Origin of the sequence: Mesorhizobium mediterraneum, assembly GCF_002284565.1 — a bacterium.
GTDB classification, from domain to species: Bacteria; Pseudomonadota; Alphaproteobacteria; order Rhizobiales; family Rhizobiaceae; genus Mesorhizobium; species Mesorhizobium mediterraneum.
The window spans coordinates 55430-113100 of record NZ_NPKI01000017.1; the positions used below are offsets into that span (position 1 = coordinate 55430).

At 59.8% G+C, this 57671-nt stretch carries 43 protein-coding genes (2 of these 43 running past the window's edge); 23 read left to right on the top strand and 20 right to left on the bottom strand.

Going from position 1 to position 57671, the window contains the following annotated elements; translation table 11 throughout:
* From CIT25_RS14230 to CIT25_RS14250, 5 genes are all read left to right on the top strand, one after another.
* Positions 1 to 701 carry the 3' portion of a FadR/GntR family transcriptional regulator gene (locus tag CIT25_RS14230; RefSeq protein WP_095485186.1) on the top strand. Its footprint begins 19 nt before the window's first position, so only the last 701 of its 720 coding nucleotides appear in the window; the start codon falls outside the window, past its left edge; the stop codon is at positions 699 to 701.
* A gap of 121 nt (positions 702 to 822) precedes the next feature.
* Entirely contained in the window at positions 823 to 1797 is a 975-nt protein-coding gene (locus CIT25_RS14235; protein ID WP_095485187.1) for a sialic acid TRAP transporter substrate-binding protein SiaP, read from the top strand.
* A 145-nt stretch (positions 1798 to 1942) separates the two neighbouring features.
* A complete protein-coding gene (locus CIT25_RS14240) occupies positions 1943 to 2515 on the top strand; it encodes a TRAP transporter small permease (protein WP_095485188.1) in 573 nt (190 codons plus the stop codon).
* 3 nt (positions 2516 to 2518) lie between these two features.
* The gene (locus CIT25_RS14245; RefSeq protein ID WP_095485189.1) at positions 2519 to 3925 is read left to right on the top strand and encodes a TRAP transporter large permease; all 1407 of its coding nucleotides are present in this window, start codon (positions 2519 to 2521) and stop codon (positions 3923 to 3925) included.
* The gene (locus CIT25_RS14250) at positions 3922 to 4971 is read left to right on the top strand and encodes an L-idonate 5-dehydrogenase (protein WP_095485190.1); all 1050 of its coding nucleotides are present in this window, start codon (positions 3922 to 3924) and stop codon (positions 4969 to 4971) included. The genes CIT25_RS14245 and CIT25_RS14250 overlap by 4 nt, the downstream gene beginning before the upstream one ends.
* 46 nt (positions 4972 to 5017) lie before the next feature.
* Here CIT25_RS14250 and CIT25_RS14255 read toward each other — a convergent pair whose 3' ends face one another.
* Positions 5018 to 7519, bottom strand: coding sequence for a TRAP transporter permease (locus CIT25_RS14255; RefSeq protein ID WP_164759354.1), 2502 nt, complete (start codon positions 7517 to 7519; stop codon positions 5018 to 5020).
* Positions 7520 to 7684: 165 nt separating this feature from the next.
* Positions 7685 to 8668 (bottom strand): TAXI family TRAP transporter solute-binding subunit, encoded by a 984-nt coding sequence (locus CIT25_RS14260; protein WP_095485192.1) that lies wholly within the window; start codon positions 8666 to 8668, stop codon positions 7685 to 7687.
* A gap of 117 nt (positions 8669 to 8785) precedes the next feature.
* On the opposite strand from CIT25_RS14260, the gene CIT25_RS14265 reads away from it, so the two are divergent.
* Positions 8786 to 9658 (top strand): MurR/RpiR family transcriptional regulator, encoded by an 873-nt coding sequence (locus CIT25_RS14265; protein ID WP_158302553.1) that lies wholly within the window; start codon positions 8786 to 8788, stop codon positions 9656 to 9658.
* A gap of 12 nt (positions 9659 to 9670) precedes the next feature.
* Here the strand turns inward: CIT25_RS14265 and CIT25_RS14270 are convergent, their stop codons facing one another.
* On the bottom strand, positions 9671 to 10993 hold the full coding sequence (locus CIT25_RS14270; RefSeq protein ID WP_095485551.1) for an aspartate aminotransferase family protein: 1323 nt from the start codon (positions 10991 to 10993) through the stop codon (positions 9671 to 9673).
* Between the two features lie 93 nt (positions 10994 to 11086).
* Between CIT25_RS14270 and CIT25_RS14275 the strand changes: the two genes are divergently transcribed.
* The 7 genes from CIT25_RS14275 (at position 11087) to CIT25_RS14305 (ending at position 20294) form a co-directional block, all read left to right on the top strand.
* A complete protein-coding gene (locus CIT25_RS14275; protein WP_245329850.1) occupies positions 11087 to 11944 on the top strand; it encodes a beta-keto acid cleavage family enzyme in 858 nt (285 codons plus the stop codon).
* A gap of 184 nt (positions 11945 to 12128) precedes the next feature.
* Positions 12129 to 12410: a hypothetical protein gene (locus tag CIT25_RS14280; RefSeq protein WP_164759353.1), complete on the top strand. Its 282-nt coding sequence runs from the start codon at positions 12129 to 12131 to the stop codon at positions 12408 to 12410.
* A 267-nt stretch (positions 12411 to 12677) separates the two neighbouring features.
* A complete protein-coding gene (locus CIT25_RS14285) occupies positions 12678 to 15413 on the top strand; it encodes a non-ribosomal peptide synthetase (protein WP_095485195.1) in 2736 nt (911 codons plus the stop codon).
* 14 nt (positions 15414 to 15427) lie between these two features.
* Positions 15428 to 16393, top strand: coding sequence for an NAD(+) synthase (gene nadE / locus CIT25_RS14290; RefSeq protein WP_095485196.1), 966 nt, complete (start codon positions 15428 to 15430; stop codon positions 16391 to 16393).
* A gap of 3 nt (positions 16394 to 16396) precedes the next feature.
* Positions 16397 to 18418, top strand: a complete 2022-nt coding sequence (gene asnB, locus CIT25_RS14295; protein ID WP_095485197.1) for an asparagine synthase (glutamine-hydrolyzing) — start codon at positions 16397 to 16399, stop codon at positions 18416 to 18418.
* Positions 18415 to 19971 carry a class I adenylate-forming enzyme family protein gene (locus tag CIT25_RS14300; protein ID WP_164759033.1) on the top strand — a complete coding sequence of 519 codons (1557 nt, stop codon included), beginning with the start codon at positions 18415 to 18417 and terminating at the stop codon, positions 19969 to 19971. The genes asnB (CIT25_RS14295) and CIT25_RS14300 overlap by 4 nt, the downstream gene beginning before the upstream one ends.
* Positions 19972 to 20027: 56 nt before the next feature.
* Entirely contained in the window at positions 20028 to 20294 is a 267-nt protein-coding gene (locus CIT25_RS14305) for an acyl carrier protein (RefSeq protein WP_095485198.1), read from the top strand.
* Between the two features lie 70 nt (positions 20295 to 20364).
* Here CIT25_RS14305 and CIT25_RS14310 read toward each other — a convergent pair whose 3' ends face one another.
* Positions 20365 to 21057, bottom strand: coding sequence for a N5-glutamine methyltransferase family protein (locus CIT25_RS14310; protein ID WP_095485199.1), 693 nt, complete (start codon positions 21055 to 21057; stop codon positions 20365 to 20367).
* 430 nt (positions 21058 to 21487) lie between these two features.
* Here CIT25_RS14310 and CIT25_RS14315 point away from each other — a divergent pair, with 430 nt between their 5' ends.
* Complete coding sequence (locus CIT25_RS14315; RefSeq protein ID WP_164759032.1) at positions 21488 to 23230, top strand: type I secretion system permease/ATPase; 1743 nt, start codon at positions 21488 to 21490, stop codon at positions 23228 to 23230.
* 220 nt (positions 23231 to 23450) lie between these two features.
* The gene (locus tag CIT25_RS14320; RefSeq protein ID WP_342587097.1) at positions 23451 to 24758 is read left to right on the top strand and encodes an HlyD family type I secretion periplasmic adaptor subunit; all 1308 of its coding nucleotides are present in this window, start codon (positions 23451 to 23453) and stop codon (positions 24756 to 24758) included.
* Positions 24759 to 24899: 141 nt separating this feature from the next.
* On the opposite strand, the gene CIT25_RS14325 is transcribed toward CIT25_RS14320, so the two are convergent.
* The 6 genes from CIT25_RS14325 to CIT25_RS14350 all read right to left on the bottom strand — a co-directional run bounded on the left by CIT25_RS14325 (position 24900) and on the right by CIT25_RS14350 (position 31100).
* Positions 24900 to 26105: a polysaccharide biosynthesis/export family protein gene (locus tag CIT25_RS14325; protein ID WP_245329851.1), complete on the bottom strand. Its 1206-nt coding sequence runs from the start codon at positions 26103 to 26105 to the stop codon at positions 24900 to 24902.
* Between the two features lie 43 nt (positions 26106 to 26148).
* On the bottom strand, positions 26149 to 27426 hold the full coding sequence (locus tag CIT25_RS14330; protein WP_095485202.1) for a hypothetical protein: 1278 nt from the start codon (positions 27424 to 27426) through the stop codon (positions 26149 to 26151).
* A complete protein-coding gene (locus tag CIT25_RS14335) occupies positions 27423 to 28427 on the bottom strand; it encodes an SDR family NAD(P)-dependent oxidoreductase (RefSeq protein ID WP_095485203.1) in 1005 nt (334 codons plus the stop codon). The genes CIT25_RS14330 and CIT25_RS14335 overlap by 4 nt, the downstream gene beginning before the upstream one ends.
* A gap of 74 nt (positions 28428 to 28501) precedes the next feature.
* Positions 28502 to 29125 carry a sugar transferase gene (locus CIT25_RS14340; RefSeq protein ID WP_245329852.1) on the bottom strand — a complete coding sequence of 208 codons (624 nt, stop codon included), beginning with the start codon at positions 29123 to 29125 and terminating at the stop codon, positions 28502 to 28504.
* Between the two features lie 68 nt (positions 29126 to 29193).
* Positions 29194 to 30330, bottom strand: coding sequence for a DegT/DnrJ/EryC1/StrS family aminotransferase (locus CIT25_RS14345; RefSeq protein WP_095485554.1), 1137 nt, complete (start codon positions 30328 to 30330; stop codon positions 29194 to 29196).
* Positions 30331 to 30377: 47 nt separating this feature from the next.
* Positions 30378 to 31100 (bottom strand): nucleotidyltransferase family protein, encoded by a 723-nt coding sequence (locus CIT25_RS14350; RefSeq protein WP_095485205.1) that lies wholly within the window; start codon positions 31098 to 31100, stop codon positions 30378 to 30380.
* Between the two features lie 634 nt (positions 31101 to 31734).
* Here CIT25_RS14350 and CIT25_RS14355 point away from each other — a divergent pair.
* Positions 31735 to 32418, top strand: coding sequence for a LuxR C-terminal-related transcriptional regulator (locus CIT25_RS14355; RefSeq protein ID WP_095485206.1), 684 nt, complete (start codon positions 31735 to 31737; stop codon positions 32416 to 32418).
* Between the two features lie 97 nt (positions 32419 to 32515).
* Here the strand turns inward: CIT25_RS14355 and CIT25_RS14360 are convergent, their stop codons facing one another.
* Positions 32516 to 34213, bottom strand: coding sequence for a PAS domain S-box protein (locus CIT25_RS14360; protein WP_342587096.1), 1698 nt, complete (start codon positions 34211 to 34213; stop codon positions 32516 to 32518).
* Positions 34214 to 34520: 307 nt separating this feature from the next.
* Between CIT25_RS14360 and CIT25_RS14365 the strand changes: the two genes are divergently transcribed.
* The gene (locus CIT25_RS14365) at positions 34521 to 35231 is read left to right on the top strand and encodes a helix-turn-helix transcriptional regulator (protein ID WP_095485208.1); all 711 of its coding nucleotides are present in this window, start codon (positions 34521 to 34523) and stop codon (positions 35229 to 35231) included.
* Between the two features lie 270 nt (positions 35232 to 35501).
* Here CIT25_RS14365 and CIT25_RS14370 read toward each other — a convergent pair whose 3' ends face one another.
* The 7 genes from CIT25_RS14370 to CIT25_RS14395 all read right to left on the bottom strand — a co-directional run bounded on the left by CIT25_RS14370 (position 35502) and on the right by CIT25_RS14395 (position 45621).
* Positions 35502 to 36179 carry a hypothetical protein gene (locus tag CIT25_RS14370; protein WP_128285276.1) on the bottom strand — a complete coding sequence of 226 codons (678 nt, stop codon included), beginning with the start codon at positions 36177 to 36179 and terminating at the stop codon, positions 35502 to 35504.
* A gap of 89 nt (positions 36180 to 36268) precedes the next feature.
* Positions 36269 to 36580 (bottom strand): hypothetical protein, encoded by a 312-nt coding sequence (locus CIT25_RS36260; RefSeq protein WP_128285277.1) that lies wholly within the window; start codon positions 36578 to 36580, stop codon positions 36269 to 36271.
* Between the two features lie 36 nt (positions 36581 to 36616).
* On the bottom strand, positions 36617 to 38836 hold the full coding sequence (locus tag CIT25_RS14375) for a lipopolysaccharide biosynthesis protein (protein ID WP_095485210.1): 2220 nt from the start codon (positions 38834 to 38836) through the stop codon (positions 36617 to 36619).
* 73 nt (positions 38837 to 38909) lie between these two features.
* Positions 38910 to 41129, bottom strand: coding sequence for a GumC family protein (locus CIT25_RS14380; RefSeq protein ID WP_095485211.1), 2220 nt, complete (start codon positions 41127 to 41129; stop codon positions 38910 to 38912).
* Position 41130: 1 nt separating this feature from the next.
* Positions 41131 to 43128, bottom strand: coding sequence for an asparagine synthase (glutamine-hydrolyzing) (asnB, locus tag CIT25_RS14385; protein WP_095485212.1), 1998 nt, complete (start codon positions 43126 to 43128; stop codon positions 41131 to 41133).
* A gap of 4 nt (positions 43129 to 43132) precedes the next feature.
* Positions 43133 to 44401 (bottom strand): O-antigen ligase family protein, encoded by a 1269-nt coding sequence (locus CIT25_RS14390; protein WP_095485213.1) that lies wholly within the window; start codon positions 44399 to 44401, stop codon positions 43133 to 43135.
* Positions 44398 to 45621 carry a glycosyltransferase family 4 protein gene (locus CIT25_RS14395; RefSeq protein ID WP_095485555.1) on the bottom strand — a complete coding sequence of 408 codons (1224 nt, stop codon included), beginning with the start codon at positions 45619 to 45621 and terminating at the stop codon, positions 44398 to 44400. The genes CIT25_RS14390 and CIT25_RS14395 overlap by 4 nt, the downstream gene beginning before the upstream one ends.
* Before the next feature lie 1221 nt (positions 45622 to 46842).
* On the opposite strand from CIT25_RS14395, the gene CIT25_RS14400 reads away from it, so the two are divergent.
* From CIT25_RS14400 to CIT25_RS14410, 3 genes are all read left to right on the top strand, one after another.
* A complete protein-coding gene (locus CIT25_RS14400; protein WP_245329853.1) occupies positions 46843 to 48489 on the top strand; it encodes a calcium-binding protein in 1647 nt (548 codons plus the stop codon).
* Between the two features lie 252 nt (positions 48490 to 48741).
* Positions 48742 to 50472: a calcium-binding protein gene (locus CIT25_RS14405; RefSeq protein WP_095485215.1), complete on the top strand. Its 1731-nt coding sequence runs from the start codon at positions 48742 to 48744 to the stop codon at positions 50470 to 50472.
* 519 nt (positions 50473 to 50991) lie between these two features.
* Positions 50992 to 51738 carry an FkbM family methyltransferase gene (locus CIT25_RS14410; protein WP_101954489.1) on the top strand — a complete coding sequence of 249 codons (747 nt, stop codon included), beginning with the start codon at positions 50992 to 50994 and terminating at the stop codon, positions 51736 to 51738.
* Between the two features lie 60 nt (positions 51739 to 51798).
* On the opposite strand, the gene CIT25_RS14415 is transcribed toward CIT25_RS14410, so the two are convergent.
* Positions 51799 to 52101: a DUF982 domain-containing protein gene (locus CIT25_RS14415; RefSeq protein WP_095485216.1), complete on the bottom strand. Its 303-nt coding sequence runs from the start codon at positions 52099 to 52101 to the stop codon at positions 51799 to 51801.
* A gap of 217 nt (positions 52102 to 52318) precedes the next feature.
* Here CIT25_RS14415 and CIT25_RS14420 point away from each other — a divergent pair, with 217 nt between their 5' ends.
* From CIT25_RS14420 to CIT25_RS14430, 3 genes are all read left to right on the top strand, one after another.
* The gene (locus tag CIT25_RS14420) at positions 52319 to 53380 is read left to right on the top strand and encodes a glycosyltransferase family 4 protein (RefSeq protein WP_095485217.1); all 1062 of its coding nucleotides are present in this window, start codon (positions 52319 to 52321) and stop codon (positions 53378 to 53380) included.
* Positions 53381 to 53429: 49 nt separating this feature from the next.
* A complete protein-coding gene (locus CIT25_RS14425; protein WP_095485218.1) occupies positions 53430 to 55592 on the top strand; it encodes an amylo-alpha-1,6-glucosidase in 2163 nt (720 codons plus the stop codon).
* A gap of 164 nt (positions 55593 to 55756) precedes the next feature.
* Positions 55757 to 57535 carry an alpha,alpha-trehalose-phosphate synthase (UDP-forming) gene (locus CIT25_RS14430; RefSeq protein WP_095485219.1) on the top strand — a complete coding sequence of 593 codons (1779 nt, stop codon included), beginning with the start codon at positions 55757 to 55759 and terminating at the stop codon, positions 57533 to 57535.
* A gap of 99 nt (positions 57536 to 57634) precedes the next feature.
* On the opposite strand, the gene CIT25_RS14435 is transcribed toward CIT25_RS14430, so the two are convergent.
* Positions 57635 to 57671, bottom strand: partial view of an ABC transporter ATP-binding protein gene (locus CIT25_RS14435; protein ID WP_095485220.1) — the end only. 635 nt of this gene lie beyond the right edge of the window; 37 of the gene's 672 nt are visible here — the last part of the coding sequence; its start codon lies beyond the right edge, outside the window; it ends in the stop codon at positions 57635 to 57637.

Sequence of the window (57671 nt, forward strand, 5' to 3'; positions counted from 1 at the left end):
AACCGCGTCGACTTTACCGACAGATCGCCGATCAGCTCAGGCAACTGATCGACGCGGGCGAGTTCGTAGTCGGCGATCGCCTGCCGACTGAGCGCGAACTGGCCGATCAGCTTGGCATCTCCCGCCCGACCGTCCGTGAAGCGCTGATCGCGCTCGAGGTCGAGGGGCGCATACGCATTCGCGTCGGCTCCGGCATCTACGTCACCGACCGGCCGCGTGCCGAGGTTTTGACTGCAGAGATGGATGAAGGCCCGTTCGAGCTGTTGCGGGCACGCGAGTTCATCGAAGGGGCGATCGCCGCCGAAGCCGCCCTCCATGTTCGGCCGATCGACATCGAACATATGGACGACGTGTTGCGCCGGATGGAGGACATACCTCACCCGACCAAGACGACGATCGCGCTCGACCGCGAGTTCCATACGATGGTGGCGGGCATTCTCGGAAACGCCGTCCTGGTGCGCTGCATCGGCGAGCTTTTCGACCAGCGCATGAACCCATATTTCGAACGCCTGTCGAGTTATTTCGAGAACAGGGATTCCTGGCGGGCCGCCGCGGAGGAGCATCGCGCGGTGCGGGACGCGATCGCGGCGCGCGAGCCCGAACGGGCGAAGGCCGCCATGCAGGAACATCTGCGTCAGTCGCAACTGAGATTCTCACGCAATTTCGGTGAGAAATCCGTGGCCAGGGAGGTCGCGGAATAGAGCATCGGACCCAAAAGCAGGAATCGGTTTTGGGAAATCCGATGCTCAACTAAAATATCTAGCAGTCGGCCGGGGGGAGATCCGGTCGGAGCAGTCAAATCCAACCTCAGGGAGGAACACAATGCTGAGAAAATACGCAGTTCTACTCGGTGCGATCGCAGCGATCGCTATGCCTTTGGCTTCGGCCTCGGCGCAGACAGCTCTGAAATGGGCCCACGTGTATGAGACGTCGGAGCCCTTCCATACCGAGTCCGTGTGGGCAGCGGAGGAGATTAAGAAGCGCACTCAGGGCCGCTACACCGTCGACGTCTATCCGGCCTCGCAGCTCGGCAAGGAAGCAGACATAAACCAGGGCCTGACGCTCGGCACGGTCGATATCATCATCTCCGGGTCGAGCTTCGCGGCGCGCGAATATCCGCCGATCGGCGTCACCTATTTCCCCTACATCTTCCGCGACGCCGACCATCTGCTGAAATACACCAAAAGCGACGTCTACAAGGCGTTGACCAAGGGCTACGAGGAAAAGTCCGGCCATCACATAACGGCCACCACCTATTATGGCACCCGGCAGACCACCTCAAACCGGCCGATCGCCAAATGCGCCGACATGCAAGGTCTGAAGATGCGCGTCCCCGACGTGCCGGCCTATCTCGCCATGCCGCGTGCCTGCGGCGCCAACACCGCGCCGATCGCTTTCGCCGAGGTGTATCTGGCCCTGCAGAACGGCACAGTCGAGGCTCAGGAGAACCCGCTGACCACCATCGAGGCGAAGAAATTCTACGAGGTGCAGAAGCACATCGTGCTCACCGGACACATCGTCGATCACCTCAACACGATCGTATCGCAGTCGCGCTGGGCCTCGCTTTCCGACGAGGACAAGCAGATCTTCACGGAGGTGATGCAGGAGGCGGCCGCCCGTGCCACGGCAAAGATCGTCGCGCGCGAAAAGGAACTGGTGCAGGTGTTCAAGGATCGCGGCATCACCGTGACCGACATCGACCGTGCCGATTTTGAGAAGAATGTGCTTGAGAAGGTCACGTTCGAGGAGTTTGGCTACAACAAGGCCGATTGGGAAGCGATCCGCGCGATCAAGTAGAGTATCGGGAAAATCAGGTGCTCAGACAAGGGGATAGAGCGGCAACCGGATTCGCCGCTTTAACCTGCCCGCCCGTCCGGCCCCACGTTGCGCCGGACGGCCTTTCCAACCCTTGACGACTCACCAGCTTCGGGAGCCCGCGCCAATGGCCGAGGAACACCATGCCGAGATCACTGTCGAAGAGATCGCCCACGCTTTCGAGGAGGTGCCGGTACACATTGACCTGTCGGACCACGGCATCGAGGACTGGATCACGCTCGCCGTGTTCTGGGGCATGGTCGTCTGTGTCTTCCTGCAGTTCTTCACCCGCTATGCGCTGAACAACAGCCTTGCCTGGACCGAGGAGATCGCCATCAACGCGCTGGTCGTCGTCGTTTTTCTCGGCGCCGCCATGTGCGTGCGCGTCTCGCGTCACATCCATGTCGATGTACTCTACCATTACCTGCCGGAGCGTGTCGGCCGCTGGCTGGCACTCGCTGTCGACGTCATTCGTGTCGTCTTCTTCGCCTACGGAACCTGGCTGATGTGGCGCTACGTCTCGATCGTGGCGCACGAACGCATGGTCACCGTCAACCTGCCGCGCCGCTGGTTCTTCTACGCCGTCCTGGCAGGCTTCGCGCTGATGTTCGTGCGCTCGATCCAGGTCTTTGTCGGCAACTACAGGCGCGGCTATTCGGTTCTTGAGCGCCCGGGTGCGTTCGAAACGGCGGGAGACTGAGCGATGCTGCTTTTGGTCGGAGGCTTTCTTGTCCTAATGCTGATTGGCGTGCCGGTAGCCGTGTCGATGGCGACTGCCTCGGTGCTCTACCTCGTGCTCTATGGCGTCGCGCCCGACATCATTGCGGCCCAGCGCATGATTGCCGGGGTGGAGAGCTTTCCGCTGCTCGCCGTTCCCTTCTTCATCCTTGCCGGCAATCTCATGAATATTGCGGGCGTCACCGGGCGCATCTACGCCTTCGCCCTTGCCCTGGTCGGCTGGATGAAGGGCGGCCTGGCGCAGGTCAACATCATCGGATCGGTGATCTTTTCTGGCATGTCGGGCACCGCGCTCGCCGACGCCGCCGGCATCGGCACGATCGAGATCAAGGCGATGAAGGATCACGGCTATCCGATCGAGGCGGCCGTCGGGGTCACCGCAGCATCGGCCACGCTCGGGCCGATCTTCCCGCCGTCGCTGCCCTTCGTCATCTACGGCATGATGGCGAATGTCTCGATCGGCGCGCTGTTCATGGCCGGCATCTTGCCCGGTGTGGTGATGACCGTGCTGATGATGGTGACGGTCGCCATCTTCGCTTACAGGCGCGGCTGGGGCTCCGACACGTCGTTCGAGCTTGGACGGCTCGCCGAAGCTGCCGGCGAGGTGCTGGTGGTGGCTGCCTTCCCGCTCGCCTGCTATCTGCTGGTGCAGCTTGGCCTGTCCATCAATGTCGCGGTCGGCATCGCGCTGCTGGTGCTGATTGCGGCCGACTGGTATTTCAATTTCTCCGCGGTCATGGCGCTGATGACGCCGGTAATCCTGATCGGCGGCATGACGATGGGCTGGTTCACGCCGACCGAGGCGGCGATGGCCGCCGTGATCTGGTCGCTTTTCCTCGGGTTGGTGCGCTACCGCACGATGACGCTGCGCACGCTGGCAAAGGCCAGCTTCGACACGATCGAGACGACGGCCTCCGTGCTCTTCATCGTCACGGCCGCCTCGATATTCGCCTGGCTGCTCACCGTCAGCCAAGCGGCACAGCTATTCTCGACCTTCATCTTCGCGCTGACCGACAACAAGTGGGTCTTCCTCATCCTGGTGAACGTCCTGATGTTGGTGGTCGGCTGCTTCCTCGATACGATCGCGGCGATCACCATTCTCGTGCCCATCCTGTTGCCGGTGGCCGCCGTGTACGGCATCAACCCGGTGCATTTCGGCCTGATCATGACGCTTAATCTGATGATTGGTCTCCTCCATCCGCCGCTCGGCATGGTGCTGTTCGTCCTCTCGCGGGTCGCCAAGCTGTCGGTCGAGCGCACGACCATGGCAATTCTGCCCTGGCTCGTTCCGTTGATCGTTGCGCTGATCCTGATCACCTTCATCCCCGCCATCACGCTGTGGCTACCGACGCAAATGGGACTGATCCGATGATCGATAGCGCAGTCGCTGCGACGCTGTTCGGCCCTGAGGATCTGCGGGTCGTCGAGCACCCGCTCTGCCCCCTCGCACCGGGAATGGTGCGCGTGCGCTTCGGCGCAGGCGGCATCTGCGGTTCCGACCTGCACTATTTCCGGCATGCGCGGACCGGCGATTTTGTCGTCACATCGCCGCTCGTGCTCGGCCACGAGGTCGCCGGAGAGATCGTGGAAATCAACGCGGACGCGTCAGGACTTGCCGTCGGCGATCGCGTGGCGGTCAACCCGTCGCGCTGGTGCGGACAATGCGCGCGATGCGCGGAGGGCCGCGCCAATCTCTGCGAAAACATCTATTTCATGGGCTCGGCGTCGAAAACGCCGCACATGCAGGGCGGTTTTGCCAGCGTGTTCGACGCCACACCCGCGCAATGCATCAAGGTCCCGCCTGATGTCGCCTACCAGGCGGCGGCACTCGCCGAACCGCTCGCCGTCAGCCTGCACGCAGTGGCGCGGGCCGGCGACATCGCCGGCCGCAACGTCATCCTGTTCGGCGCCGGCCCCATCGGGCTTTTGACCATGCTCGCCGCCAGGCTCAAGGGGTGTGACGATCTCACCGTCGTCGACATAGCAGAGGCGCCGCTTGCCTTCGCCAGCAAACTTGGAGCAAACAGGACGATCGACCTGTCTGGCGGCGACGAGGAACTCAAGGCGCTCGCGGCCGACAAGGCGATCGATGTCGCGTTCGAGATCTCAGGCACCGCAGCGGGCCTCGCGGCGGCGATCGCCAGCGTCCGGCGCGGCGGCACGGTCGTTCAGGTCGGCAATCTTCCGGGTGGTCAGATCCCGGTGGCGGCCAATGCGCTGATGGCCAAGGAAATCGACCTGAAGGGCACGTTCCGCTTCGGCGCAGAATTCAACCAGGCGGTCGATCTCATCGTCGGCGGCGACATAGACGTCCTGAAGCTGGTGACCGCGGAACGCCCCCTTTCCTCGGCACGCGACGCGTTTCGCCTGGCCGCCGACCGCTCGCAGAGCGTCAAGGTTGTCCTGACCGCCGACTGAGGTTTTTCCCGGCGCCTGCCGCCAGCTGTTGTCAACCGTTCCAGACTTAGCCAGTCGCCCCGCCTACCTCCGCCTGCTTGCGGGCTCGCGCAAACTGCAGAGCCGCAACGCCGGCGGTCGCAGCAAGCGCCAGGCCGATTGGAATGAGGCTCGACGGCTGGTCGGCCTTTCTGAGCACCGCCACCACGTCATATCCGACATCCAGCCCGATGCGCTTGGCGTAGGATCCGAAATCGACATTGCTGATCATCAGCGCGTCGCCCGCTTGCGTGATGGTAAGACCGATGCCGCGCAGCCGCTCCAGCGGCTCGCCCGGCTCGCCGAGCGGCACGTTGACGGTCTTGCGTACATCTTCGCCCATGAGGTCGACACCCTCGACGACGAAATTGATGCGGCCGTCGGCCGGCGCCTGCCCGACTGCCGACAGGAACTCGCTCGCCGGCAATTCCTCGTAAGGCGGCGACACCTGGTTGAGCCACCAGTCCGGCCGAAACAGCGTGAAGCAGATGAGAAGCAGGGCGGCACTTTCCCACAGACGGCTTTTCGTCACGAACCAGTTCATGGTCGCGGCCGAAAAAAGCAGGATGGCGATCAATGAGACCGTCGCCACCCAGATCGTTTGAGGCCAGGTGTCGACTCCGATCAGCAGGATCGCCGGGTTGAAGATGAAGACGAAGGGCAGGATCGCGGTACGCAGCGAATAGAGCGCGCCCTGGAAACCGGTGGCGATCGGATCTTCCTTGGAAATCGCCGCCGCCGCGAAGGCCGCCAGCCCGACGGGCGGAGTGATATCCGCCATGATACCGAAGTAAAAGACGAACAGGTGGACAGCGATCAACGGGATTGGCAATCCGGCCTGCGCACCGAGATCGACCACGACCGGCGCCATCAGCGTGGCGACCAGGATGTAGTTTGCGGTGGTCGGGATACCCATGCCGAGCACAAGGCTGATCGCTGCGATGAGGATCAGCATCAGGATGACGTTGCCGCCGGAGATTAACTCGACGAGCTCCGTCATCATCAGGCCGAGACCGGTCAGCGTGATCGTGCCGACGACGATGCCGGCGGTGGCCGTGGCGATACCGATGCCGATCATGTTGCGGGCGCCGAGCGCCAGCCCGTCGATCAGGTCGTCCCAGGCAGCACGCACCGAGGCGACGAGGTTTTCTTTACGAAATACCGCCATCAGCGGCTTGCGGGTGGCGACAATACCGAGGATCGAGACCGTTGCCCAGAATGCCGAGAGGCCAGGCGACATCTGCTCGACCATCAGGCACCACAGAAGCACGGCGATCGGGATCAGGAAATCGAGCCCGGTCCGCGTGACGTCCCAGGCGCGCGGCAGTTCCAGGATCGGCGCGTTCGGGTCGTCGAGCGCGAGATCCGGATAGCGGGAGGAATACCAGACGGAGGCGACGTAGAGAGCCACGCCAGCGACTGCGAGCACCGGCGGCGCGGTCCCGCCCAAGACAGCCTGGATAGCAACAATGCCGTAATAGACGATACAGACGGCGAGAATGCTGCCCGACAGTCCCAGCCCCATCCGCAGCATTCGTTCTCTTGCCGGCGTCGGACGCTGCGGGATCGTCTTCAGGTCCATCTTTATCGCTTCGAGGTGAACCATGTAGAGCAGTGCTATGTAGGAAAAAACCGCCGGCAACAGCGCGTGCTTGACGATCTCCGAATAGGGAATGCCAACGTACTCGACCATCAGGAAGGCGGCCGCACCCATGACCGGCGGCATAATCTGGCCGTTGATCGAGGCCGCGGCCTCGATGGCGCCCGCCTTGACACCGGAAAGGCCGGTGCGCTTCATCAGCGGGATGGTGAAGATGCCGCCCGACACCACATTGGAGACGGACGAGCCGGACACTACGCCGTTGAGGGCCGATGAGACCACGGCGACCTTTGCCGGACCACCGCGCAAATGGCCGAGCAGCGCGATGGAGATCTGCATCATCCAGTTGCCGGCGCCTGCCTTCTCCAAAAGCGTGCCGAACAGGACGAAGAGAAAGACGAAGCTCGTCGACACGCCAAGCGCGATTCCGAAGACGCCTTCGGTGGTCAGCCATTGATGGTTTAGAAACTTGTTGAGCGAAGCGCCGCGATGCTGGATCACGTCCGGCATGTACTGGCCGGCAAAGGTGTAGAAGATGAAGACACACGCCACGACCACCATCGGAAGGCCGAGCGCGCGGCGCGTCGCCTCGAGGAGCAACAGGATGCCAACGGTGCCGGTGACGAGATCGAGCGTGGTCGGCTGGCCCGGCCGTCCGGAAAGCTGGACGTAAAAGAGAAAGAGGTAGGCGCCGGCGAATCCGCCCACCACGGCCAGCACCCAGTCGAGCACTGGCACGCGATCGCGGGGCGAGGATCTCAGCGCCGGATAGGCGAGGAAGGTCAAGAACAGCGCGAAGCCGAGATGGATGGCGCGCGCTTCCGTGTCATTGAGGATGCCGAAGCCGAACACGAACGGCAAAGGCGAAGCATACCAGAGCTGGAAAAGCGACCACGCAACTGCAACCCAGAGCAGGATTCGAGCGACTATTCCGCCCGGATGCCGGCCACCCGTATCGGCCTCCGCGACAAGTTGTTCGAGCTCTTCGAGATCGACGCTGGCCGGTTGTTCCTTCACTTCGCTCATGACGCCTCCTGTTGCGGATGGCCCCGGCGGGTCCACGGGACCGGCCGGACTGTCGTCAGATCACGAAGCCTACTTCAGCCAGCCCTTTTCCTTGAAGTATTTTTCAGCGCCCGGATGCAGCGGCGCGGAATTCCCCTCCGACACCATCTTGGCCGGATCGAGATTGGCGAAGGCCGGATGCAGCGACTTGAACTCGTCGAAATTCTCGAACACCGCCCTGGTCAATTGATAGACGCTCTCATCGGGAACCTTGGCCGAAGTGACCAGCGTGGCGAGCACACCGAAAGTCCCGGTGTCGTCGGGATTGTTTGCGTAAAGGCCGCCCGGAATGATCGCCTTGGCATAGTAAGGATTCTCGGCAACGAGCTTGTCCACCACTTCTCCAGTTAACGGCACGAGCTTGGCACCGCAGGTGGTCGTCGGATCCTGGATGTTAGCCGAAGGATGGCCGACGCCGTAGAAGAATCCGTCGATCTTGCCGTCGCAGAGCGCCGGGCCGTGCTCGTCGGCCTTCAACTCCGATGCGAGCGAAAAGTCGGCCAACGTCCAGCCCATCGCACCGAGCAGACGTTCCATGGAAGAGCGCGTTCCGGAACCGGGATTGCCGACGTTGAAGCGCTTGCCCTTGAAGTCCTCGAATTTCGTCACGCCGGCATTCGGATGCGCCAGGACCGTGAACGGCTCCGGATGGATCGAGAAAACCGCGCGCAGATCGGTATGAGCGCCACCGTCCTTGAATGATTCCTGGCCTTTGAAAGCGTTGTACTGGACGTCGGACTGCGCCATGCCGAAGTCGAGTTCGCCTTCCTTGATCGTGTTCACGTTGAATGCCGATCCGCCGGTCGATTCGACCGAGCAGCGGATGCCGTGTGTCTTGCGATCCTTGTTGAGCAGGCGGCAGATAGCACCGCCGGCGGCATAGTAGACGCCGGTGACGCCACCGGTCCCGATGGTAACGAAATTCTGCTGCGCCATTGCGCTGGCCGAAAACAGCAGCGCGGCCGACAAGGCGGCGATCTGCGCTCCGAGGCGTGCAGTCCGGGCATGTTTCATCTGGTTCTCCCTTGGTACTTTGCGTGCCGTCGCGGCCGTCCGGTGTTTTAGTGTCAGGGCACGTCAATGCATGCTACGATTGTTGCGCTTTATCAATCAAGGGAAATGCTTGTTACAATGGATAAGCGGGAGATGGGTTTCGACGCGCTTCTGGCACGCATACTATCCGAACTCCCCGAACTGAGCTCAGAACTGCGCAAGGCGGCGCGATTCCTGGTCGATCATCCCGATGAGGTGGCGCTGGTTTCCATGCGGGTGCTGGCCTCGCGATCAGAGGTGACACCGACGACCTTCGTGCGGCTGGCGCGGCGGCTAGGCTTTGGCGACTGGGCGGCGCTGCGCAAGCCGTTCGAGGACCGGTTGCGCTTCGGCAAGGCGCCTTTCGCGGCGAGGGCCGATGCGCTTGTCAAGCGCGGGTCGGAGGCGATCTTCGCGGAATCGCTGAGGACGACGGTGGCCAATCTGGCGGCGGCCGAATCGTTCAACGGCAGCGAAGAAATCGCAAGGGCTTGCGTGATACTGGAGAATGCGCAGCACATACGCGTCGCCGGGTTCCGAAGCTGCCGTGCGCCTGCCCACGCGCTCGTCTATCTCTGCCGGATGTTTCGGCGCGAGATCACGCTGCTCGGCGGCGACGGCGGTGCGATCGAGGCGGAACTCGCAGCGCTCGGAAAGAGGGACGCGGTCGTCGCGATCGGCTTTTTGCCTTATTCGCGTGAACTCGGGCCGGTGGTGGAGGCTGCACAACGACACAGCGTCCCGATTGTCGCGATCGCCGACAGCATGGCTGCTCCGATCGCGCGGCATGCCGACGTTACCTTGCGTTTCTCTACCGACAGCCCCTCCTTCTTCCCGTCGGTGACCGCAGCTATGGCTATCGTGGAAGCGCTGGCTGCAACGATGCTGGCGCGCAGCGGGACGGCCGCCGCGGCTCGTGTCAGAGAGACGGAACTGGAGTTACAGGCGTTCGGGGCCTATCTGCCGGAATGAGGAGCGCTGGCGCTAGGCCAACGCAGCGTCTATCGCGTCGCCGAGCCGTTCGACAACCGCGTCGATTGCTGCGGCGTCTATGATGAAGGGCGGCGCAAGCAGCACATGATCGCCGCGCAGGCCGTCGATCGTGCCTCCCGCGGGATAGACGAGCAGGCCGCGCGCCATCGCCTCGCGCTTGACGCGAGCATTTAATTTGCGGTTCGGATCGAACGGCTCCTTCGACGAACGGTCTTCGACCAGCTCAAGCCCCATGAAGAGGCCACGGCCGCGGATGTCGCCGACGTGGGCGTGGTTGGAAAAGCGCTCGCCGAGGCGCCGGGCGAGATCGGCGCCCATCGCCTTGACGTTGTCGAGCAACCTGTCCCGCTCGATGACTTCCTGGACGGCAAGTGCTGCCGCGCACGCCATCGGGTGGCACATATAGGTGTGGCCGTGCTGGAAGAAGCCGGAGCCTTCGGCGAAAGCCTCGAAGATGCGGCGCGAAAGCAGCACCGCGCCAATGGGCTGGTAGCCTCCGCCGAGGCCTTTGGCGATTGTCATCAGGTCGGGCGCGACGCTGTCCTGCTCACAGGCGTGCAGCGTGCCGGTGCGGCCCATGCCGCACATCACCTCGTCGAGGATGAGGAGCACTCCGGCGCGGTCACAGATTTCGCGGATGCGTCTGAAATAGCCGGGAACGGCGGGCACCGCCCCAGCTGTCGCGCCAACGACAGGTTCTGCCACGAAGGCCATGACAGTGTCCGGACCGAGTTCGAGAATTTTGTCCTCTAGCGCCTGGGCAGCACGTAGGCCGTAGGCCTCCTCGCTCTCACCGGCTTTCTGGTAGCGGTAGGCATAGCATGGGTCGATATGATGCGTGTCGATCAGCAACGGGCGGAATTGGGCGCGGCGCCACTCATTGCCCCCGGCAGCGAGGGCGCCAAGCGTGTTGCCGTGATAGCTCTGACGGCGGGCGATGACGTTTCGCCGCTCGGGCCTGCCAGTCTCGACGAAAAACTGCCGTGCCATCTTGAGCGACGCCTCCACCGCCTCGGAGCCGCCAGACACGAAATAAACGTGGCTTATGCCTTGCGGCGCGCCGGCGACGAGTTTGTCGGCCAATGCCTCGGCCGGCTCATTGGTGAAGAAGCTGGTATGGGCATAAGCGAGCTTGTCGGCCTGTGCGTGAAGCGCAGCCGTCACGTCGGGATGGCCGTGGCCGAGGCAGGAAACCGCCGCGCCGCCCGACGCGTCGATATAGGCGCGGCCATCGCGGTCCAAGAGTTCGATACCCTTGCCGCCAGCCGCGACGGGCAGGGTCGCATGGATCTGGCGATGCAGGATGTGTGTCATGCTTTCCTCGATTGACGGTGGCGCGATTTGGAGCGAACTATCATGCAACATATGTTACAGAGCGTGCAATGGTGAAACAATTGGACTGCGTCTATGACTGTCGATAGGGACATGACCGGCCCCGGACTCGTAGCGCCCACTGCGATCGCCGTTGCGCCGAATGGTGGACGGCGTGGCAAGGGAGACCACCCTGCCCTGCCGATCGGCCCCCGGGAATTGGCTCGGACCGCCGCCGCCTGCCTCGAGGCGGGCGCCGCCATGATCCATGCCCATGTCCGCGATCGCGACGGCGGCCATTTGCTCGACGCGCACGCCTATCGCGAGACGACGAAAGCGATACGTGATGCGGTGGGCGAGCGGTTGATCATCCAGATCACCAGCGAAGCGGTCGGCCAATACCAACCGGCCGAGCAGATGGCGGTGGTGCGCGCTACCCGCCCCGAGGCGGTTTCGCTGGCGCTGCGCGAACTGGTGCCAGACGCCGCCCATGAGACCGCTTTCGCCGAGTTCCTGTGGTGGTTGAAGGGCGAGCGGATCGCCCCTCAGATGATCCTCTACGCGCCGGAAGAGGCGTCGGCCCTAGACGCCATGCAACAACGGGGGCTGGTGCCTTTCGACGACATTCCGGTGCTCTATGTGCTCGGCCGCTACACGCCAGGACAGGTTTCGCGGCCGACTGACCTGCTTCCCTTCCTTGCGCATGATCGTCCGCGCTTTGCGCACTGGATGGTCTGCGCCTTCGGTCGGGAAGAAACCGCCTGCGTTGCGGCCGGTGCGCTGCTGGGCGGCCATGTCCGCGTCGGCTTCGAGAACAATTTTACTCTCGCCGACGGCACAACCGCCAGGGACAATGCCGCGCTCGTAACCGCAACCAAATGCGCTCTGACCGCTTGCGGCGTCCGGGCCGCCCAAGCCGACGACCTGCGCGCCGCCTGGTCGATCCAACGCTAGCTTTGCTCAGGTTTACGGTCGTGCGCGCTCCGCAGACAGATTTTGAGGCGGTTTGAAGAACCGCGTTCTCGGAGCGGCCCGGCTGCGGCCTCGACGGTTCGTCACACTTGTCAAAAATCTCTCTGCTACGCTGCAACCGAACTGTCTGGCCGACGTTAAGGTTGTGGTGGCTGGGGAGACCTTCATGCAGACGTACCTCGTCGAACAAATGGAGGGCGATGACGTGATCTCGGTGCGTATCGTCAACGCGCCGAGCCCTTTTAAAGCCGCCGCCATGTCGACAAATCGACATGTTACCCTGCGAACGTGGGAAAAGGATTGGATCCGAGTAACCGACGAGAATCGGGGCCATATCTTTGCATACTGCTTTGTCTCCGACGGAGACTCCGACACCAGCGGGCATGGCCCGAGAAAAACACTGAATAAATCAAGAAAAGCCCAAAAAGCTGACCAGAGAGCCGGGTAAGCGCAAACCACTGGTCTTTGCACCTCGCTGTAGCGCGCAGATTTACCGATATCGCCAGAACCGTGAACACCACGGAGCCAATACCGGTTGCGCTGGTCGGTACGCCAGGCGCGGTCCTTCCCTCGGCGCGACGCCTTCGCAGCAAGGAATGACAGCCAAAGGGCGCAAACGCGGCCATTTGGCGAAGATCGCGGCTTCATCAGAATGATCGATGAAAAGATTTCGGCCGGGGGCGATAAGTGATCTTAATCTTAGCGTGGGCAGCTCATGTCTCCGGCATATTTGGGATCAGAAAAGGCGCGTCTGGATCTACGGGCGGATTGTCAGCCAGCGGACACCCGTAAATGGTCAAACGTCCCGGAATACGCACTTGATCAGGGCGGTCCTGTACTGCACCCTTATCAACGGATGGGCGCCGATTTTGCGAATGTTGCCGTCTTCGACCACCTGAGAAGCATCACCAGCCAATATCCCGACAAGCTCGCGATCAGCGACGGCACCACCCGTTTGACGTATTCCCAGCTTTTCCAGGCCGTCGAGATGCTGTCCCACCGAATTGCGGCCGTCGTTCCCAACGGGCAGGCGATCGGGATCCTTCAGGCCAACTCGGCCTGGTATCCTGTGGCCATGCTGGCGAGCATGGCGATTGGGCGGCCTTCGGTGCCACTCAACGCGAGAGATCCCGACACGCGAACCAATGACATTGTCGTTGCGGCGCGGCTTTCAGCGGTTATAGGCGACGGCAATGGTCGCGCTGTCGGTTTGGCTCACGATGTCCACTGGATCGATGCGACCGCCAGCATCCCGCCGCAAGTCCAGCCGATACCCCAGTCCTGTTCCGTCTCGGTCGACGCGCCTGCAATCGTGCTCTATACGTCAGGCAGCACCGGCCATCCCAAAGGCATAGTCAACAGCCAGCGCAGCCTGCTTTTGCGGGTCCAGCAATATGTCGACGCATGCCACATCAATTCGGACGATGTTTTCCTGCCCTTGACCGGGCCTGCCACGATCGCCGGTTGCCGGGAGGTTCTCGCCGCCCTTCTTACCGGTGCGACCTTGCATCTCGTCGAGGTGGGCGTCGTTGGCTTGCGCGCGGTCCGGCGCCTAGTGGAATCCGAAGGCGTGACCGTCACCTATCTGGTGCCGGCGTTGCTTCGGGCACTCATGGCAGACAAACCAGCTGACGCCTTCCGCTCGCTCAGAGTGGCCCGGATCGGGGGGGAGAAGGTGTCATGGGCTGATATCGCCCTGCTGCGCAAAACCGTTTCGAGCACTTGCCTCATCCAGATCGGTTACTCGTCAACCGAGACCACAGGGTCGCAATGGTTCTTGCCGCAAGACTGGCCGGAGGAAGGCGCCTCGGTTCCGGTTGGCTGGCTGCTCCCAGGAATCACCTTCGCGATAGTCGACGAAAAGGGGCGCCGCGTTCAGCCGGGTAAGAGCGGAGAGCTCATGATAAGAGGCCCATATGTCCTGCTTGGCCATTGGGAGAACGGCGCCGTCGTGCCGGTGGAATCGGATCCGGATGACCCAGATCTTCGGCTCTTCGCGACGGGTGACCTCGTCCAACTTGACAGTCATGGCCTGCTGCGGATCGTCGGCCGCAAGGGGCGCCAGATAAAGATCAATGGTCGACGCATCGAACCTGCCGAGCTCGAGCGGATGTTGCGTTGCGCGCCTTCTGTGGAGGATGCCGTGGCAATCGTGACCGCGGCAAATGAGCTTGTCGCATTCGCCATTCCTCAGCCATGGGCGGGGCCCGCCTTTACGGACGACCTTCGCCAGCTTGTCAGAACGAAGCTGCCGCCGTCGCTGTGTCCCGTGCGGCTTCACACGGTCTCCGGGATTCCACGTCTGTCGGGCGGCAAGGTCGACATGGCCACGCTTGCGGAGATCGATCTTTCAGCCACGAAGATCGCCCCGGCCGCACAGCCGTCCGATACGAGCGAGATCAACGTCCATCGGATAGTGCAGCATGCCTGGAACAATATCCTCGACACACGCGTCGCTGCAGGACGCTGGGATGACGCAGGCGGAGATTCGCTGAAGCTGCTGCAATGCGTCATGGAAATAGAAAGCGCCATCGGGCAGGAACTCGGTCTCCAGGGCTTCACGGTCGGGATGAGCCTGGACGAAATGGTCAAGGCGGTCGTGTCGGCACAGGCAGGCGACCTGCACGCGCGCGCGCAGAAGTACGATCCTCCTATTCTTTTTCTGCTCCCGGGATCCGTTGGCTATGGCCCGAGCTTTGCTGCCTTTGCATCCTCGATGAGCAAGGTCGCACGAGTGACCCCCATCAAGTACCCTACGCTGGCTATGATATTGCGCGGACAAAACACCGTCGCCGACATGGCCGACTCCGCGGTGGAGCAGATCTGCCGCGCCCAGCCCACGGGCCATGTGCGCCTTCTCGGCCATTCGCTCGGCGGCGCCGTCGCGTTCGAGGTTGCGGAGCGTTTGCTGGCCGCGGGGCGAACTGTGAAGTTCCTGGGAATCCTCGACACGAGCCTCCTCGGCGAGCGCAGCACCTATTGGGAGATGGTTACCCGCACATTCGATCGGATCCGGACCAACCGCGTAACCGCTGACCGAATGGTGTGCCGCTTCCTTGCAAAGATCGCTGTCAAAACTGGCTTCGAGGCGCAGCTCGCCCGCATCCTCGATCGCTACGCCCGGGATGAGTTCAACGCGACGAGTTTCAGAACCAAACTGGAACTGCAGGGGCAGTTGCGGGGACGAGCCTTCTACCGATGGTTGGCGATACCCAGACGGACGCTGCCGATCACCGCAACCCTCTTCCGCTGCGCTCGGCCCAAAATGCCTCTGGCCATAGGGTGGGATGGCGCTTTCGCGCATCTGGATGTGATTCCGGTCGTTGGCAGTCACTTCGATATGATCACAGAGCCCCATCTCGTCATCAACCGCCCGCTCATCGAGAAGGCGGTGGAGCAAACCTATTCTTCAACCGAGGTTCGCAATCGGGAGTACAGACCATCGACGTGATTTCAGAGTTCAGCATGGGCACGCTGGTGCTCGATGCTCGCATGGAGGTCGATCGCATCGTTCAAATCCTGCGCGAGCAGGTTTTTGGCACACTGCGACGTCGTGGCGTGGTTGTCGGCCTGTCCGGGGGTATCGACAGCTCCGTTGTCGCATCGTTATGCGCACGCGCGTTCGGGAAAGACAAAGTCTTGGGGATATTCATGCCGGAGCGCCATTCCTCCGGCGATTCGCTAAGGCTTGGCCGCAGCGTCGCAGCCCAGCTCGGCATCGATACGATCCTGGAAGACATAGCACCGGCCCTTGAGGCCGTCGGCGCCTATCGTCGACAGATCGAAGCGATCCAGACCGTCGTTCCCCAATATGGCGACGGCTGGAAATGCAAGCTGGTGCTCGCGTCGGTTCTCGAGAGCAACGGTCTCAACATCACGCGCCTCACGGTTCAGGACCCCGAGGGCAAGACAGATACGGTGCGTCTGTCGCCGGCAGCCTATCTGCAGATCGTCGCTGCAACCAACTACAAGCAGCGCCTGCGCAAAATGACCGAGTACTACCATGCGGACCGCCTCAACTATGCTGTGGCAGGTACGCCAAACCGCCTGGAGCATGACCAGGGCTTTTTCGTCAAGCAGGGCGACGGGAATGCCGATCTGATGCCGATCGTCCATCTTTACAAGACCCAGGTCTACCAGCTGGCTGAATACCTTGGGGTGGATGAAGAGGTCCGGCGGCGGCCGCCGACCACGGACACTTTCTCCATGGCCCAGAGTCAGGAGGAATTCTATTTCGCCCTGCCTTATCATCTGATGGATCTGTGCCTCTACGGCTTGAGCCACGGAATTTCTGCCGACGAGGTCGCGGCAGCTGCCGGCCTCACCGCGGCCCAGGTTCAGAAAGTCTTCAAGGACATCGACAGCAAACGGCGTGCCGCACGCTATCTTCATGCACGGCCCTTGCTGTCCGCTGCAGTGGGCGAGGACTAACCGATGTGCGGTATCGCCGGAATCGTGTCGCTGAGCGGCGCCGCGGCGCCCCCTTCGCGCGAAGCGCTGATGCGCATGGTGGGCGCGCTCTCGCATCGCGGTCCGGACGAACGCGGCCTTTACCGGGACAAACGCGCGGGTTTGGCGCATGCTCGTCTGTCTGTCGTCGATCTTTCGAACGGCCAGCAGCCGCTCGCCGACACGGGCGACACGATTTGGATCATCTTCAACGGCGAGATCTTCAACTACCTCGAGCTGCGTGAAAAGCTGATCGCCCTCGGCCACCGCTTCCGCACCCATAGCGACACGGAGGTCATCGTCCATGCCTATCGCGCGTGGGGCGAGGCCGCCTTCGCGCGGATGAATGGGCAATGGGCGGTCGCAATCTGGGACTCCGTGGCAGGTCGTCTCGTGTTGTCGCGCGATCGGTTTGGCATCTGCCCCTTGCATTTCTGCGAGCATGGGGGCCGCGTTTACTTTGCCAGCGAAGTGAAAGCCATTTTCGCGGCCGACGTTGATATACCCCGTGCCTTCGATCCAGCCGGCATCGACCAGACTTTCACACTCTGGACAGTCGTGCCGCCGCAAGGCGTATTTCAGGGGATCAGCGAACTCACCCCGGGACATGTCCGCATTTACGACAGGGACACCGTTCGCGAGCGGGCTTTCTGGAAGCCTTGCTACCCCGAAATTTCCGATCCTCGCCGTGACGAATTCACCGGCTCACTCAACGACGCGGTGGACGAGGTGCGCGGCGCCCTTGAGGCGGCGACGGCGCTCAGGATCGTGCAGGCCGACGTGCCGGTCGGCTGCTATCTGTCGGGCGGGCTCGACAGCTCGCTGGTCGCCGCGCTGGGAAGGCGCTACGCCGGCGAACGGTTCCAGACCTTCTCCCTGCGTTTTGCCGACGCCGAGTATGACGAGACCCGCTTCCAGCGCCTGGTCGCCGGCGCGACCGGGAGCGAGCACCATGAGGTGGTAGTTTCGCGCAGCGACATCGCTGAGGTCTTTCCTGAGGTGATCTACCACACCGAGCGTCCAATCCTGAGGACCGCGCCTGCGCCGCTGTTCCTGCTCTCGAGGCTGGTGCGCGAACACGGCATCAAGGTCGTGCTGACCGGCGAAGGAGCGGACGAAATGTTCGCTGGCTATGACCTGTTCCGCGAAGGCAAGGTCCGCCGTTTCTGGGGACGCCAGCCCGCATCGATGCGACGCTCACGGCTGCTGGAGCGCCTGTATCCCTATCTCAGCCGCTCGCCGGTGCATCAGCAAGCAATGGCGCGCCAGTTCTTCGGGCGCGATATCCAGGCCTATGACACGCCGGGCTTTGCGCATGACACACGCTGGCGCACCACCAGCGCCATCAAGAGATTGTTCTCCGCCGACATGCGCGCAGAGTCCGAGCGCCGCAGTTGCGTGCCCGAGCTGATCGCCCGCCTGCCCGCGGAGTTTTCGCGATGGGGCTCTCTCGCGCAGGACCAGTATATCGAGATCCAGACGCTGATGTCGGGATACCTGCTTTCCTCGCAAGGGGACAGGATGCTCATGGCCCACTCCGTCGAGGGGCGCTTCCCGTTCCTGGACGATGAACTTGTGACGCTGGCGAATTCGCTTCCGGCGGCCTACAAGCTGCGCATCCTCGACGAAAAGCACGTGTTGAAGCGGGTGGCGGAACCGATCGTGCCGCCGGAAATCGTGGCCCGCAAGAAGCAGCCTTACCGGGCGCCCAATGCGCTTTGCTTCGTCGCCGATGATGCTCCGGCCTATGTCCGCGAAGCGCTTTCGGAGACGGCGCTGCGCGAGGCGAACGTTTTCGATCCGAAGTCGGTCACGCGGCTGCTGGACAAGTGTCGAGCCAGGGCGGGCGACGGCGATCTCTCCAACTCCGACAACATGGCGCTGGTCGGCGTGCTGTCGACCCAGCTCCTTCACCAGCAGTTTGTCGTAAGCCGTCCCGGTGGAGCTCGCAGGGTCGACCTCACCGTCGACGTTGACCGCGAGCATCGCGAAGAGGTGCTGGCATGATGCATGGCGCCGTACCTTTGCTGCATGACTACCTCACCCACGCCGCCAGCCGGGTCGGTGAGAAGGTGGCGCTGGTGTGCGGCGGACAACGTGTCACCTATGGCGATCTCGAAGCGCGCTCCAACGCGATTGCCCAACATCTGGCCGCGGCTGGGGTCGCACGTGGCGATCGCGTGATGATCTTCGCCGACAACACCGTCGAGACAGTCATCGCCTTTTGGGCGGTGCTCAAGGCGAATGCCGTTGTGTGCATCGTCAACCCGCTCACCAAAAGCGACAAGCTTGATTATCTGCTCAACGATTGCCGACCGACGGCACTGATAACGGACAGGCACCTGCACTCGATCTTCAGCGAACCGGCACGCAACTGCCCGTCATTGCGCCGGGTGATCGTCTCCGGGCCGATCGTCGACGTCGAGTTGACAGGATTGCCGCACGCCGTGCGCTGGGACGCTGCGGTCGCCGCCGGCGGCAGCGCACCGCCGGCGCGCCGCTGCATCGATATAGATCTCGCTGCCATCATCTACACGTCCGGGTCGACAGGTGAACCCAAGGGCGTGATGCTGACGCACAGGAACATGACAGCCGCATGCACTTCGATCGCTTCATACCTGGAGCTGTGCGAGGACGAGGTGATCCTCAACGTCCTGCCTCTCGCCTTCGATTACGGCCTGTACCAGATGATCATGGCGTTTCGCACCGGCGCCAGGTTGGTGCTTGAACGCTCGTTCGCTTTCCCGGCGCAGATCCTCGGGTTGATCAAGGAAGAGAGGGTGACAGGTTTTCCCGGCGTGCCGACCATCTTCGCCGCGCTCTCGGACCTCAGGTCACTAAAAGATCATGATTTTTCGAGCATTCGCTACGTAACGAACACTGCGGCCGCCCTGCCGCTCAAGCACATTCTCATGCTGCAGGACCTGTTTCCGGATGCGCGCATCTATTCGATGTATGGCCTCACCGAATGCAAGCGCTGCACCTATCTGCCGCCGGAAGACCTTGAGCGAAAGCCATTGAGCGTCGGGGTCGCCATCCCGAACACGGAAATGTGGATTGTCGACGAGCATGACAGGCCGGTCGGCCCTGATGTCGTTGGCCAACTCGTCATCCGCGGAGCGACGGTGATGAAGGGCTATTGGGGCAAGCCGGAAGCCACGGCCAGAAAACTCAAACCCGGCCCGTTGCCGGGCGAGCAGGTCTTGTACACCGGCGACTACTGCCGGATGGACGCGGAGGGATACCTCTACTTCATCGGTCGCGGCGACGAGATCATAAAATCGCGAGGAGAGAAAGTGGCGCCGAAGGAGGTGGAAAACGCGCTGTTGGATATTGCCGGTGTACGGGAAGCCGCGGTCATCGGCGTTCCGGACGAGCTTCTCGGGCAAGCGGTCAAAGCGTTTGTCGTGATGGAGCAAGGAAGATTCATCGACGAAAGGCAGTTGCAGAAAGAATGTCAGAGACGGTTGGAGAACTTCATGGTTCCGAAGTCCATCGTGATCGTACCCAGCCTACCGATGACAGACACGGGCAAACTCAAAAAAACGGCCCTGTCATGAGGCGGTTTCTGGATGAAATTGATCAGCATTCATCATTTGTATCGGAGGAGAATTCAATGTTGTCTACCAAGGATAGGGCCGAAACCTGCAGGGATCAGATTCGCGCTTTCCTGGCGTCGAATTTCTACATTGCCGACGCGGATGCTCTGGAGAGCGACACGTCCCTTCTCGATCAAGGCATCGTCGACTCGACAGGGGTGCTCGAGGTTATCGGCTTTATCGAGGAGACCTTCGGCATCACCGTCGAAGACAGCGAACTCCTGCCGGAGAACCTCGATTCCATTCAAGGAATTGCACAGTACGTTCTCCGCAAGAAAAACTGATTGCCGACATCTTGCGCTGTTCCACGCTCCGCCGACAGCGCAACCGAGCCTGCCGCAGTTGCGGCATGGCTCACGCTTGCGGCGTGGTATGTCCCACAACCACCCTGCCCTCGCCGGCTTCGTTCGTGACCGCACGGATGGTTTCGTAGGCCTTGGAACGCTCCAGCAGGCTCATGACCTGCCGGTCCTGGCCGAGCCCTACCTCGAAGAGCAGGATGCCTCCGCGCCGCAAGTAACGCGGCGCGTCCTTGATCACGCGCATATGGATGCTCAGGCCATAGGGGCCGGCGGCAAACGCCTCACGCGGCTCGAGCTCGGTCAGATGCGCGCGGTCGCCCTCGAGCCGCTTTTCCGAAATGTAAGGCGGGTTGCAGACGATCATGTCGATCGTGCCGTCAAGCTCCAAGCCTGAGAAGGCACTGAACAAGTCGCCCTGAAGCACCGACACGCGATCCGCCATGTTGTGATGAGCAACGTTGCGGCGCGCGACGTCGACGCATCCATCGGTGAGATCGCTCGCCCAGACACGCACGGTGGGGGCGTAGTGCGCGATGGCGCACGCCAGATTGCCGGCACCGCAGCACATGTCGATAACGCGCGGCTCCGGCAGGTTCATTTGACTGAGAACGTCGAGAGCGGTCGTGCCGAGCAACTCCGTCTCCGGTCGGGGAACGAGCGCACCGGGCGCGATGAGCAACTCCAGCCCCATGAAGTTGGTACGGCCTTTGCTGTAGGCATCGGCGACACTGATCTCCTCGCTCACGACAGACCCGCCTTCCTGACTTTGCCGGCGCCAGTGTCCGACAATTGCGCACCAGTTAAGTGTATCTCAAATTCATTAAATTTTCGATGGGCGAATCGAAAAACACTCATCGCCATGGGCTTTGAAGACATGATGTAACAAAGGGTGATCACGGGCTTCTCATCTGTCGCTTGGTTGGGAATATTGTCTCATCATTGGGAATATCCGGTTTCTCACCCCAGTTATCCCCAGCCTTGCAGAGCCAATTCCCGAATTCTCGGTCCAGCGTCACGATTTTGCTACATTTTAATCAAAAGGCACATACGTAAGCAAAACGTAATGTTTCAGTAGCTAACGGAAAGCAGCCGCTTCCCGCAAGGCAAGAGGGTTTACCCATCATCGACAGGACCAACACGTTCGCGCGGCAATTTCGCACGAAAGATCGCAGATCATGAAGCCAACGCAAGGGCGCTCGCCCGATCTACGTTCCGCCATGTTCGGCTCAATGCACGGATTGATCGGCGTCGGGGTTTTCTCGGCGGTGATAAACATTCTCGCCTTGACCGGCTCCGTCTACATGCTCCAGATCTACGATCGCGTGCTGCCTTCGCAGAGCATTCCCACTCTCGTCGGATTTACGATCGGGATGCTGGGCCTCTACGCGGTCTATGGACTCCTCGATTTCGTCAGGCTTCGCCTGTTGGTCCGCATCGGCAGCCGCCTGCACAGAGATCTGCAGCAAAAGGCGTTCGCTGCCTCGCTTTCCCTGCCGCTTACTGCCGGGCAGGATGCGAACCGTGTGCAGCCACTTCGTGATCTGGACCAGTTGCGCGGCTTTCTTTCCGGGCTGGGACCGACAGTCGTCTTCGACGCTCCCTGGATACCGTTTTATATGGTGGTCATCTATCTACTGCACCCTTCGCTTGGTGTGTTGGCAACCCTCGGCGCGGCTGCTGTCGTGCTTTTGACGGTCGTCGCGGAAGTCGTTGCCCGCAAACCCGCCGCGCGAGCGTCTGAAACGCTCGTGGCACAGCGGCTTCTTGCCGATTCCGGCCGCCGCAACGCGGAGGTTGTTCAGGCGATGGGCCTTTCAGCCCAGCTTGGTCGGCGCTGGAATGAGATCAGCCATCTTTACCTCAAGAACCAGGAACAGCTCTCCGATGTCGTCGGCGCAGCGAGTTCATTGTCGAAAACACTCCGCATGGCCCTGCAATCGTCCGTGCTGGGGCTTGGTGCCTACCTTGTGATCGGCGGCGAGGCTTCGCCCGGCGTTATCATCGCGTCGTCCATATTGCTGGGCCGCTCATTGGCGCCGGTCGATGTGGCGATCGCAAACTGGAGAGGGTTTCTGGCCACCCGCCGAAGCTATTCCGACCTGGCGGCAGCACTGGATGCTTTCGGCAGCCAGAAAGACCCTATGGAACTGCCGCGCCCACAGACACAGCTTGCGGTCGAGGAACTGACGGTCGCGCCACCAAGTCTGCAGAGACCAACGCTCGTCAATGTAAGCTTTCGCTTGTCGAGGGGCGCGGGGTTGGCGATCGTCGGCCCGAGTGGTTCTGGCAAGACGACGCTCGTGCGTGCTTTGGTCGGGGCATGGAAGCCGCTCCGCGGAACGGTAAGGTTGGACGGCGCCGCGCTCGATCAATGGAATTCGGAGTTGCTCGGCACTCATATCGGCTACCTGCCGCAGGACGTTGAGCTGTTCGACGGAACGATCGCAGACAACATTTCAAGATTCGGCGGCAAGGCAGACGCAAAAGGCGTGCTGGCAGCCGCCAAGGCTGCGGGCGTGGACAAGATGATCATGCGACTGCCGGAAGGTTTCCAAACGCGCATCGGTGAAGGCGGAGCGGCCCTGTCAGCTGGGCAGAGGCAGCTCGTCGGGCTCGCCAGAGCGCTTTATGGTGATCCATTCCTTGTCGTCCTCGACGAGCCAAATTCCAACCTGGATGCCGACGGCGATGTTGCCCTGGCCGGGGCAATCCTGGCGGTGCGCGAACGCGGTGGCATCGCAATCGTTGTGGCGCATCGTCCGTCGGCTCTCGTCAACATCGATCAGGTACTCGTCTTGTCGAATGGCATGCTCCATTCATTTGGCTCGCGCGAAGACGTTCTGGCAAATGTCATCCGGCCCTTCCCGCGGCCAAATACTGTCGTCCCGCTGCAGCAAGGTGCAAGCGGCCATGCGTGAGGTATTAGTGCCTAACATGACCACGTCGTCATATGCTGCGGTCGGTGGCGAAAGCCCATCGGTTGGGGCAAAGCCAGAGCCGAATGGCATCCGGACCAATCTGCTCTTGGGTCTGGCCGCATATTGTCGTTCCGCCGTGGAAAGGTGCAGGCAGGCATATGTGAGATATTGCTCTACCGGGACCGTGTCATCATATGCCGCGGTCGGTAGCGAAAGCGAACTGATCCCGACGAATCCAACCGAAGAGCCGGATGGCATCAGGGCCAACCTGCTACTGGGCCTGGCGACCACCTGCCTGTTGATCTTCGGTGGAGGGCTCTGGCTAGGGTTGACCAAGATTGCCGGTGCGGTGATTGCGCCCGCCACCGTGGTGGTCGAAAGCAACATAAAGAAAGTCCAACATCAAACCGGCGGCACTGTCGGCGGCATCTTCGCCCAGGACGGGGACCATGTGCGTGCCGGCGACGTCTTGGTCAGGCTGAACGACACGTTGACACGAGCAAACCTGCAGATAGTCAGCGAGGATCTGGATCGCGCCACCATTCGTCTGGCGCGACTGGAGGCCGAGCGGCAGGGCCTGCCGGAAATGCAACTCCCACCCAGCGTTCGGGCCCAGATGGGCGACCCGCAACTGGCGGCACTTGTCCGTGGCGAACGCGCCGTGTTCGAAAGCCGGGCGGCGGCATTGGCTGGCCAGAAGGCACAATTGCAAAGCCGCTCGAAGCAATTGGAGCGTCAGATCGATGGCCTCAAAGCACAGCAGGCGGCAATGGACGAGTCGCTGGATCTGCTGACGCAGAACCTTGCTGACGTCGAATCTCTCTACGCAAAGAAGTTGGTCTCCAAGGAGAGGCTGAGCACTGTCAGCTTGGAGAAGAGCCGGACTCGCGGCGAGTCAGGACGCCTCGTCGCGGCAATCGCGGAGGTCCAAGCTCGCATCAGTGAGACCGACCTTCAGGTGCTTCAGCTCGACGAGCAAATGCGGAGCGAGGTAACGAGCGAACTTCGCGAAACGGAAGCCAAGCAGACCGAGCTCAATGAGCGCAAGGTAGTGGCGGAAGACGAGCTCGCCAGGACAGATATCCGCGCCCCACAGACTGGAACCGTACAAGAATCCTCCATCCACACCATCGGAGGCGTGATTGCCCCCGGGGAAGTGCTTATGATGATTGTGCCTGACACCGACAACCTGGTCGTGGATGCGCTCGTTTCTCCAGAGCGTATAGATGACGTACGTCCTGGACAGCGGGTTTCAATCCGCTTTCCGGCGTTCGACGCAGGGACGACACCTGTTTGCCAAGGCTCGGTCAACCGCATCTCTGCAGATCTGATTAAAGATCAGCAACGTCAGCTTTCGTACTTTTCGGCGCGCATCAACGTCGAAAATGCGGCGACCTGCCTGACGGAAGCGAAAATACTCAAACCCGGCATGCCCGCCGAAGTTCACATAAGCACCGACGAGCGCAATGTCTGGTCCTATTTGCTCAAACCCTTCACGGACCAGGTATCCAGAGCTTTCAGACAGTAACGCAGACGGCAATCCCGGCATGACCAAGGTACAGCCGGTTTAGAGCGGTTCATCGTTTCACGGAAACGCCGAACCGCTCTATCTCTTTGTTTTTGCGCAATTCCGGACGGAAAACCGCTTCACACTTTTCCTGGAATTGCTCTATTGGATCGCTACGCTCTCGAGACCGCTGCTGAACCTTACCTCTATCGTGTCGCCCGGTGATACCTCGGTATCTTCTCCGGCCGGCTGTTTACGCCATTCCTCACCGACCTTGCGGATGATCGTGACCTGAGCCTGAATGGTTTCGCCGGCAACTGGCAGCGGCTGGGCGGACGCCCCCGTGGGCTGCAATTTCTGGCTGGCGGCGCGAAGTCTTGCGGTGATGTCGGCAAGACGCACGTTGGTGTCCTTCAGTTCGGTCAGAAGACCAATTCTTCTCTGGTTGCCGTTGCGTTCGTGCTGTCTGACAAAATCATCCTGCTGGCGTCGCGCTCTCATGAGTTCGACCGACGTTTCGAGCGCCCGGCTGGAAGAGAGAATCACACCGCGCCGCACGTCGGCGAGCCTGTCGTTGGTCAGATTGCCTGCTTTATATACCTTCGTCACTCGCGCCAGATCGTCCTCGTCCGCCTTCACTGCATCGGCTTCGACCTGCTCGCGCTTGAGCAGGACCGCGATCTGCGCCGCAGCGTCCTTGGCGCTTTTTTCGAGGTAGCTTTGCTCCTGCTGGAAGTTGTCCAGGGAAATCTTGAGCCCTTCCGCTTCGGCCTGGGCGATTGCCGAGACGAAAGCGGCCGACAAGGGTGACCCTTGTGGTGGCTTCATGTCGAAATTCGCCTGGTTCTGAAGTTCGGCGCGCAGACGGGCGCTATGAAAGTAGTCTCTGGTGTACTCCCCCCAAGCCGATTCATAGTCGCGCCGCAAATCCACCGGATCTGGGCCAGCCTGGTTTGTCCGTGACCGCAGAAGGCTGAAACCGCCAGACACGGCAATCGCCTGCCGCACGGTCATGAGCGGTCGATAGGCCTGCTGTCCGGGAGTGAGCACGTCGCCGGTCACGTAGATCGGGCGATAGTCTGCGATGACGGCGGTGACGTCGCTCGGCTTGATGACGATCATTTGCTCTCGCCCATCAGGCAGACGCTGGTGGAATATCTTGGTTGGCAAGATCGTCTCCATCCGCGTCTGCAATTCGGCCGGAGTGAGGCCGCCGACCGAAACCATCCCGACTTCGGGAAGCGCGATCGTGCCGTCCATTTGAACCACGGCACGCTGCGTTCGTTCCGGGATAGAGGCAATTCCTATCTCGACGGTATCGCCGGCGGACAGTCGATATGCAACCCGCGTCTCCGCTGCGGTGGCCATATCGATGGCAGCCAGTATACCAAGCGCGGCAAGAAGGATTCGATTAGTGAAGACCATTGGTGACAATCTCCTTCCGGTTCAACGTCGGCTCTTCCGGCCAATCGACACGGGAGACGAAGTCGTAGACGGGACCGCCGGGCACGCCCCAGTTGCTCGACCAGACTACTTGTGAGCCGTCAGGCGACGGCGAGGCATGAGTTTCGCTTCGATAGTCTAACTGAGTGCTTCTCGTTTGTGCGATGCGTCGAATCTCACCACTGCCGTCGATGCGCAGCGCGATCACTTCCTGTGCATATGGCGCCATGTCTGGACGGGCTGACACCTCATCCGGATCGCCGCCATAGGTCAGGAACACCCAGCCAGATCTGTCCAGCGCACGCAGGGATGCATGCATGGCTTCGCCGTATTTCATAAGTGGGGTGACCTTGCCGTCGGACAGCCTTCGCTTGATCACGTGATATTTGTCCGGATCGGACTTGCTGATGCCGACATAGACTTCGCTGCCGTCCTCATCGACTGTCATGTCGCCGTGGCCGGGCCGATGATGTTCCGTCCATTTCTGGAGCAAAGTGCCCTCGACACTGAAAATGAAGGCCTGTTGGATGCCGCTGACTATCTCCTGGAGGCATAGAATGTTGGCTCCGAGCGGAGAAATCGAGCAGGCACCATTGGTTCCGCCAAGATGCCCAAGATCGATGTCCGGGAATTTCCGCCGCTGCTTGAGATCGTAGGCAAAGACCACCGTCTCGCCATCCTCACGCACCGCGCGCACCGCTATGCGATCACCGTCACGGCTTGGATTGCCCTTGCCCGGCCCGAAATGGAAATCATGGTATTCAGTCGAAGCGAACAGGACGTCTTCGCGATTGGTCCGTGGCGCCCAGGTCGACACTTGCCGGCCCTGAACGCAGATCATCAGATCGGCGTTTTGAGGGTGCCATTCGCATTCAATAGATCGAGCGCGACGGAACAGCGGCGCGTATGTGTGCCCGTCCATGAAGCACATGCCGCCGCTACAGCCGTTGGTGATGACAAGAAGGCTCTGGTCTGAATTCCAGGCTTGGGCACTCGAATACCGATGGGTGCAATAGTTCTTCTCGCATGCAAGCCCATTACCAAGCACTCCCGGCTTGGTGATGCGCGTGAAACTGGTCCCAAACGCCGGATCCGTCGCTGGGCGCAAATAATCCGGCAGATCCATCATCACCGGCGCGGCAAATTGTGTCTGCTCGCTGCTTTGCCGGCTTCCGACCGTGGACAGACCCAACGACATGCCCGCGGCAATCAACAACGCAGCCAACACACGCGGGTGAAAAGTCATGTCATATAACCCATTTCGTGTCGTACGCGGCCTTCGCTGAGGCGCGCCTCCCACCATCCGATGGTTCGCTCCAACCCATCGCGCAGGCTGGTCTGCGCCCGCCATCCAGTCTTGCTTTCGAGGAGCGAAGAATCGGCCAGCAAGGCACGGACCTCGGAATTCTGCGGCCGCAGGCGGCGTTCGTCGCGATGGACCGGCTTTTTGGAGCCACTCAACTCGAGCACCAGATCCAATACGTCCGAGATCGTCGCAGCGCGCTGGCTCCCGGCATTGTAGGCATGGCCAAATTCGAGTTCGGCCGAACCTGCGGTCAGGAACGCCGCCGCCGTGTCTTCCACGAAAGTGAGGTCGCGGATCGGGCTTGTGTCCCCGACCATGATCGCCGGGCAATTTTTGTCGAGGGCCTGCCGTATGATGGTCGGCACGATAGCCCGCTCACTCTGGCGTGGGCCGTAGGTATTGAACGGCCGCATAATCACGACGGGGACGTCGAACGACCTGGCGTAGGACTCTGCCATCATGTCCGCGCCGATCTTGGATGCCGAATATGGTGACTGGCCCTGCAGCGGGTGGGATTCGCGGATAGGCATGGTCTGTGCGGTGCCATAGACCTCGCTGGTCGAGGTGTGCACCACACGCTCTGTCTCCCATTGGCGCGCCGCTTCGAGGACGTTCACCGTGCCCAGGATGTTGGTGTCCACATAAGACTGGGCGGCCGCGTATGAATATGGAATCGCGATAAGCGCGGCGAGATGAAACACGACGGCCTGGCCGCGCACGATCCGATTCAGGAACGCGCTGTCGCGGACGTCGCCGCGGACGAGGTTCAACTGGCTTCGAATGGTGGCCGGCAAATCATCGAGCCAACCATGACTGTCGAAGGAATTGTAGAGAGCCAGCGCCGTGACATCCGCCCCACTGCGAACGAGCGCTTCGGTGAGATGCGACCCGATGAACCCATCAGCACCCGTGACCAGAACTTTCCTACCCCTGTAGCTCATGACTAAGCGTTCCCCCTATGACGTGATGCGGCGACCTCGCAAATCCAACAGAGCGCGGCCATGCCAAACTGCTCTCACATGCCGATTGGCGGCGAGACCGGGCTGATCGGCGGCGACGAGGCCAGGCCGAGGACCGCCAGAAAGCCGCGCGCCATCCAGATGATGTCAGAGGTGACCGTGCGCTGCGGATAATAGGCGAGGTCAAGCCTGGCCTTGGCAGGAAACAGGACCTCACGGTAGAAAAGGAGCGGATCCTCGGATCGCGGATAAAAATGGGCTTCATGCCGGAAGAGAACCTGGGCCGGACCCAACAAGCCCGGTTTGTATTTTAGAACAGCCTCAAAGCCACCGCGGAAACAATCGGCGAAGACAAGGCTCTCCGGTCGCGGTCCGACGATAGCCATCTCGCCTCTGAAGACATTCCACAGTTGCGGGAACTCGTCGAACTTGGTGAGGGCGAGAAACCGCCCCACTGTCGTCATGCGGCTGTCTCCGGCCATGGTCAGCGCCAGGCCACCGGGATCGCATCGCACGGCGAATTTGCGGAACTTGTACATGCGGAATGGCCGCCCACCGGCACCCACGCGGGTCTGCGCAAAGAAGATAGGCCGGCCGCCTTCCAGCAAGAGCGCCAGAGCGATCACCAGCATCAGCGGAGCGAACACTATGGCGGCTGCGGTAGCGATGGTGAGATCCATTGCTCGTCTCGCAAGCCCATGGGCGGCGCTTGGGACAACAGGTCGATGGATGGATAAATCCAAGGCATTCATGCTGCTGTTCCTGCTTGGGCGCAGCTGTTGACCGCAGCGGCAAGAGCGGTCGCCACTGACTCGACCACAGGCGCAGTGATCTGGGGATGAAGTGGCAGCGTGAGCTCACGCTGGGCAAAGTCCTCTGTCCGCGGCAAATGGGTGCCGGGAAAAAGCTCGCGATAGAGCGTCATCTGGTGCACCGGCGGATAGTGGATGGTCGTTTGTATTCCTTGCTTGCGCAATTCGTCGATGACGTCTTGCCTGTCAGCGTAGCGCGGCAAAAGGACAGGCATGATATGATAGGCCGACGTCCGCGGCTCGTGGAACGGGACTGTCACGGCTGGGCAGTGTTTTGCGATGAGACGCCGGTATAGCATGACCAGGATACGCCTGATCTCATTCCATTCCTGCAAATTCTGCAGCTGGACCAGTCCGATTGCAGCGCGCATTTCATCCATGCGATAGTTGAATCCGAGCATGGTGACATCATACTGCGGCGTGCGACTGTTCAGCCTCTGATGTGTCCCGGTGGTCATGCCGTGCCCACGGGCCTGGCGGATTGTCTCAAGCAGCTTGGGGTCTCGGGCAATCACAGCCCCACCTTCCGCCGTGGTCATGTTCTTGTTGCCATAGAAGCTGAAGGCCGCCGCGGCACCAAATGTACCCACTTCCTTCAAGCCGGGCGCATGCGCGGCATCCTCGATGATCTGCAGTCCTCGGGCGCGGGCGAACTTCTGCCATTCTTCCCGATTGGCGAGGTAGCCGGCGAAATGTACGAGAATGACCGCCTTAGTGCGCGCAGTGCATTTTGCTTCAGCTTCGACGATCGACATCAGCGGCACGTCGGCCGACTCGATGTCGACAAAGACCGGAGTGGCACCGACGTAGAGAACCGCGTTTGCGGTCGCCACGAAGGTCATGGACGGGACCAGCACTTCATCGCCTGGTCCGATACCGAGAGCATGTAGAATGAGATGAAGCGCCGCAGTGCAAGAACTGACCGCGACGCAATCCTGCGCACCATGCATACTGGCAAAAGCCTCTTCAAAGGCTTTCACCTGCTCTCCCATGGTCAGCCAGCCGCTATCGATGACCTTGGACAAAGCTGTCTTCTCCGGCACACCCAAAATTGGGGCACTGACCAAGAGCATCATAACCTCCTAGACTGTTAGACTGTGGGATCGGCTTCGTGATCTCGTCATGCGGCCGTGGCAGTGACCTCGATCGAGGCCGACTGGTCTTCCCAGGAAATGGCTTGCGCGTTCTGGAAATCGTCGACGCGCCCGATATCGAGCCAGAGACCATCATGCTTGTACACGTGGACGGTGGTGCCGTTCTGCATCATCTGCAGCATCAGGTCGTCAAACCCGAAGGGAATGCCAGATGGAATAAACTGCAGAACGTCTGGGTTCATGCAGTAGATTCCCATGCTGACCAGGTGCGAAAGCGTCGGCTTCTCGCGAAAGATCTGCACCCTATTGTCGACTTCATCGATGACGCCGAAGTCCATCTTGATCAGGCGGCAGGCTGTGGCGATCGTCACCGGATCGTTGTGCTTGCGGTGGGCTGCCACAAATCGACTGAGACTTAGATCCGTGAGGACATCCCCGTTGAGAACTATGAACGGCTCTGTCAGCTCATCTCTGATCAAAGAAAGCGGTCCGATGGTGCCAAGCGGCTCCATTTCTTGCGTGTATCGAATTTTCAGGTTCCACTGCGAGCCATCTCCGCACACGGTGCGGATCAAATGGCCGAGATACCCGGTTGTGATGTAGACTTCTTGGATGCCATTGCGTCGCAGCCATTTCAGAAGCATCTCGAGAACCGGCCGGGCACCAATCGGCATGAGCGGCTTCGGCAAGACCGATGTGAAGGGGCGAAGACGTGTCCCCATTCCACCACATTGAATCACTGCTTTCATCTGATCCTCCCACGTTCACTCGAACTCAGCGCTGTCGTCACGGCCGCAGCATCCGGAAAGTTGCTTTCTTGTTCTCTTAAAAACCGGTGAGCCTTCCCGCCGACCTTGACCCGGATATTTGCAGCTTGATGGTATGAGGCCGTCGGGGGGGATGTCGTCGTGCATTCGAATGGTAGCGATTCAGACATTCTGGTATTCAATGACCGCACTGATCGATGAAGGCTGGCATGCTGTCGCAGAGGCAGGTTCGGAGCACGCTTCAGCGGTCAGTTCTTGGCCGATCGGCTTGTGGCCGTGAGACCGGCAAACCCGAATGAGTGCTTGCAATGAGCCAAATATCCACCAATTGCCGGAACGATCTACGGCAACCCGGCAATTGCGTGGTGGTGGCATCGAAGCGAGCTGTTGGGACGCGGGTCTTGGAGGTTGAGAACGGATATTCGACAGGTCAGCCGATTCCGTTCGCAGGGTTCAAAAATAAGAGGAGCGTTTCCCGTTATTTAGGATTATATTAGCAAATGACGCTTGCGGTGTTGGGGCACTGCGGGTGTTGACTGGGTGAATCGACGAGTGGTTGGCCAGACTTTAAGGCCATCACCGTTCAATCATTCCAGGTTTCGTTGGGGTAGTTCAAATGTATCGAATCGTCATCGCCGACGATCACGGCTTGTATCGTCGTGGCTTGCGGTTGGCACTGACCGCAGGCATTCCGGGTGTAGAGATATTTGAGGCGTCGTGTTTCGATGCCGTACTTAGTCTGCTGGCGGAACAGGCGTCCGTTGATCTTGCGATCCTGGACCTGAACATGCCGGGATTGTTCAATCAGGAAGTGCTCAGCGGCATTCTGTCGGCTTATCCGGATACACGATTTGCGATCGTTTCCGGGAACGATTCACGCTCGGAGATACTGACGGCTCTTTCGATCGGACTTCACGGCTATATCGTTAAGTCGCAGAGAGACGAGGAGGTCGTTATGGCCGTCAACGAAATTCTCTCGGGCCGCATCTACGTCCCTGCACTTCTTTCACGCCCGGGTGCAGCGCAAGCAACTCACGCACCTACGCCCCCTGAGCTGATCCCACATCGACGTACCACCAGCGGCAATCTGGGCAGGCTGACCTCGAGGCAAAAGGAAGTCCTCAAGCTGATGGCGGAAGGGTATTCGAACAAGGAAATCGCGCGCGATCTGGAAATCGCAGAAGCGACGACGAAAATCCATGCCGCTGCGGTTCTGCGTGAGCTTGGCGTACGCAATCGGACCGAAGCTGCCGTGATGCTGAAGACCTGGCTTACGAGCAATATCAACAATATCAATTAGAGCGCCGTGCTTCCTTTTGGGCGCGCAAAGGACGCTCTACGCATCGTGCTTTCCAAAAATCGATTTCGATTTTTGGGCCGATGTTTGAGCGGATGCGTTAGGGGCCGATTTCCTTGCGTGACAGCCGTAGCGAATATCGCAGCCCGCGATCCGATATTTCCAGCTTGGGGGAGTGACCGACAAGCGGCGCCCCATCCACCCCGATTATCATGGAACCAAAACCATGACGGACAACGCTTGAAGTCCGCCGCCGCCCCGATTCCACCCAATTGAACACGATGTCACTGCCCGCATCTTCCGATGCGAACGTCCAATTTACTTCGATCCGGCCTTTTGGATCGCCAAGCGCTCCATGTTTCAAGGAATTGGTCGTCAGCTCGTGAACAATCATCGCAAAGCTCTCGGCAGCGCCGCCTGATATCACCACGGAGGGGCCGCTGATCGATATGTCGCGTGTCCCCATATACGGCTGCAACTCCTGGACAACGAGATCGTGGAGCATCCCCGACGCATTGCCGTTGCGTGACAGCAGCAGATGCGTTGCTTCGAGCGCACGAATCCGGTCGATGAGCGTCTCCTTGTACTTGGCGACATTGTTTTCGGGAACATCGGCCATGTTCACGAGCGCCGTGATCACTGGGAACAGGTTGCTGAATCTGTGACGTTGTTCCAGCATAATGCGCTCCCGCTTCTTTGCCGCGGCGCGCAGCAGTGTGGTTTGTCGCCGCTCCGTCAGGTCGGCGGCCACTCCGAGCCGCTGTAGACGATCATCGTATTTCTCTTCCCTTCCGCGTAAGGCAACCCAGCGGATATGGCCGTCCGGTCGTCGGACGCGAATCTCGACGTCGTAGTTCGTGACCGATGCGAGCTTTCTCGATGCCAACAGCTTTGGCCAGTCCGCCGGATGGATGACGGCCGTCAGGTCCTCGAGGCGGCGGCTAGCCGCTGGGGGCAGCCCGAGAATGTCCCAGAACGTGCCCGAGCCGGTGACGATCCCGTCTTTAAGGTCGATCCGCCACGTGGCCAGGCGTCCAGCAGACAAAGCGAGATCTAGCCACTCCTTCTGAGCCCGAAGCGCTTCGTGTGCAGCCCGCCGTTCCGAAATATCGTCGACCACCACGAAGATGCTCTCTAAGAGCACCCCATCGGGCATGGACGAAGACAGGGTTAGCCGAGCCCAGAATGCCGTGCCGTCCTTTCGTGTCAGACGAACCTCCGAAGCGAACGAAGCACTGTCGTTACCCAGGCCCGCCAACAACTGCGCCAAGGCATCGCGGTCGGCCGGATGAACGAGTGTCCTGAGCCGCAAATGGGCAAGCTCCTCCTCCTTGTAACCTGTCATCTCACAAAGACGTCTGTTGGATTGCAGCAGCTCACCATCCTCGTTGGTGTTTGCAAATCCCATGGCAGCACGTTCGAAGGCCCAACGGTAGCGGCTCTCGGTTGCTTCGACGGCGGAGAGCCTGACCTCGGCGATTTCCAGCAGCTCACGCAAGTCCTGGCGCAGCCGATGGAACGTCATGGCAATCACCCCGCCCGAAACCAGAAGCAGGATGGCGCGCGCCCAATCTTCGCTGGAGATCTGACCATGCAGGGTACCCCGTGCCCATAGGCCGGCTGCCACCATCAGGATCGTCGCGGCAAGCGCGGGCGCGCGATCTTCAAGATAGGAAATGATAATAATAGCTGGAATAAACTCTAGAAAACTCGAGCCTTCCCCAATGTATACTGACGCTTTTGTTTCGAATATCAGTGTGGCGACTAGTACCGATGCGGACGCAATATGAGTTAGCAATCTGGCTGACGGGTCCGAATTCCACCTGCGAGAATGCGAGTTCATAGGCATAGGCTACAACCTTTTAACTAGGCCGTCGAGACTAGAGCAAAAAACGTACAACCTAGTACGACTGCCGGATTGCCATACCACTATCACAGCGCGCATTTTATCAGGGCGGGGGAGCATGACTTGGTCAGAACTCCTCAGAATATATCGAATTTTAAGTTAGATAGGGCCCATTTTTGTGAGCCCTATACATAAAAGTTTGTTTGTAAATCCCGGACAATTTGTTTCGGGATAGTGAACCTTGGGGAAGGTTGGAAAAATGACTCTGATCGATAGACACAGTGATGCTGTTGCGGGCAACCGATACATTGCGATGGGCGCCAAGTATAACGCTGAGGCGAAGATGGCGCGGCCCTCATATGCTTATCCTTCAGCGCGTGCAGCAGATCGTGCGGACGCAGGGGTCGACGAACCAAGGAGACGCAGCCTGGAATCCATCACCGGCATGCTTGATCGCATCGGCTGTGGCTATCTCGTGCTGAACCGCGAAAGAAAAGTAATCGAATGGAACGCAGCCGCTCAAACCACGCTGGAGCGCCAGGGCGAAGCGGCTGAAACAGCCGGTGGGCTTTCGATAGCTCTAAGGCGGCTGATCGCAAATGTTCCGGCTCATTTCCTGCCGGGCTCACTGTCTTGGGTGGTGATCCGCAGCAGAGGCGACAGGCCGGTGATACTGAAAGAGAACGGACTTATCGCTCCTGACGGAACCAGCATCGTGGCATTGCTGGACCGTGAGAACAGATCGGGACCAAATCCTCAGACACTGCAAAGGATGTTTGGCTTGACGAGCGCAGAAACACACTTGGCGTTGCGCTTGGCTCAGGGCGATGCGCCGTTGGAGATCGCCCGCAGTTGGCGCCTCAGCCGCACAACGATCCGCTCACAGCTTGCCTCGCTTTTCGCCAAGACAGAGACGAGACGTCAGGCGGAACTGGTGGCTCTTCTGGGGCGCATTTCGGTCTTGCCATAAGGGGCTGCCGCCTAGAGCATGTTCCATCCCGATAGAATCGGGATGGAACTCTAAACTTGTTATTTTGCCATGATCTTTCCTGAAAGCCGGTTTGCGCTTTTCGGGATCCGGGCGCCGGCATCCAACAGGATTCAGGCAACCGGAATTTGGAACTGTTCCAGTAAGTTGCCCTTCGAATTCGGTTTGAACGTGTTGTCCCGTTAGAGACCCCGCCGCTGACGCTCGGGGGCCAACAGTTGCACTGCTGCCATGCCAAGAATTTGACTGATTTCAAGTTCCTTGCGAGCAGTATCTGAAAAGAAAAAGGTCAAAGCGGCGGATCATGCCGAACAGTGTCGCCGCCGCCAGGGATCTTTGCAGAGCAAACCTGGCTACAGCGCAATCAACAGCTGCGCCCAAGCTGGTCAACCCCGCACCACCGATATAGATCAAAAGAGCGAAGATGCTAGCGTAGCCAAAGCTCCGACCCATGTCTTCGTTGTAGGGCAAAACTATATCCGCTGGAGCGGTGGAGGCCGCGGAGACTCGGGTGGACTTCGGATCGCTGCGATGGTCAATATCGCTTGCGTCAGCGTCGAGCCTTTCATGGCCTTGGCCGCGTTTGGCCGTAGGTCCACCTCCGGTCTGCAAGCTCTTCGAGATTATTTTCTGCTCGACTGACTGAATGCTCTCTAACGATGATTGGTTGCTGAGCGTTTCGATTGGAATTATTTTTCGGTTCGATTGCACGAGAATGTCATTTATGGTTTGAAACACCCCAAAAGCGCGAAGGTTCGTATCGAGATCTGCCTCGAAAATTCGCTCTGCAGGCGGTTCATGCTCCATCCGCTGCAGCAAGCGTGTCTCCACGATCGTTTGTGGCACCACAACTCGGAGCGTGAAATCGGCGACTGGCGCTAGGCTGAGCGCCTTTGCAAGCGTGACATTGTCTGCGGTTTCGTTGAACATTGCCAGGGACCCAATCACTCGGACATAGCCCTGATCGAATATTATTACGTCTCTAGATTGCTTCGCTTGATCCCAGCAGCGCGAAAGGTTCAATATATATTGCCCGAGCCGGGCGCGCCACATTCGTTTTTTTTGGCGGAAGAATTCTGATCATGGAAAAGGGATGTCGAAAGATTGCTTCTTCCTCTCGGAGAAAGCAATATTTTTGAAGTTGAAAATACCGCAGCCAGAATTCTGGAAATGAACAGGAAGATTCCCAGATCGAACCTTCCTTCCCTGGTGCTAGGCTGGTAACTGAGGACAACCTCGGCGTGGTATCCTTCCCTGCGCAGTCGCCGGGCAAGATCGTGAGCAAACGTTGTCTTGCCAGATCCGGGCGGTCCGAAGATCTCAATGATCATGGGGTCGAATCCGTTGGTGGCGATACTCTCGCGCGATCAGCGCATGAACCAATACCGTTGCCGGCCGTCGACTGCGCTTGCTCTGAACGACGCTAGCGCAAAGATCAGCGCAGGCATGATCTTCAGTCGTTTGCTGATATAGATTGCCATAACCACGTTCCAAACGGCCAATGCAAGCGCCAAGCCTACTGCGGCGCCCAGCGGACCGTAAAGCTCGATTCCTGCCGCACAGCCTATGATGCCGGCAGTCGCGCCAACGATCATGGCTGCTGCTGCTGCCCATTCGTTTCCGGTCATGGTCAAGAGATTCAGCTGGGGCCCGCACAGCGCGACAAAGACATACCCGAAGATCAGTACCCGCGCGATGGGTGCTCCTGTGCTGAAATCGTCACCGAACCAGTTCATGAGAGGTTTAACAATCACAACCAGCGGGATAGCCATCGCTATGGCGCCGGCGGCGGAAAGTATGGCGGCTCGTGAAAACAACTGCTGCAGACCCTTCCGATCGCCTCGGGTATGAAGGGCAGCCGCTGCCGGCGAAAACATCACGCCGACGGCCACGAGGGCAAGACTCACAAGCAACGCGACGTTCAGTCCCAAGGCGAAGATTCCTGCGTCTCGAATATGACCTGTCCAGCCGAGCACCATAACCCCAGCCCGACTGATGAAAATATCGAGCCCAGCCATGAGCATGATTGGTGGAACCGCCGCCCACCACTCTTGCGACGCGTCGCTGGGTTGAGTGTGCCGCAACCCAGGCGGCTGAAATTTTGCCACCATGATGAACACCAGTCCGACCGTGATGCCCGAACTTGCCAGCACCGCCTGCATCACCAAGGGTGCGTTGAGGGTCCATGATCCGGAAAAGGCCGCGACTCCCAGCAACATCAACAACAGGCCGTCGCGCACGATGCGTTCCGGCAAAAGGGCTGAGACACCACCGCCGAAGGCACGGATAAGTGCTGCGCCCAATGCGGAAGCGGTGACCAAGGGGACCGCGGCCATGCCAAGGAGCTGGCTGATTTCAAGTTCCTTGTGGGAGGGATCTGAAAAGAAAAAGATCAGAACGGCGCCGATCATGCCGAACAGTGTCGCCGCCGCCAGCGATCTTTGCAGAGCGAACCTGACTACACCATGTGCCAGGTCAAGCCGCCCGTTTGCCCTATAGGTGGACACGAAGCGCAGTAAGGAAATATTGAAACCAAGCGTTGCAAGATAGCCGAGCACGGAGGTCCAGGCCAGGACATAGGAATAGATGCCATAGCTGGTGGAACCGACGAGGCGCGCAATCAACAACTGCGCCAAGCTGGTCAACCCAGCACCGCCGATATAGATCATCAGAGCGAAAATACTGGCGTAGCCGAGGCTCCGGCCCATGTCTTTCTTGTGAGACAAAACTATATCCACCGCGGCAAGAGAGGCCACAGAGGTTCGTGCGGTCTTCACAGGATTACAATCGTCGATGTCGCTTGGGTCAGCGTCGAATGTCTCGTGGTCTTGGCTGGCTTTGGCCGCAGGTCCACCTCCGGCTTCCACAATTTTCGAGATTATCTTCCGCTCGACACATTGAATGCCTTCTAACGACGACTGATCGTCGAGAGTTTGGATCGGAATGATTTTTCGGTCGGACGCGACAAGGATTTCATTTATGCTTTGAAACACCCCAAAAGCGCGCATGTTTGTGTCAAAATCTGCCTCGAAAATTCGTTCGGCAGGCGCTTCATGCTCCATCCGCTGCTGCAAGCGTGTCTCCACGATCGCGCGTGGCGCAACAACTCTGAGCGTGAAATCAGCCGCGGGCGCGAGGCTGAGCGCCTTTGCGAGGGCGGCCCTGTCTGCGGTTCCATTGAACATTGCCAGCGACGCGATCGCCTGGACGTAGCCCTGATCGAATATGACCACATCTCTGGATTGCTTCGCCTCATCCCAGCGGCGCGAAAGCTTCAAAATGTGCTGCCAGAGCCGAGCTCGCCATATTCGTTTTTTTGGCGGCATCATTCTTATTATGGAAAGGGACGTTGAAAGATCCTTGATCCTGCCTCTTGGAGAAAGCAGGATTTTTGATGTTGAAAATATTGCCGATATGATCCTGAAAATTGCCAGGAAGATTCCGAGATCGACGCTCGATCCCCTCTCGCGAGGCCGGTGACTGAGGGCGACCGTGACCTGGTACCCCTCCCCGCGCAGTCGCCGGGCAAGGGCGTGAGCGAACGTTCTCTTGCCGGATCCAGGCGGTCCGAAGAGTTCAATGATCATGGGTCCAATCCGATCGTGGCAATACCCGCGCGATTTCCGCGACCGTCGTTGCTTCGACGTCCGCTTGTGACGCTCATGATGGTTCCTCAAGCAAAAGATCAGCACTGTCCCCGAACTGGTAACTGGCATGCTTCTTGAGATTAACCTGCGTGAGAACGCTCCCCACAGGGACCGAAACCGACGCATCGCTCGCAAGCGTTTCCAAAACCCCACGCGCCATGCTGCGTCGCGTCCTGCCCCAGCGAACGGCGAAAAGAACCGCATCAGCCCAGCCAGTCAGAAGCCCGGCCTCCGGTCCTCCAAGTCCCACCGGTCCATTTATGATGACGACGCTGTAGATCGAGTGCAGCTCATCCGTGAACAGGGAACTGTCGGCCGTGGAAAGCAATGCCAGCAGATCCTCCGAGGGTGCGAGAGCCATGAAGTCGATTCCGATTTCAGGCATTCCCGCGATTGCATCGCGCAAGGCACAGCGTTCACTCACATAGTCTCCGAAGAAAAAGTGAGGCTTGAGAGCCTTGAATTCGTCCAGGAATTCGTTCGTGAGGCGGGCGCCCGTACGGTCAAGATCGAGGAAAAGCACTCGTCCCCCCAGTCGGGTGGCTGCCAAGGCCAGGCTCCATGCAAGCTCGGTCTTGCCATCATCCTGGACGCTGGACGTTACGAGAATGACGTGCGACGAGCGATCCCCCGCTTGCTTGGGCGCCGCGGCGATAAGCAGGGACGTCACGGCGCGGCTGTATCTGGACCTCTGCTGCGCTAAAACCAGCTGCTTCAGCCGCTTGGCGTGCATCGTGGGAGCTTGTGGTATCAGCCCCAAGCATGGAACCCCGAGCGCTGCTTCAGTTTCGGCCTCGCCGCGCAAGGTCTGATCGAGGCGGTTGCGAATAACAACGAAGACGCCGCCAAGAAGCCCAAACACAACCATACCGGGTGGAATAAGGAAAATCGGCGACAGGGTCTTTGGATTCGTCGGCGGCCATGCCGCCGAAAGGACCGACACTCCGGCCGAGGGAGTTGCGATGCGCCGTATCAATTCCTGTTGTTGGGTCAGAAGCTGGTTGTATCGTTGCGTCAAGATACTGACCTGCGGCTCCAGCGCACGCAGCCCGGACAGCCGGCCCGCGGTATCGGCCACAACCGCATCGAGCACATCCTTGCGGCTTTCCAGAGCTGCAATTTGGGCACGGTAGATGCTGGCCTCCGCTGCGATCCGAGCGGTGGCTTGTTCGATCTCGCGATTGATCGCATCGCGCAGATTTTTATCTGCCGCGTCATTGGCCTGGCGAGCCGCCAATTCGGCCAACACCGGCGATCCGATGGCTTGAGCGAGCGAGGCGACCGATGCCCCCTCCTTTCGCAGTTCCTGAATACGTCGAAGGCGAGATTCCGTGGCGGAGAGATCTGCTTTCGACAAGGAAATCTGCTGGCTGAGTTCAGCCGTCTCCTTAGCGGCGTTGTCCGCAGCACCTTGGTCGATTGCACCATGACTCAGCCGATACTTTTCCAGGCGATCGGTCGCTGCTGCCAGATCGCGTTGCACACCTGGCAGGGCAGCGACTATCGAGGTGAGTTCCACTCTGTCCGCTGCCTGACGTCTCTTTGCGAGATCGTCGATGTACGATTGGGCGAATGTATTAGCTACCATTGCGGCTCGCGCCGGATCCGGATCGGTAAAGCCTATGCTGATGACTCTCGATCGCAGCTCCTGGCCAACCCTCATGCCCTTCCGCAACGCCTTTAGTTCAGCCGCATCCGCAGCGTCCGGCTTGCTCTGCGGCAAAATTCCGCCCAACAGACCGTCTGCAAATGAGCGCAAATTCGGCCGGTCGCCACGAGCGGGGTTGGGACGAGAATTTCCAGTTCCGGCATCACCTTGTTCAGCAGTGCTGCCAGCCTCCGTCTTGCGCAGCGCTGCCATCACGCGTCGCAGATTTCCTTGCGACAACAGCATGGTTATATTGTCGTCAATGCTGGCATCCAGCATCTCCGAGGCGGGCTCCGCGCCGGCGGGCCCGTTCCTGCTCGGAGCATCGAGAATAACTTGCGTGCTCGCCTCATACCCGACGGGAACTGCCAAACCCGCAAGCCCGGCCAAAACACCGCCCAGGGCTACCATGGCGAGCAGGAACCATTTTCTCCTCGCGATGGTCGTGAGTAACTGATGGATCGGGGCCTGCGTGTCCATCGGCTCACGCAGCGGGCGCCTCATGCGCGGCCTGGTCTCGTGCGCGGCAACGTGCATCTCAGTGGCGCGCGGAAGTTGCTTGCGGCTGACTATGGAACCTTCCATCTTACACTCCTGCCAGTTCGAACACGCGACGCAGGTTCGTTGCTGGCGCCGGTGCCCTACGGGCCTCGTTGCGCCAAGCCTGGAACATCAACGCCGCCCACAAATCACGAGAATGATCCTGCCTTCCATCCAAGTGATCTCGCCAGCACGCCTCGACCTTTGCAAAGTCGAATATCCCGTCTCCGGAGAGGCGCATGTCGGTGAGAACATCGCTGGCCCAGATGCGCAGCGGACCTCTCAGCCAGACTGCTATGGGAACATCGAAACCTTGCTTCGGACGATCGATCAGCCGCTCGGGAACATACCGATGCAGCAACTGACGAAGGAGCCACTTGCCTTTGCCGTGGCGCACCATTACGTCCGCCGGTAGGCGCCAGGCGAAGTCGACAACGCGATGGTCGAGAAGCGGGCATCGTCCCTCGAGGCCGGCGGCCATGCTGGCGCGATCCAGCTTCACCATTATGTCGCCAGGCAGGTAGCCGACCATGTCATCGTACAAGAGACGGGACAGCAGATCATCAAACGGAGGTTCGCCCTGAACCGATACGGGTGTTTTCTGATGGGTGAGGTTCTCGGTCGATGATCCACTGAGCCGCTGATATAATTCGTTCTCATCTGCCGCTGCGAGCAGCCGAGCCAGGCGATCCAACCGGTCGCTCCGCAGCGCGTGCCGGGCATGCACCGAAAGCGGCAGCTTACCGACGAGATCGTGACGGGCTGCACGAGCAAGCAATCCAACACCTGCAGCAAGCGTCTGACGCAGCGGCGACGGCAGCGTATGCAGTCGTCTAGCTCGAGCCGCCATAAGGTGGCGAGCGTAGCCGGCGAAGCATTCGTCGCCGCCGTCGCCCGTCAGAGCCACCGTAACGTGCTGGCGAGCGAGCCTCGCCACGAGCAGAGTTGGTATCTGCGATTCGTCGCCGAACGGTTCGTCCCAAATTTGCGGCAGTTCTGGAATGACCTCCTGCGCGGCCGCGCTGGAAAGGTGGAGTTCGGTATGGTCGGTGCCCAGATGTCGGGCGACCGCCGCAGCGTGCGGAGCCTCATCGAACCCGCACTCTCCGAATGCTATGGTGAATGTGCGCACCGGCTTCTCCGACTGCGCTTGCATCAGGGCAACAACGGCTGAACTGTCTATCCCCCCCGACAGGAAGGCTCCCAGCGGGACGTCAGCGATCATGCGCTCCCGAACGGCAAGTCGAAGCAGGACATCGAGCTCATTCGTCAGTTCTTCATCGGTGCCGACAATCGGGTCCGCCCTACCCTTCGTGGCGGTGTCGGCCAGCGACCACCAGTACCGGATGCGATCCGAAAGCGACGCGGCACTGCGCGCCTCGGTAAAATTTGCGGCCGTTACGGACAGTACCGAACCAGGCGGCAGCTTGAATACGCCTCGCCAGATGCACTTGTCATCCGGTACCCATCCCCTCGACAGCATCGTCGTGGCGACATCGAGATCGAGTTCCTGACAGAAACCTGGAAAGCAGTTGATCGCCTTCAACTCGGAGGCAAAAACGAGCGCGTCGCGTGTTGAAGCAACGTAAAGCGGCTTCTTGCCCATTCGATCGCGGGCGAGATGAAGGGTCCTGGTCTCCCTGTCCCACAATCCAAAGGCGAACATGCCGGCGAAGCGCTTGAGTGCGGCATCGAGCCCCCAACTCTCAATCGCGCACAGCAAGACCTCGGTATCGCAGGTGCTGCGGAAACGATGGCCCGCGCCTTCAAGTTCGCGGCGCAGGTCGTGGAAATTGTATATTTCGCCGTTAAAGGTGATGGCATATCGGCCAGTTGCCGAATGCATCGGCTGGTGTCCTGCTTCCGACAAGTCGACGATGGCCAAACGCCTGTGGCCGAAGGCAACGCCGGCTTCCCGATCTCGCCAGAAGCCGTAGCCATCAGGCCCACGATGACGAAGGGCTGTCGTCATTTGCGCTATTGCCCTCAGCGGCTTCGCACTGGCCGCATCGGTTGCAAGAAGAATTCCGGTGATCCCACACATCCCGTCACCCCAAGTCCGTGGATGTTTTTCTAGAAGATACCGAAGCTGCTCGCGGCGTTCCGGCAACGAGACAGAGGGTCAGCCCAAACCAAACGATCGGGTGGCGGATGATCAGGTGCGGAAACCCGTAAATCATGATCGCCACCACCAGCGCAAAAAGCGCGTCGAGCTTCGCACGCCATGCTGACATGGCGGCCGAGCCGACGATCCAAAACAGGGCCAGGATCGCAATCAGACCACCTTGAGTGTACAGATCGAGTACCGTGTTGTGGGCCTCGAAAGGTTCGGGCAGAAACTGCCGATAGTAGACGGAGGGGCGGGCCACATGCGGGCCGGGACCGAGGCCAAGTGACGCTGACGTCACGCCCTTGTAGACTGCATCACCCCAGAGCCTGACGCGAAGTGTAGCGGTTGAGGCGGTCTCCTCGCCGCCCCCCCCCTTGCTGAGGCTCTTGGCGAAATTTTCGACGCTGCTCATGTCCTTGAGCACGTAAGGCGTCATCGACATCGCCAGGGGGAGGAAGCCGATCATCAAGAGCACGGCGACTTGCCGGGAAACGCCGACCTTGTCACCGGTCGTGAGCCATGTCCGAACCCGCAGCCCTAGAAATATCAGGCAGGTCAGGACGCTTGTAAGAAGATACGCATCACTCCTTGTCAGCCTTCCGACATAGACGGTCAGTACAAGGCTGCTGAACCCAAACAACCTTCCCCATGGACTGCTTGTGGTCGTCGCAAGATGTAAGGCCAGGGGGCCAAAAAGTGCACAATAGATCGCGAGTTGGTTCGGATTCTCGGACCAGCCGGTGAAGCGATCCCAGAACCAGGGATTGACACCGGATTGGTGGATCCAACCCCACCCAAGTGCCAGCTGAAAGGTAAAGCATGCACTCACTATCCCGATCGCCCACCAGGCAGTGCGGCGCAGATGGCGACCAGCGTCGGGCTCCGCAGCGGCCAGGCAGGTGACGCTGGCCAACAGCAGGTAGGCCATTGTGTCGTGAATCGGCCCCGAGAGGTCCAGAACCGTCGTGGTCAGCAAACCGACAAGGGCCCCGACCCCCTGAGCAAACGTCATGATCAGCCAGAAGGTCACAAGACGGAACAGGGCCGGCGTCGCCTCCAGGCGACCACCAACGACTACGCGCCCGATCGACAGCATGATCCAGAGCGATAGGAACAATTCGGTATATCCGAGGTGCAGTCCCGGAACACTGATCTGCGCCGCATAGCCCATCGAAATGCCGGCGGCCAGCAACGCGCTCCGGATCATCGGGGCGCTCCACCCAATTCGCGGTTTGCGGCATTTTCTTTGAGCAAGACCGGGGACGCCGGTCGAGCAAGACCGCCGTGGGATTCGGCGCTAAGGACATTTTTGTACAGATCGCAATACTGATCGACCACCCGCGGCAGCGCGAACTGCTCCCGGACCAGTTCGACGGAACGACCGCCCATGACCTTTCCACGGCCGCGGTCGGACAAGATGTCTATTATTCGAGACGCAAGCCCATCAGCATCGTGCGGTGGGACGAGATAGCCGTTCCATCCGTCCTCAACCACGTCATTGCAGCCAGGCATCCTTGAGGCGACGATAGGCAATCCCGCCAGTCCTGCCTCGAGCAAGACGCGCGGAATCCCTTCCCGATATTGCGTCGGAAAGGCGAACAGATCGGCCATACCAAGAAGGGCTGGAACATCGCGTCGTGGACCCAAGGCTATGACATGGGGTGCATATTGATCGATATCCGATTTATCGACGGCAAAGGGCCCCTCAGATTCCCATGGGCCGACAAGCACGAAACGTGCATCAGGCCTTTTTGACAGGATGCGTGGAACTGCTTTGAGGAGTGTCGGGATGCCCTTCTGGCGGGTCAGCCGGCCAACGAAAATTACGACTTCGGCGGACTGGAGCCCAAACTCTTCGCGCATTTTCATCGCCGACGGGGCAAGGTGCCTTGCCATGGCGAACGCATCGACGTCGATTCCAGAACTGCGGATCAGCCGCCCGCTGCCGCGTCGGATTAGTCGGTAGCGCTCAAAGAAAGCCTGATCGTCCTGATTTTGGAAGACCGTCGCAGCCGTCCAGAAGGACGAGAGCCATTGCAGTCCGCAAAAGATTGGACGTAGGGCCAGAGCCCGTGGCTCCAGCGACGAGAATGTCCAGCCCAGACCATTGATGGTGCGGATCACTGGAACCTTCCCGCGCGCCGCTAGCGGCGTCAGTAGGTTCGGCTTGGTGTCGAAACTTTGGACAATGTCCGGTCGCAGTTCCGACATTAATTTTCGAATCGCTCTGATGGCCCCCCATCCCCCGCTACTGCTGGCAAATCGGTCGAAACCATAGCTGCGATGCGGAATACCATGTCGCAAAAACGCGGCTTCAGCACCACTGGAGACGGCAGTGACCCGAAACCCCCTTTCGCGCAGCGACATCAGGAACGGAATTCTTAAGGCGTGATCCTCGCCTCCCACGCACATGAGATGCGGGTTCATCCTGCCTCTCCCGACCATGCGCCGTCTCCCAATCGCGGGAAGTGGCCGGCTTTTGCTTCTGCCTTCATGATCTTGGTTTCGCTTCTTCTGCGCGTAAGATGCCAAGTCACGGTAAGGGCAGGCTTGCCTACTGTCCTCGTCTGTTTGAATGAGGCAAACCGCATTTGGATCAAGGTGTTGCGAGCTTCAGGCCGTTAGGTCTCCCGGCTTGGCGCGACAATCCGCACCAAGGACCTGCACAGGTGTGGTACCGAGGCCGTATGGCGGGCCGTCTTGACGCGCATATCCTCCTGCGCAATGAGGGGGTGGCGGGGTCATTTACGCGTGGAAGTTGAGGAATCCTGCGGGCACATTCGCCCATGGGCGGGCAACCGAATACTGCGCTTCCGACAGCCGTCGGTTGTTAGACCTCCGTCTGGGCCGGTGCCTAGGTATGCTGGTTGAGCCGCATCTCAGTCACATCCGTCTTGGCTGCCTTCCCGCGACTGGCAGCTAAGCCAAACTCGACTACTCCGATGTCGGCAACCTTAGTTTTATCGGTTGTAAGCGAGCACCCGCCCACTGTGTCCACAACAAATTTGGTTGCGACAGCAGAGGACATGGCCCGGCCCAGAACCTAGCTTAACGTGATCGGATTTGCTCGCAGGCAAGTGCGCATACTGTGCAGAAGAGCCATTCTGCCTGCCGTTCTATTTATGGCCTCTAGTTGTCGGCAGTCAAAAATCCGATTTTTGCCACGCCACTTCAGCGGGGTCAGCACCGCCAAGGCACCATCATAACCTACCAGCTTCGGCGCCGTCCAAATCATATTAAAAGCCAAGCCACTCATAGCAAAGTATTTTTGAAGGCAAGTTCATATAAATAGTCACCAAGATAAATTCGCTGAAAATATAATTTATCTTAATAGGCGTTTAGAGACTGCGATGAAAAAACGCTTTTTTTGATCTCGAACCAGTCGGTTGTCATAAGTAGAATTTTCGCTTCCGTGCGGCAATCCTGTCGGCGATCAACGAATCTATCAGAAGGGTGCGGGTATTTGATTTGTTGCTAATATACGCCATCTAGTAGGCAGGCACCGCGGGGCGCTAAGAAAAAGGAATATAAATGGCACTTCATTTTGCAGCGGGTGGATCCGCCACCGAAGTCGCAAGCGCCGGCTTCAATCTGGTTGACGTTCAATACGTTGATCAGGTCAACGAGCTGCCGGATGGCACGAAGGGCTTGGTCTGGCTCAACGAGGGCGAGGGCGTAACTCAGTCCTTTATCGACAAAGTCACCCCCTTCCTTGGCAATCCGAAGGTATTTGGGTTTTTTCTCGTCGACGAGCCGGATCCCACCGGCCAATACCACACACAGGTAGACGCTGAGGATCTGAAAGCCGAATCCGACTGGATCCACTCTCGTATGCCAGAAGCCAAGACCTTCATCACCGCGATGGACATGGGGTCTGCCGCCGATCCGGATTTTTCCAACACCTACAACTATGACAACACGCATATCGATCTGTTCGGAATAGATCCTTATCCGGTGCGCACCGGCACAGACACGGTCGACTACGACATGATCGACAGAACCGTGGCTGCAGCGGTGGAGTCGGGCATCCCGACCAGCGCGATCGTTCCGGTCTACCAGACCTTTGGCGGCGGCAATTATACGACCAACACGGGCGGCAAATATGTCATGCCGACGACGGATCAGTTGGAGACCATGATGGACCACTGGGAACAGCTGGTTCCCAATCCTGCCTTTGACTTTGCCTACGCCTGGGGTTCACAGGAAGGCGATACCGCGCTTGAGAGCTCACCGGAGCTGCAGGCTGTTTTCCGGGAACACAACCTTGCTACGCCTACCACCGTGCCTGACGTTGCTACGCCTACCACCGTGCCTGACGTTGCTACGCCTACCACCGTGCCTGACGTCGCTACGCCTACGCCCGTGCCTGACGTTGCTACGCCTACGCCCGTGCCCGACCTTGCTACGCCTACTCCTACTCCCGTGCCCGACCTTGCTACGCCTACTCCTACTCCCGTGCCTGATGGCGGCAACGACGATTACTATGTCGACAATGCCGGCGATAGGGTGATCGAGTCCGCTGGCCAAGGTCAAGACAGGGTGTGGACCGCTGTGGACTATGCGCTCTCAGCCGGCTCGTCGATTGAAGTCCTTGGCACCACTGAGGACGCCGGCACCACGGCGATCAACCTGACCGGCAACGAATTGGCCCAAACCATCCAGGGCAATGCCGGCGCCAACGTCATCAACGGCGGCGGCGGTGCTGACAAGTTGAACGGCTTTGGCGGCAACGACGATTACTATGCCGACAATGCCGGCGACGAGGTGGTCGAGTCCTCTGGCCAAGGTCAAGACAGGGTGTGGACCTCTGTGAGCTATGTGCTCTCAGCCGGCTCTTCGATTGAAGTCCTCGGCACCACGAAGGACGCCGGCACCACGGCAATCAACCTGACCGGCAACGAATTGGCCCAAACCATCCAGGGCAATGCCGGCGCCAACGTCATCAACGGCGGCGGCGGTGCCGATAAGTTGAGCGGCTTTGGCGGCAACGACATTTTTGTCTTCAATAGCGCCCTTAGTGACGGCAATGTCGACAGGATTACCGACTTCAATCCGTCCCAGAACAAGATCCACCTCGACGACGCGATTTTTGCCGGGCTCAAGTTGGGCACGCTCACATCCGACGCTTTCTTTGCGGGTAGCGCCGCGCATGATAGCGCCGACCACATCATCTACAACAGTTCGACTGGAGCGCTCTCCTTCGACAGTGACGGGATCGGCGGTGCGTCTCAAACACAGTTCGCCACTCTCTCACCCGATCTGTCGCTTAACGCAGCCTCATTCTTTGTGACCTGAAGGAGCTAGCGGCAAACGAGACCGCGCCAGGGCCCGCGGTCACCTACAGAGACAGGTGGACAAACTGCACCTTGAAGCCTGTCTCTTTGGCGAGCGTGAATGCTCTGGCGCGGACCGTCAGTCAAATCACATGACAGCTCCGTCGAAGATCAATGATTCTATCAATGGCATGTCGCTAATTGATTAGGCGCTAATATGGGCCGTCGAGTAGGCAGGGGAACGGGGGCTATCGAATCAGACGAGGATATTCGCATGGCCACAATGCACTACACTTGGGGCGCGTCAGCCGCCCAGGCCAAGGCCGCTGGTTTCAACCTGGTTGATCTTCAATACGCGTCATCGGTCAACGCGTTGCCGGATGGCTCGAAGGCCCTGATCTGGCTCGGCGAGAGCAACGGGGTAACCCAGTCCTTTATCGACAAGGTAACGCCTCTCATCGGCAATCCGAAGGTTCTTGGATTTTTCCTGACTGATGAGCCTGATCCCACCGGCAAATACCATACCCAGGTCAGCGCTGCCAACCTGAAGGCGGAATCCGACTGGATCCATTCCCATTTTCCGGGCGCCAAGACTTTTATCACCCTGATGGACATGGGGTCGTTCGCAGATTCGGACTATTCCAATACCTACAATCCTGCCAACACAGGCATCGATTATTATGGAATAAACCCTTATCCGGTGCGCACGACTGCGGTGGACTTCAACTACATTGACAGAGCCGTGGCTGCGGCGTTGGAAGCAGGCATCCCGCAGAGCGCGATCATTCCGGTCTATCAGGCGTTTGGCGGCGGCGGCTGGGCGACCAATACGGGCGGATCGTATGTCATGCCCACCACGTCTCAGATGCAGACCATGATGGACCACTGGGAAAAGCTGGTTCCCAATCCTGCCTTTGACATGGCTTATAAATGGGCCTCGCAGAACGGCGAAACCTCGCTTGGCAACACTTCGTCAATGCAATCCTTTTTCCTGCAGCACAACACCAGCACGACCACCCCGCCTCCAACCAACAACCCGCCTCCTACCGACAACCCACCACCTACCGACAACCCACCTCCTACCGACACGCCACCTCCGACTACCGACAAACTCGACGGCACCAGCGGAGCCGATGTTCTTCGGGCAACCGGAGCCCACACAATGGCCGGCCATGGCGGCAATGACGATTACTATGTCGACAATGTCGGCGACAAGGTGGTCGAGTCCTCTGGCCAGGGTCAAGACAGGGTGTGGACCGCTGTGAGCTATGCGCTCTCAGCCGGTTCGTCGATTGAAGTCCTTGGCACCACGAAGGATGCCGGCACTACGGCAATCAACCTGACCGGCAACGAATTGGCCCAAACCATCCAGGGCAATGCCGGCGCCAACATCATCAACGGCGGCGGCGGTGCCGATAAGATGAGCGGCTTTGGCGGCAACGACGATTACTATGTCGACCATGCCGGCGATAGGGTGATCGAGTCCGCTGGCCAGGGTCAAGACAGGGTGTGGACCTCTGTGAGCTATGCGCTCTCGTCCGGCTCGTCGATTGAAGTCCTTGGCACCACGAAGGACGCCGGTACCACGGCAATCAACCTGACCGGCAACGAATTGGCCCAGACCATCCAGGGCAATGCCGGCGCCAACGTCATCAACGGCGGCGGCGGTGTCGATAAGTTGAGCGGCTTTGGCGGCAACGACATTTTCGTTTTCAACAGCGCCCTTGGTAACGGCAATGTCGACAGGATTACCGACTTCAATCCGTCCCAGAACAAGATCCACCTCGACGACGCGATTTTTGCCGGGCTCAAGTTGGGCACGCTCACATCCGACGCTTTCTTTGCGGGTAGCGCCGCGCATGATAGCGCCGACCACATCATCTACAACAGTTCGACTGGAGCGCTCTCCTTCGACAGTGACGGGATCGGCGGTGCGTCTCAAACACAGTTCGCCACCCTTTCTCCAGGTCTCTCGGTTACGGCAGGCGCATTCTTTGTGACCTGAAGAGCTGGCGGGAAACGAGATCGCGCGAGGGCCAGCGGTCGCCAACAGAGACAGGTGGACAAACTGCACCTGAAGCCTGTCTCTTTGGCGAGCGTGGATGCTCTGGCGCGGACCGTCCCCAAAACCATTCTAGGCCATTTCGGCATAGTCGATTCCCCTCATGTCTTGCAAAGCAGGCTACCCTCAGCCCGTGGAGCTCCAGGAAACGGCAAGATTAGCTTAAAGTGCCGGTTCCCCTGAACCAGCAGCAGGCCAAAGGAACCGCGCTGGTTTCGTTGCGCAGTGTTTCGGCGAAACGTGTATGGCCTGTCATTCATTCGTAGGATGAGAGTTCATATCTCAATGGCTAGAAATTGAAGATGAGTGGACCTGCCCTTCTCCCGCACAAGGCGATGCGTGTCTGAGCTTGGAGAGAGTCCGGTAGACGTCAGTTCCGCGGGCAAAGCAGCAAGCGGGTTCTTAAAAACTGAGGATGCTAGGCCGCAACGGAGCCAGCAGTGCTATTGGCAATGAGGGGTCATGGGAAAGATCAAGCAATCCTTAGAGGTCTTACGAACCGAGGGACCTGGTCGACTCCTCCAGTTGTCGGCCCTGTCGCTGACCGAGCCGCTTAGATCGCAAGGGCTTCGCCCTCGCGTTGCGTCTGATGCAAGGCAGGCATTGTCCCATCTCAATTTGACAAAGCGAAGTCGCGGATTGTTTATCGATTGCGGCTCAAATATAGGCCAAGGGTTTAGATACTTTTCTGCATACTACACGCCCGATAGATACGATTACGTTTTGATCGAACCCAACAAGAATTGCCTTGCGCAGCTTAATGCTTTGCGCGCAGAAAATTTGACTATGGAGATTGTCGCAAAGGCGGCGAGTGTGAAAGATGGCTACGCTGAATTGTTTGGCCCCCCTCCAGAACGGTCGGAGGCCACCCACCAAAGTTGCTCGCTAGTCTTAGACCACAACGGAAGCCTGTATCAATCGCAGCGATTTGCGCCGGACCTCGTCGAAACGTTTTCGCTCTCAGAGATGATCCGGACAAAGCGTAAGCTGTATGATGTGATCGTTCTCAAGCTCGACGTCGAAGGGGCAGAGTACGAAATTCTTGATGATTTGATCAGGGCTGGGACCCATCGTGATCTATATGCCGCCTATGTGGAATTCCACTCTCTTAAACTGAGGAATCCCGCGAGACGGGAGAAGCGCGCCCTGGAAGCTCAAATGGTGCGCGAATTCGATGAAGCCGGCATTCGATTTAGAAGGTGGATATAGCGTCCCGACAGGAACGCCGGATCCGACACAGCGCTAGATCGAAGAAAAGTGGGCGGGCGTCTATCGCCTCGGCGAGTATACGCTGTCCATCTTTTCGCTGCCTATCGGCAGCGTCATGTCGTCATCCAGCAACCGGGTGATCCGGGCAAAGCCCGCAAAAGCCTTTCTTGCTTCCTCGGCAGACATCTGACCTGCCAGAGCCGCAGCGCAGCAGTTCAGCGCGCATTGATACACCGGCCCGCGCCGTCCTCTCGGCCATTTCCGCAAAAACGCCATCGCTTCATTAACGCCCTCAATGTCCTCCACAGGCTGTCCCTGCCCGTGCGAAATCCGCACAGGCGAAAAGAATTGTAGGCGATCCATTTGTTCCTCCCGGTCGATCGCGATGCGTTCGATCGAACCTAGTTAAATTCACGGCCAGCCAATTGGTTCCCGGCAAAAATGCCCACGGCCTTGATAAATGGCTGCGGACCAGCTGAATGAATCGCCAGTCATCGCCCGACTTCTTGCCGTTGCGGGAACGTTCGGGGGGCTAATGCATTTCGACTTCAGCGATGATCTTTGAGGGAAACGCCAGACTATGAGAATAGCCCATGTGGCGCCGCTCCATGAATCCGTGCCGCCTCGGCTCTATGGAGGTACGGAGCGCATTGTCTCCTATCTGACCGAAGGATTGGTCGAGCTTGGCCATGACGTAACCTTGTTCGCCAGTGGCGATACAAGGACGTCGGCAAAATTGGTACCGTGTCGCGAGCGAGCGCTGCGTCTTGACCCGCGCCCGCTGAAATCCGAGACAGCCGCGCATCTTTCGATGCTTTCCAAGGTGAGGAAACAAGCTCAAGAGTTTGATATCATTCACTTCCACCTCAGCCATTTTCTGCACTTTTCCTTCTTCGAGCACATGCCCGAGCGGACGGTGACGACGCCGCATGGCAGGCTCGACTATGTCGATCTGGCGCCGGCCTATGAACGTTTTCCACGCTTTCCGATGATCTCCGTTTCCCGTAGCCAAAGAACGGGGCTCGCCAACGCGAACTGGTTGGCGACGATCCACCACGGGCTGCCGACCGAGATCTACGAACCGGTTTTCGAGACGAGCCCAGGGAAGCCGTACCTCGCCTTCCTTGGCCGGATGTCGCGCGACAAACGTCCGGATCGTGCCATCGAGATCGCGCTGCGTTCGGGGCTGAAACTGAAGCTTGCGGCAAAGATCGGCGATGACGACCGCGCCTATTTCCGCAAGATGGTCGAGCCGCTGGTCGACGGTGACCGTGTCGACTATGTCGGCGAGATCGAGGAGGACAAGAAGGCGGAGTTCCTGGGCAAGGCAGCAGGCCTCATATTCCCGATCGACTGGCCCGAGCCGTTCGGTCTCGCCGTCATAGAGGCGATGGCCTGCGGCACTCCGGTGATCGCCTGGAACTGCGGCGCCATGCCGGAGATCGTCGATCAAGGAGTGACCGGTTTTATCGTGGATTCCATGGAGGACGCGGTCGCGTCTGTGCCCGGCATGCTACGGCTCGACAGGCGGGCGGTGCGAGCTGTCTTCGAAAGGCGGTTTTCCGCCGAAAGAATGACCCGCGACTATGTTTCCGCCTATGCGCGCCTGATCGGTGCCTCGGCCGAAGCAAGAGCGTCCTAAGCTGCGTTAGCTCGGGGGCGCGGAGCGAAACGAGAGAGATGTGTAGCGAATGACCCAACTCGACGAGCGCAAGCTTGATCCCGCGGTGGCACTTGCCTCCTTGGACGCCACCGCACCTCGGGAGCCGCACCGGCTGTTCGCCCTCAAGCAAGGCGATTGTTTTGCCGTGGCCGACGCTTACGGCGATATCCGCGGCGCCGGCGACGGTTTCTTCCGTGACGACACGCGAGTGCTTTCCGAATTCCGGCTGACAGTCGGCGGCCGTCAAACGTCGCTGCTCGGCGCGTCGCTCAGTCAGGACAATGTGCTCTTCACCTCCAACCTGACCAATCTGCCGATGCAGAGCGTCCGCGGCCGAGACATTCCGCAGGGCGCGATCCATATCGAACGTGTCCGCCTGCTTTGGCAGGACCGGCTGTTTGAACGCATCACCCTTTCCAATTACAGCCAGGAACACTCCACCATCCGCGTTTCGCTGCACTTTGCCGCCGATTTCCGCGACATGTTCGAAGTGCGCGGCTCGACAAGGTTGAAGCGCGGCATGGCCCATGCTGCCGAAACGGATGCGACCTCCGTCCTGCTTCGCTACGACGGATTGGACGGGCTGGCGCGGATGTCGGCGATATCGTTCTCGCAGGCGCCGGACCATCTGGCGGCCGACCATGCGGATTTCCTGATTGCCGTGACGAGGCGCAGCAGCAAGGTGCTGTATGTCGAGGTTGGTCCCGAGGTCGCGGAAACGCCGAACCGCGATCGCTACCGCGCCGCCGCGGCCCGGGCTCGCTTCGGCATGCGGGCCAAGCGCCGCCATGGTGCCACGGTGCATAGTTCCGGGCGCGTCTTCAACGATTGGGTCGCGCGCGCCCGCGCGGATGTGGCGCTGCTGACCACCGAGCTTACGACCGGACCCTACCCCTATGCGGGCATTCCTTGGTTTTCGACGGCGTTCGGCCGCGACGGCGTGATCTCCGCGTTGCAGATGCTGTGGCTTAACCCGGGCTTGGCGCGAGGCGTGCTGGCCTTCCTTGCCCAGCACCAGGCGACGGAAACATCGCCGTTCAGCGATTCGCAGCCGGGCAAGATCATGCACGAGACCCGCAAAGGTGAAATGGCGGCACTGAGGGAGCTCCCCTTCGGCCGCTACTATGGCGGTGTCGACACGACGCCGCTCTACATCCATCTCGCCTGCGCCTATGCGGACCGCACCGGAGACATGGCGTTTGTCGACAGCCTGTGGCCGTCGCTCTGCGCGGCGGCTGAATGGACCGAGGACGCAAGCCGGCCGACCGGCTTCGTTACCTATCAGCGTGCCGCCGCGTCCGGCCTCACCAACCAGGGATGGAAGGACAGTATCGATTCCGTCTTCCATGCAGATGGCCGAATACCCAAGGGACCGATCGCCCTGGTGGAGGTGCAAGGCTATGTCTTTGCCGCGTTCCGGGGGCTGGCGGCGCTCGCCCGTCGCCGCGGCGAGGACGACAGGGCCGATCATTGGGACAGCCGCGCCGAGGCGATGCGCACCTCCGTGGAACGCCATTTCTGGCTGGACGATCTCGGCTTCTATGCCTTGGCGATCGACGGCGCCGGCGAGCCCTGCAAGGTGCGGACGTCTAATGTCGGGCATCTTCTCTATGTCGGGCTCCCCGAGCCGATGCGGGCGCAGATGGTCGCCGACCAGCTGCTTTCGGCGTCCTTCCATTCGGGTTGGGGGCTGAGGACGCTCGCCGACGATGCTGTGTTCTTCAACCCGATGTCGTACCACAACGGTTCGATCTGGCCACATGACACCGCCATGTGCGGCGCCGGTCTGGCACGCTTTGGCGAGCGTGAAAGCGTGGTGCGGCTGATGAGCAGCACCTTCGAATCGGCGGTCCATTTCAACATGCGGTTGCCCGAACTGTTCTGCGGTTTTACCCGCGCGCCGGGCGAAGCGCCGATCGCCTATCCCGTCGCCTGCTTGCCGCAGGCGTGGTCGGCCGGGTCTGCCTTCATGCTGATGCAGGCCTGTCTCGGCCTGGAGATCGACGGCTGGAAGGGCGAAATCCACGTCACCCGGCCCAGGCTGCCGATTGGTATCGACATGCTCACGCTGAGGCATCTGGGCGTTGGCGCAAGGGCGGTGGATCTGACATTTCAGCGCGTCGGCGACAGGGTCGTCGCCTATCTCGCCGACCGGCACGAGGGATTGGTGCCGCTCATCGTGCGGACCTAGTTTGGCTTTGCATATCGAATTGCCGCCTCGCTCCAACTACCGGAACCGATGGCCCATCCGTGCGTTGCAAATCATGCCGGCGCACAGCGGCACGTCACCAGTGGCCGGCTTCGAAAAACAAAGAAAAATGGCCACCGACCGGCCAAAGGGAAAACGCTGTTCCAATGTCAGACTATGGCATAGAGGCTCTCTTGCTTCTGATCCTTGCAAGCCTCGGCCTTTCCGCTGTTGCCGTGGTATTCTCGGCATTCCAACGACGCCACAGCCACACGCCAGCTGTCGCATACGCTTCAGGCGAGGACGTGGCTTCGGAAGCGGCTCGCAAAGTGCTGCGAGAATTTGAAAAGAACGGACACGCGGCCGATGCAGCGCTGATCACATGGTCACCCGACACCTTGCGCAAGATTCTGGCCGACGATCTGCCGGAAACGCAGGTGATCGTGGTATCCAACCGCGAGCCCTACATCCACAACATCGGGGATGATGGCGTCGAGCTCTTGGTACCGGCCAGCGGGCTGGTTTCCGCGCTCGAGCCGATCACCCGCGCCTGTGCCGGCACCTGGATCGCCTACGGCGGCGGAACAGCGGACCGTCTCATGGTCGACAAGAACGACCGGGTTGAGGTGCCGCCTGGCAATCCGTCCTACGCGCTGCGCAGGGTCTGGCTGACAGAGCAAGAATACAAGGGCTACTATCTGGGCTTCGCCAATGAAGGTCTGTGGCCGCTTTGCCATATCGCCTTCACCCGCCCGATTTTCCGCGCGTCGGATTGGGAGGCCTATGAGTCCGTCAACCGGAAGTTCGCTGATACGGTGGTTGCCGAAGCGCGCAACGCGCGGCCGATTGTGCTGGTCCAGGACTACCATTTCGCGCTCTTGCCGCGCATGATCCGCGAGCGCCTGCCCGAGGCGATCGTTATCACTTTCTGGCATATCCCGTGGCCCAACCCGGAAGTGTACAGCATCTGCCCTTGGCGTGAACGGGTCCTGGAAGGCCTGCTCGGCAGCTCCATCATCGGCTTTCATACCCAGTTCCATGCCAATAATTTCGCCGAAAGCGTCGATCGCTTCCTGGAAAGCCGTATAGAACGGGCCGATGCGGCGATCTCCTACGGCGGACAGACGACGCTGGTGCACGCCTATCCCATCTCCATAGAATGGCCGGCCGAACTTTTGGCGAAACTGCCCGAGGTCGAAGAATGCCGCACCCGCCTGCGCGAGAGGTTCGGACTGAAAGCGGATGTCAAACTGTGCGTCGGCGTCGAACGTCTCGACTACACGAAGGGCATTCTCGACCGTTTCCGGGCGCTGGAAGAATTGTTCACGAGACATCCCGAATGGGTCGGGAAACTGGTTCTGCTTCAGATCGCGGCACCCAGCCGGGGCACGCTCCCGGCTTACAGGCAACTCCATGATGAATGCCGTCGCTATGTCGAAGATATCAACCAGCGCTACGGCAGCGAGGATTACAGTCCTGTCCTGATGATAGACAAACATCACGCGCAGGAACAGGTCTACGAGATCTATCGCGCCGCCGACATATGCATGGTCACCAGCCTGCATGACGGCATGAACTTGGTGGCCAAGGAATTCGTGGCAGCGCGCGACGACGAACAGGGTGTGTTGTTGCTCAGCACCTTTGCCGGCGCTTCGCGCGAGCTTCTGGAGGCATTGATCGTCAATCCGTACGATACGGCTATGACGAGCGAGGTGCTGCTGCAGGCGCTGACCATGACGCCGGAGGAACAGCGCGAGCGCATGCGACCCATGCGTGAGATGGTCCGCGACAACAATGTCTATCGCTGGGCCGGCAGCATGCTTCTGGATGCGGCCCGCCTTCGCAAGCGCGGCGACCTCGACCGGGTGATGGGTAACGGCGAGCGACCATCGAACAACAACAACGTCATTCCCATATTCGAGCGGGCAAGAAAGGCGGTGTCGTGACGATCCTTCGCTGACGCCGGCGCCGAAGCTGTCGGAAAAGATGCCCTCGATCGCATCAAACGCGCCCTGCCCCATGGCCCCGGCAACCGAAGAAGCTGATCAGCCGATCTTCCCGTCCACGATGTGAATGCGGCGA

Coding starts and splice junctions, on each gene's coding strand:
- CIT25_RS14235 (WP_095485187.1), top strand. CDS start 823: ATGCTGAGAAAATACGCAGTTCTACTCGGTGCGATCGCAGCGATCGCT.
- CIT25_RS14240 (WP_095485188.1), top strand. CDS start 1,943: ATGGCCGAGGAACACCATGCCGAGATCACTGTCGAAGAGATCGCCCAC.
- CIT25_RS14245 (WP_095485189.1), top strand. CDS start 2,519: ATGCTGCTTTTGGTCGGAGGCTTTCTTGTCCTAATGCTGATTGGCGTG.
- CIT25_RS14250 (WP_095485190.1), top strand. CDS start 3,922: ATGATCGATAGCGCAGTCGCTGCGACGCTGTTCGGCCCTGAGGATCTG.
- CIT25_RS14260 (WP_095485192.1), bottom strand. CDS start 8,668: ATGAAACATGCCCGGACTGCACGCCTCGGAGCGCAGATCGCCGCCTTG.
- CIT25_RS14265 (WP_158302553.1), top strand. CDS start 8,786: ATGGATAAGCGGGAGATGGGTTTCGACGCGCTTCTGGCACGCATACTA.
- CIT25_RS14270 (WP_095485551.1), bottom strand. CDS start 10,993: ATGACACACATCCTGCATCGCCAGATCCATGCGACCCTGCCCGTCGCG.
- CIT25_RS14275 (WP_245329850.1), top strand. CDS start 11,087: ATGACTGTCGATAGGGACATGACCGGCCCCGGACTCGTAGCGCCCACT.
- CIT25_RS14280 (WP_164759353.1), top strand. CDS start 12,129: ATGCAGACGTACCTCGTCGAACAAATGGAGGGCGATGACGTGATCTCG.
- CIT25_RS14285 (WP_095485195.1), top strand. CDS start 12,678: ATGTCTCCGGCATATTTGGGATCAGAAAAGGCGCGTCTGGATCTACGG.
- nadE (WP_095485196.1), top strand. CDS start 15,428: ATGGGCACGCTGGTGCTCGATGCTCGCATGGAGGTCGATCGCATCGTT.
- asnB (WP_095485197.1), top strand. CDS start 16,397: ATGTGCGGTATCGCCGGAATCGTGTCGCTGAGCGGCGCCGCGGCGCCC.
- CIT25_RS14300 (WP_164759033.1), top strand. CDS start 18,415: ATGATGCATGGCGCCGTACCTTTGCTGCATGACTACCTCACCCACGCC.
- CIT25_RS14305 (WP_095485198.1), top strand. CDS start 20,028: ATGTTGTCTACCAAGGATAGGGCCGAAACCTGCAGGGATCAGATTCGC.
- CIT25_RS14315 (WP_164759032.1), top strand. CDS start 21,488: ATGAAGCCAACGCAAGGGCGCTCGCCCGATCTACGTTCCGCCATGTTC.
- CIT25_RS14325 (WP_245329851.1), bottom strand. CDS start 26,105: ATGGCCACCGCAGCGGAGACGCGGGTTGCATATCGACTGTCCGCCGGC.
- CIT25_RS14330 (WP_095485202.1), bottom strand. CDS start 27,426: ATGACTTTTCACCCGCGTGTGTTGGCTGCGTTGTTGATTGCCGCGGGC.
- CIT25_RS14335 (WP_095485203.1), bottom strand. CDS start 28,427: ATGAGCTACAGGGGTAGGAAAGTTCTGGTCACGGGTGCTGATGGGTTC.
- CIT25_RS14340 (WP_245329852.1), bottom strand. CDS start 29,125: ATGGATCTCACCATCGCTACCGCAGCCGCCATAGTGTTCGCTCCGCTG.
- CIT25_RS14345 (WP_095485554.1), bottom strand. CDS start 30,330: ATGCTCTTGGTCAGTGCCCCAATTTTGGGTGTGCCGGAGAAGACAGCT.
- CIT25_RS14350 (WP_095485205.1), bottom strand. CDS start 31,100: ATGAAAGCAGTGATTCAATGTGGTGGAATGGGGACACGTCTTCGCCCC.
- CIT25_RS14355 (WP_095485206.1), top strand. CDS start 31,735: ATGTATCGAATCGTCATCGCCGACGATCACGGCTTGTATCGTCGTGGC.
- CIT25_RS14365 (WP_095485208.1), top strand. CDS start 34,521: ATGACTCTGATCGATAGACACAGTGATGCTGTTGCGGGCAACCGATAC.
- CIT25_RS14370 (WP_128285276.1), bottom strand. CDS start 36,179: ATGTTCAACGAAACCGCAGACAATGTCACGCTTGCAAAGGCGCTCAGC.
- CIT25_RS36260 (WP_128285277.1), bottom strand. CDS start 36,580: ATGATCATTGAGATCTTCGGACCGCCCGGATCTGGCAAGACAACGTTT.
- CIT25_RS14375 (WP_095485210.1), bottom strand. CDS start 38,836: ATGATCATTGAACTCTTCGGACCGCCTGGATCCGGCAAGAGAACGTTC.
- CIT25_RS14380 (WP_095485211.1), bottom strand. CDS start 41,129: ATGGAAGGTTCCATAGTCAGCCGCAAGCAACTTCCGCGCGCCACTGAG.
- asnB (WP_095485212.1), bottom strand. CDS start 43,128: ATGTGTGGGATCACCGGAATTCTTCTTGCAACCGATGCGGCCAGTGCG.
- CIT25_RS14390 (WP_095485213.1), bottom strand. CDS start 44,401: ATGATCCGGAGCGCGTTGCTGGCCGCCGGCATTTCGATGGGCTATGCG.
- CIT25_RS14395 (WP_095485555.1), bottom strand. CDS start 45,621: ATGAACCCGCATCTCATGTGCGTGGGAGGCGAGGATCACGCCTTAAGA.
- CIT25_RS14405 (WP_095485215.1), top strand. CDS start 48,742: ATGGCCACAATGCACTACACTTGGGGCGCGTCAGCCGCCCAGGCCAAG.
- CIT25_RS14410 (WP_101954489.1), top strand. CDS start 50,992: ATGGGAAAGATCAAGCAATCCTTAGAGGTCTTACGAACCGAGGGACCT.
- CIT25_RS14415 (WP_095485216.1), bottom strand. CDS start 52,101: ATGGATCGCCTACAATTCTTTTCGCCTGTGCGGATTTCGCACGGGCAG.
- CIT25_RS14420 (WP_095485217.1), top strand. CDS start 52,319: ATGAGAATAGCCCATGTGGCGCCGCTCCATGAATCCGTGCCGCCTCGG.
- CIT25_RS14425 (WP_095485218.1), top strand. CDS start 53,430: ATGACCCAACTCGACGAGCGCAAGCTTGATCCCGCGGTGGCACTTGCC.
- CIT25_RS14430 (WP_095485219.1), top strand. CDS start 55,757: ATGTCAGACTATGGCATAGAGGCTCTCTTGCTTCTGATCCTTGCAAGC.